This is a genomic window from Acinetobacter sp. ANC 5414, assembly GCF_013004295.1.
Classification (GTDB): domain Bacteria; phylum Pseudomonadota; class Gammaproteobacteria; order Pseudomonadales; family Moraxellaceae; genus Acinetobacter.
This window is the reverse complement of the sequence record NZ_JABERM010000025.1, coordinates 115,344-173,014: the sequence shown is the minus strand read 5'-3', so window position 1 is coordinate 173,014 and position 57,671 is coordinate 115,344. Positions and strand designations below refer to the sequence as shown.

Here is a 57,671-nt window from a genome sequence, read left to right as displayed (position 1 = left end):
CAATAATCGTGTCACCGCTAAAAAAGGCATGGCGAGCTTTGCCATTGACCACGAAGTCACGTTCCATCACTGTGGAGAAGCCGACGATTTGTTTATTTTTAGGCTCGATAATAAAGAAAACACCAGTTTTTTCTAAAAAATCACGTTCAAAAATTTCATAACGGGTATTGGCATAATATTTTTGGTAAATATCATACATACGCTTGATTTCTTGTATTGTCACATTACCGGTATGTTTATACTGACTATACGGCTCCTTTTTCAATTGCCGTAAAAGCTTAAATTCCAACATAGTTTTTATCCCTTCCACTTGCTATCCAGCAAGCGCTTTTTTTTGTTTTTTATAAAGCCATGATCTACACATCCAAGTTGTAGATTCAAATGCAATAGTAGAACTATGAATTGATAAATTGCAATTAGCTTTACGTATCTAAACAATAAATACGACAAACGTAAAAATTAAAAACCCAGCCGAGGCTAGGTTTTTTTTATCTTTTAATTTAAGCAAGTGATTAACTTAATTTCATTTTTTCAAACTCAAGATGACCATTTTCAGCTTTAATCAAAATCGTGTCACCGGGTAGAAAATCCCCGCTCAAGATTTTTTGGGCCAATGTATTTTCAACCTGCTGTTGAATTGCACGTTTCAATGGTCGCGCACCGTACACAGGATCAAAACCAGCATCAATCAATTGATCAAAGGCACTATCATCCACAGAAAGGCGCATGTCTTTTTCACTTAAACGTGTACGCAAGCGATTCAACTGAATATCTGCAATGCCACGAATTTGTGCTTTTTTCAGTGAATGGAACACCACCAGCTCATCAATACGGTTAATGAATTCTGGACGGAAGTGTTGAGAAACAGCACTCATTACCACTGTACGAACTTCATCATCAGTTGCATTGTCACCTAATTCGCGTACATCCTGCGAACCTAGATTAGACGTTAAGACGATGACTGTATTTTTAAAATCAACCACACGCCCTTGAGAGTCAGTTAAACGTCCATCATCAAGAACTTGCAGTAAGATGTTAAACACATCTGGATGCGCTTTTTCTACTTCATCAAACAACACCACACTATAAGGTTTACGACGCACCGCTTCGGTTAATACACCACCTTCTTCATAACCCACATATCCTGGAGGTGCACCGACCAAACGGCTAACCGAATGTTTTTCCATGAATTCACTCATGTCGATACGAACCATGGCATCATCACTGTCAAACAAGAAGTTTGCCAAGGCTTTGGTCAATTCAGTTTTACCCACACCGGTTGGTCCAAGGAACAAGAATGAACCACTTGGACGATTCGGATCAGATAAGCCTGCGCGTGAACGACGCACCGCATTGGATACAGCAACCACCGCTTCATCTTGTCCAACTACACGATTATGTAAAAAATCTTCCATTTGAAGCAGTTTTTCACGTTCGCCTTGCAGCATTTTCGCCACTGGAATACCGGTTGCAGCACTAACCACTTCCGCAATTTCATTCTCAGTCACTTTGGTACGAATGAGTTTTGGCTCTTCATTACTTTCTTCAGCAACTTCTTCAGTTTCCAGACGTTTTTGCAATTCAGGAATCACCCCATATTGCAAACGGCTTGCTTCTGCCAAATCCCCTTCACGTTGTGCTTTTTCAAAAGCAGTACGCGCTTTATCCAATTCGACTTGCGCCTGACTTGTACCTTCAACCAGCCTTTTCTCAGCGATCCACTGTTCTTCCAAATCACTATATTCACGTTGAACTTCTTCGATTTGTTTTTCCAAGTGTGACACTTCAGCTTTACTGACTGAATCAGCATCTTGTTTCACCGCTTCCAGTTGCATTTTCAACTGGATTAAACGACGGTCCAAACGATCGAGTGGCTCAGGTTTCGAGTCAATTTCCATTTTGATTCGTGAAGCTGCTTCATCAATCAAATCAATGGCTTTATCGGGTAATTGACGGTCTGTAATATAACGATGTGACATTTTCGCAGCAGCAATAATGGCCGAATCTAGAATCTGCACACCATGATGGGTTGCGTACTTTTCTTTCAAACCACGTAAAATTGCAATAGTATCTTCAACACTCGGTTCATCGACCAATACTTTCTGGAAACGACGTTCCAGCGCGGCGTCTTTTTCGATAAATTGACGATATTCATCTAGCGTTGTTGCACCTACGCAATGCAGCTCACCACGTGCTAATGCAGGTTTCAGCATATTGCCTGCATCCATGGCACCTTCACCCTTACCGGCACCGACAAGGGTATGCAACTCGTCAATAAAGAGAATGATTTCGCCTTCATATTTAGCCAGATCTTTCAGGACGGCTTTCAATCGCTCTTCAAACTCGCCACGATATTTTGCACCTGCAAGTAATGAGCCCAAATCTAAAGATAAAACGCGTTTACCTTTTAAGCCTTCTGGCACTTCTCCATTGACAATTCGTTGTGCTAAACCTTCTACAATTGCAGTTTTACCAACACCTGGCTCACCAATCAGTACCGGGTTATTTTTGGTACGACGTGACAGAACTTGAATGGTGCGACGAATTTCTTCATCTCGCCCAATCACGGGATCCAATTTGCCTGACATGGCACGTTCAGTTAAATCAATGGTGTATTTATTGAGTGAATCACGTTGATCTTCGTGGGTATTACTCATGACTTTTTCACCACCTCGAATATTTTCAATTGCTTTGCGTAAGCCTGCAGATGTCACACCTACATTATTCAGTAAAGTTTTGGTTGCACCGGTTTCCGCTAAAGCGAGCAACACCCAATCAGTCGATAAAAATTCATCCCCGGCTTTTTGTGCATAGCTGTCTGCCAAATTTAAAGCACGTACTGCTTCAGGATTAAGATTAATATCTCCAGTGGGATTGGCAATGGTAGGTGCATCATTCAATGCTTGTTGTAGCTTAGTCTGAAGATCTCGTAGATTTGCCCCGGCTTGTTGTAACAAGCTGATATTAGCGGGCTCCTGCAAGAGCACCGATAAAATATGAATACCTTCGATAGAGGTATTGTCTTTACCCATTGCTATAGATTGAGCATCTGATAAAGCTTGCTGCAGGCGATTTGTAAATTTTTCAAAACGCATTCTTATTTTCCTCACAACAAATTTTGTATTTGGATAATAGATGGGAATGCTTTGATATTTTTCAACACATTTTTTTAAAAAATATTTTAAATTTCAAAGACTAAATAAACAAAAATAAAACATAAAGTTTAGTTATAATATGGGTATGTCTTTCGCTTTTTTCAAGCTAAATTTAGTATCTTGTGTATTAAATTCTATTCAAAATATATTTCATCACAATGTTTGGTTAACATAAGGGATTACTCTGCCTATGTAGCTGTGAAATTTTAAAACTATATATTTGCTTTTAGTTTATATACGAATTTAATTTGATTGATCAAAATTTTGATTCAGTAAAAGATTAGAGATTTAATTTTGATCAAATAAGAAGTGAAATAATGAAATCAGTTTTTAAAATTTTGCATTAGCATTGCACTGATTATATTTTATTAAATAATTTTAAGTTTTATTGTTCATAAAAAATGGCAATTCACCTGGAATTGCCATTAATTTTTTTATTATGCAGCTTCAATAATTTCAAAATCGTGGGTAATTTCAACACCACCATCAGATAACATTTTGCTTGCTGAACAGTATTTTTCAGCAGAAAGTTCAACCGCTTTAGCAACCTGTTTTTCTTTCACAGCTTTACCGGTCACGACAAAGTGTAAATGAATTTTGGTAAACACCGCAGGAATTGTATCAGCACGATCCGCTTTTAACTGACATGTTACCCCTGTCACATCTTGACGTGATTTCTTTAAAATAGTCACAATATCGAAGGAAGCACACCCACCAAGTCCCATTAATATCAGCTCCATGGGACGTGGACCACGGTTTTCACCACCATATGCCTCAGCACCATCCATGACAATCTGATGACCACTTTCTGATTTTGCTTCAAAAGCAACATTCTCTAGCCAATGTACGCTTGTTTGCATTGCAACTACCTGAAAAAAGCTATAAATTTACGAAGTACCTGTACACTAACATAAATTGAGTTGATAAGGAATTTCATCTCTTCTATGTGACAAGTTCATTTTAGGTCTGTGCGATCTATTACTTATCCATATTCGGAACCGTTAGCATGACTGCAAGCTTTTCACAACTTAGTACCGACGCACTTTCTCCTGGTCAACTACCAGAGTCAGTCAAAGCATTATTAAAACGTGCATATATTAATCGCTATCCAAAACGTACTGCAATTATCGACGCAGGCACTGAATCAAAATCACTTTATTTAATTTTAAAAGGTTCAGTATCCATTATTTTACGTGAAGATGATGAACGTGAAATTGTGGTTGCGTATTTGAATGCGGGAGACTTTTTTGGGGAAATGGGTCTCTTTGAAGCAAATCCACAACGTACTGCGGAAGTCCGTACACGTGACGTCTGTGAAATTGCTGAAATTACCTATGATAACTTCCACGAGTTAAGTAAGCAGTATCCAGATCTGAGCTATGCTGTATTTGCTCAACTTGTTCGTCGCTTAAAAAATACAACACGTAAAGTGACTGACCTGGCATTTATTGATGTCTCTGGCCGTATTGCGCGTTGCTTAATCGACCTTTCTTCTCAACCAGAAGCCATGATTTTACCAAATGGCCGACAAATCCGTATTACGCGTCAAGAAATTGGCCGTATCGTTGGTTGTTCTCGTGAAATGGTGGGTCGCGTTTTAAAAACGCTTGAAGAACAAGGCATGATCGAAACTGATGGTAAAGCCATTCTTATTTTTGATGTGTCAACTGAAGATGCAAATGTAGCTGTAGATGAGCTTGCAGACGAAGAATAAGTTTTTACTCTTTAGTACTCATAAAAAAAAAGCAAATCTTAGGGTTTGCTTTTTTTATGCATCATTTCTTATTAACATCCTTTTGTAAATTTTATGACAACTTTAAAACTATTCATGATTTAACGCTGATCAAAAAATCAGGTAGCCTTAAGTCATTTAAAATTTCATGATAAAAATTCAAGGATCAAGCGCTATGCAACTCAAACCTTTAGCCAATACTGGAATTCTGGTTCCTGAAATTTGTTTAGGCACCATGACTTTTGGTGAACAAAATACTCAGGCAGAGGCTTTTCAACAACTTGAATATGCTTTAGATCAAGGTCTGTTTTTTTGGGACACAGCTGAAATGTATCCTGTGCCACCAAAACCTGAAACTCAAGGGGCAACCGAAACCATCTTGGGTAATTGGATTGCAGAGCATGGCAAACGAGATCAGCTTTTTATTGCCTCAAAAATAGCAGGTCCCTCACAAGGCGGTAGCCACATCCGTGATGGGCAAACTCGCTTTACAGCTGCAGAGATTAGCTCAGCCATAGATGGTTCCTTAAAACGCTTGCAAAGCGATTATATCGACCTATATCAACTGCATTGGCCACAACGTCCAACCAATTTCTTTGGCAAGCTCGGTTATGGCAATACTGAAGCCCATCAAGATACAGAAATCACCGCTTTAGAAGAAACCTTAAGCGCTTTAAGTGACGAAATTAAAAAAGGCCGTATTCGCTATATTGGCCTGTCCAATGAAACTCCTTGGGGAACCTTAAAGTTTTTGCATTTGGCTGAAAAATTAGGCTTGGAAAAATTTGTCAGTGTGCAAAATCCATATAACCTGTTAAACCGTACCTATGAAATTGGCATGTCAGAAATTGCCCATTATGAAAATGTAGGACTGCTTGCTTATTCACCTTTAGCTTTTGGTTATTTGACTGGAAAATTCCGTCATGGTGCACATCCTGCAAATGCACGCGTCACACTTTTTTCTCGTTTTAGCCGCTATAGCAATCCAGAGAGCGAATGGGCAACCGAACAATATGCTCAACTTGCTGAACGACATGGTTTAACCCTGACACAATTGTCCTTGGCATTTATCAAACAGCAGTTCTTTGTGACCAGTACCATTATTGGTGCAACCAACCTAGATCAACTTAAAGAAAATATCCAGGCGTTTGAAATTGATTTATCTACAGAAATTCTACAAGGTATTGAGGATATTCATCACCAACAGCCTAACCCTGCCCCATAAGTGTATATCTCCTTCCCCCTTAGGGATGAGGAATATATTCCATAAGAGGGATAAAGGTATAAAAATTAAAAAAGGATGCTGATCGCATCCTTTTTTTATTAAGCTAACTACCCATTAGCGTCTGTTATAAATCGCTTGAGCTGCTGGCAAGTTTTTACGCATTGCTTCAATACGCTGGCCATTTGAAGGGTGAGTAGACAAGAATGATGCACCACCTGCACCTTCCAGTTTATTCATTTTTTCCCAAAGGGTAATGGCTGCTTGTGGGTTATAACCTGCACGCGCCATGAGCATTAAACCACCTTGGTCGGCACGACTTTCCAGACTACGTGAAAAAGGTAAACCTACGCCGACTTGGGCACCCAACTGCGCCGCAGCAGTACCCAACTGCCCCACATTACTTCCAGCAGCACTTAGACCAATGTTTAAAGCCAAGTCAGTTAATGCTTGTTGACCAATTTTATTTTTAGAGTGTTCCTCTAAAGCATGCACCATTTCGTGCCCCATGACTGCCGCAATTTCTGCATCCGTCAGGTTCAATTTATTCACGATACCGGTATAGAACACCACTTTACCACCGGGTGCCACATACGCATTTATCTGATCTGATTTTAGAACAGCCAGTTTCCAGTCAAATTTTTGGCCAGTCTGATTGATTTGATCGCCATAAGGTTTTAAACGCATAAATACAGAATTAATGCGTTTATAAGTCGTTGAAGATGTATCTAAAGTTTTATTTGCACTCGCTTCCTGAACGGTTTTATTAAAGCCTTGTGCCGCTGTTACATTTAATGTCGATGAATCTGCCCCGGCCATTTCTGCTACAGTCGTACAGCCTGAAATAGTGATCACACTAGCCGCACACAAACTTAAAACGAGTTTGCTCTTCATTATAATAATCTCCACCTTGAAAACAGATATCAGTTTTAGACAGATTATAGGGAATCATGAATAAGCTTTAAATTATTATTCCCTCCATATTCATATTATTTATGTAACTGTGTCTATTTAACAAACTGAAAAATAAGCCAATAAATAAGACATAAGCCATTCAAAACCAAATACCCTTGGCACAGGGGTTTAATTTTCTGTTCAAGCTGCTCATTTTTTCTTTTAAAAAATAAAATAGCATTTTGAATGAGAATTAATGGAACTAGAATGCAGGCAATAATCACACTTAAACCAATAAATGCCGTATAGATAATATTTGGATCTTGCGTTTGTGCCTGAATAATCAGCATCGCAATGGTAGGTGCACCACCCATGGCAAATAATAAGGAATAAAAAATCGTTCCTGAAATATTCTTATGCATCCCGCACAACCTTTCATTTATCTTATGTTTGGTATTCTAACAAGTGCCAGTTATTTAAACAGTATTCTCTGATGCAACTTTAGTCTGGGCAAAATTTTCTCCCCATATATTCTCTTAGTCCATTATCAAAATAGTGAACATAAAAAAAGCCCCGCAAATCGCGAGGCCTTTTTATCATCGTTATATCAACTTAAATTAAGCATCAAACGGATGACGTAAAACAATGGTTTCTTCACGGTCTGGACCAGTCGAAATAATATCGATTGGGCATTCGATCAATTGCTCAAGACGTTTAACATAGTTAAGCGCAGCTTGTGGTAATTGTTCTAATGTTTTAGCACCGAAAGTAGACTCAGACCAACCTGGCATAGTTTCGTAGATTGGTTTTAAAGATTCGAATGCAAGCGCATCAGAAGAACCGACACAACCCGAATCTGCAGCTTCATAACCTACACAGATTTTCACTTCTTCTAAACCGTCAAGAACGTCAAGTTTAGTTAAGCAAATACCTGAAAGTGAGTTTACATCTACTGAACGGCGAAGAATTTCAGCATCGAACCAACCGCAACGACGTTGACGACCAGTTGAAGCACCAAATTCTGAACCTACAGTTCCGAGATGTTTACCAATCGCATCACCAACATCGTTCGCAGCATCGTAAACAAGTTCAGTTGGGAACGGACCAGCACCTACACGAGTTGTGTACGCTTTAGTAATACCCAATACATAGTCAAGGTGCAAAGGACCAAGACCTGAACCCGAGCTTACGCCACCAGCAGTAGTGTTTGAAGAAGTGACATACGGATATGTACCGTGGTCTACATCAAGAAGTGAACCTTGCGCGCCTTCAAACATGATGTTGTCACCGTTTTTACGGTAATTGTGCAATTCCGTAGTTACGTCCACAACCAGTGGAGCAACGACTTCACGCCATTGGTCGCAAAGTGCAAGCACATCTTCTAATTTAACTGCTTCAACACCGTAGTATTGAGTTAACTGGAAGTTATGGTAATCCAGAAGTTCAACAAGCTGAGCTTTAAGATGTTCACCACCACGAACCAGGTCAGCAACACGGATTGCACGGCGTGCAACTTTATCTTCATACGCTGGACCAATACCACGACCTGTGGTACCGATTTTCGCATTACCACGTTTCTTCTCACGCGCTTGGTCAAGTGCAATGTGGTTCGGCAAAATTAACGGACAGTTTGGAGAGATGCGTAGACGTTCTTTAACCGGAACACCTTCTTTTTCAAGAATATCCATCTCTTTGATGAGCGCTTCAGGAGAAAGAACAACACCGTTACCAATTAAGCACAATACGTTTTCACGTAAAATACCAGATGGAATGAGGTGTAATACAGTTTTCTTACCACCAACCACGAGTGTATGACCAGCGTTATGTCCGCCTTGGTAACGAACTACCGCAGCCGCTTGATCTGTGAGCAGGTCAACGATTTTACCTTTACCTTCGTCGCCCCATTGGGTACCAAGTACCACAACATTCTTGCCCATAATAGCCTCATTGCATCATGCTGTTAAAATTGAAAACTTGAATTGGTGACTTGAAACCAATTCACGTCATTAAATCTTTTCGACTTTCCACTCACCTGCCACATTCACCAATTGGTGAGTTGCATGCGGTACCGAGTTTAAACTGTCATTTCCAAGTAATTGAATTACACTAAAGCCTTGTGTACGTGCATTTGAAATTGCTTTAAGCAAATCTGCATCCGTACCTTTAGGTGCAACAACCACATTTAAATCTTTAAATTGACCTGTGCTTAACGCATATAAGTCGCACGAAAAACCAGTGGCAGGACGCGCACGACCAAAATGTTCGCCAATGCCGTCATAGCGACCACCTTGAGCCAGTGGAGCCGCACGGTTTGGTGCATACACTGCATACATTAAACCAGTGTGATAATGGTATGAACGTAATTCTACAACATCTATACCAATATGCAGATTTGGCCAACGTGACTGAATTTCGATTTGAGTCGTTTTCAAGGCATCAAAGGCTTGCTTGAATGCTTCATCCTCGAAAATTTCAGCACTTAAATTGGCTTGTAATGCATCCAGATCACTTGAATAGCGACCTAGTGTATAAAAATCTGCACCAAATTTTAATTCTTGTGTAAATTCAGCAAGTTCAGGTAATGCTTTACGTTGATAAAGGTCAGAAAGATGACTTTCCACAGCCTTTGTCAAACCCGCATGTTTCACTAAACTACGGAACAAACCGACATGCCCTAAATCTAGATGGATCCCTTCTGCCAAGCCTGCTTTTTCAATCAAGCCGAGCATGACATCAACCATTTCGACATCAGCATCAATACTGTCCGAACCAAATAGCTCTGCACCTAATTGCAGTGGTGCACGTGTGGTATTAAACCCTTGTGGTTTCGTATGTAAAACCGTTCCTGCATAGCAGTAACGAGCCACACCATCTACTGGATGTACATGCGCATCAATACGAGCCACTTGTGGTGTCATATCGGCACGCACACCAAGTAAACGACCGGATAACTGGTCGATGACTTTAAAAGTGGCTAAGTCTAAATCTTGATTCGATTCTGAAAGAGAAGATAGAGATTCGATGTATTCGATAAATGGCGTGTACACCAATTGATAACCTCGAGATGCGAGGAAATCTAGTGCGTCACGACGCAAAGTTTCAATCACTTGCGCCTGTTCTGGTAATACATCAGCTACACCATCAGGTAATAACCATGTCTCTGAAATGGGCATGTTGTAAACCTAAATTCTGTCAGAGCGGAAGTTATCCGCATAAAAAAATCGGGAGCACACCCGATTTCTCCTAGTCTAGCACGATAGTTTTGGCTGTGCACCTGACTTTTTCACAAAAACCAGCGGAATACTTATTGTTTAATCAGACAAAAATCGCCCGATTCGATTAAAGCGCCCATACAGTTTAAATATGATACTAAATCAGTCCATGATTAGGTTAATGGCAATTCTGTAGTCTGCTTAATCTTCTGCAATGGAATTTCAGTTTTTACATTTTGCAGCCCTGAAATTTTGTTTAGATGATGAATCTGAAACTTACGGTACGCATCCAGATCAGCCACCACAATCCGTAAAAAGAAGTCACAATCCCCTGCCATTAACTGACATTCTACAACTTCTGGCATATCCTGGATCGCATCTACAAACTGGTCGACTGTTTCGGCATCCTGACTTTTCAACCAGATACGAGCAAAAACCGTTAAGCCCAAATTAACTTTAGTGGAATCAACTAAAGCCACATATTTTTCAATAATGCCATCATCTTCTAACTGTTTTACGCGACGTAAACATGGTGAGGGAGACAATCCAATCACTTGCGCCAATTCATTATTTTGCAACTTTCCATTTTGCTGTAAGGCTTTCAATATACGTTTATCAACTTAATCCATTTCGACCCACCAAAGAATTTAATTTCAAATTAATCATCATTGTTAATTTTTAATGCTCAATTAAACCTAAATCAAGCTAATTTAAGCGAAAAATTCCACTCTAACCCTTATAAAATACCATTCTTAAAAAACAAACCTTCTCTACTCAGGTAAAACCGCATGTTGACGTTAAAAAACACCGTTCAAGATTCAACCTATACAAATGAGTATGTTGAATTTAAGCGTGGTGTTAAAACGTCTATCCCTCTGCTGCTGGGTATTATTCCATTTGCACTGGTACTAGGTGCTCAAGCCACCCAGAAAGGCTTTTCATTGCTTGAAGTTCCTTTACTCACAGGACTGAACTTCGCTGGCGGTTCGGAATTTGCCATTCTGGAAGTCTGGACCAACCCACCTAATATTTTAATGCTGATATTTATTACCTTTTTAGTCAACAGCAGACACTTATTAATGGGTGCAAGCTTGGTGCCTTATTTGCGTCATTTACCCAATAAAAAGGTTTTTCCTGCGCTGTTTTTTATGGTCGATGAAAGTTGGGCCGTCAGTCTAGCCGACGCGCAAAAGAGACAGTCTGTCTGGGGTTACCAACAGGCTTTCTGCATGCCATTTTATGCAGGCTTATGTTTTGCCTTGTATATCATGTGGGTCGGTTTTACCAGCTTAGGCGCAATCATTGGCCCGGTTCTGGGTGACGTTTCTCGTCTCGGTTTTGATATGGCATTCCCTGCGGTATTTTTAGTGTTATTGCGTAGCATGTGGAAAGGTGTTCGCGCAGCTCGCCCATGGCTAGTCAGTTTAATCACTGCGGCTTTGGCTTATTTATATTTACCGCAAGGCTGGTATGTACCGATCGGTGCAATCTCGGGAATAGCATCTGCGTTCTTTTTAATGGAAGATGAATAATGATTCACTCCGCAACGTTTCTTGCTATTATTTTTATTGCAGCGACAACCTACCTTACGCGTATTTTGGGCTATGTATTACTGAAAAACAAAACTTTAACAAATCGCCAGAAACGCATTTTAGAGGTTGTTCCCGGTTGTGTGCTTATTTCTGTGATTGCACCTTATTTTATCAAGGACAACCCTGCCGACCTGCTTGCAATTGTGATTACCCTAATAGCAGCTTCACGTTTTTCATTACTGCCTACAGTTTTGATTAGCATGACATCTGCTGCTATTTTAAGGCTGGTGATTCTTTAGATCCTAACAAGGATAAGTTATATGGATGGTCTGTCCGAGGAATTGACCGCCTTTGCTAATAACCCAACCAATTCAGCATTTTGCAACTCGACTTGACTGAGTTTATTGGTGGTTTTATCGAGTACTTGTTGCTGAATATGCATTTTTTTTGCCAAGTCCTGCATAATTTCCAAGGTTTTTTTCAAGTTCTCTTCCAAATGAATCACTTTTTCTTCTAATTGTTGCTTCATCTGAATATCACTGACCGCCTCATTTTGATTTGAAAACTGTGCCCAAATCAAAAAAATCACTGCTATGGCTAATAGCAGAATAAAACTCCATATAAATATCAACATAGGACTGATGCTCTTATTTTATTTAGTTATTATTCAATATCATGGTGGATTAATGAAGTGAATTTTTTTAAAAGCTTGATTTAAGTAATCTGATTTATTTAAAAATTACTAAAAAAGCTCAACTTTTTCACAGACACATTGAAAAACCATTTCATTTTTTACAGATCAATTTTTTTCAAGCTAAAGTTTATATTTATTGATCTATTTAATTCGACTAAAACACCATTTTATCAGTGTTTGATGCTATCAATTTATTAAGTTTTGTTCTAATTTCGAAGCCTCATCGTTATTAACCTTGTTATTTACGATTCGAACATCGTCATCCCAAAATAATGGATCAATGAGACACTTTGTTTAAAGCATCTCATAGTATCAAAATATTCAGAACAACGAGGATTACCCTCTAATCTTTTTTAGCCATCTGAATTTTATGATGTAAATGACTCACATAAATCCAGCAGACGATTGGCATAACCCCACTCGTTATCATACCAGGCAAATACTTTGGCCTGATGTCCAACCACCATGGTTTGGCTTAAATCCACAATTAAAGAATAAGGCGAGTGATTAAAATCAGATGACACCAAAGGTTCATCGGTCACATCCATAATTTCAGCATAATCATGCCGTGCTGACTTGACCAAGACTTCATTAATTTTATGCACTGTTACATGCGATTGAGCCACAAAAGTTAAATCAATGGCAGCGACATTAATGGTGGGTACACGAATGGAATAACCATCAATCCGGTCTTCCATTTTTGGCATCACACGTTTTAATGCAGCCAATGCTGAAGATGTGGTGGGAATAATGTTTTGCCCCGAAGCACGGGCACGACGCAGGTCACGATGCGCATGATCCAGTACCGACTGATCAGCCGTTACCGCATGAATTTCAGTCATCAAAGCGGTATCAATTCCAAAAGCATCATCAATGATTTTAACTAAAGGAACCAAGGCTTGTGTGGTACAAGATACACTGGAAATAATTTGATCAGTGTCTTTAACTTCATAATGGTTTACGCCATAAACAATCGCAGCATCCACACTGTCAAAAGGTGCAGCACCAATAATGACGCGTTTCACCCCTGCGGTAATATGTTTGGTTGCCGCTTCACGTGAACGGAACAAGCCGGTACATTCAAGTACCACATCAATATTTAAATTATTCCAAGGCAAGAGTTCAGGCTGTTGCTGGCAGAATACCTGTACTTTTAATTGCGCAAAACCGGCTGAAATATGCAAAAAAATCTGTTCATTTTCAAGCAACACCTCGACCTTGCCTTTAAAGCGTCCATGAGTAGTATCGTATTTAAATAAATGAACTAAAGTCTCTACCTCTGCAACATCATTAATCGCCACAATGTCAAAATGAAAATCTTTGGGATTTTCAAACCAAGCACGTAATACATTGCGACCAATTCGCCCGAAACCATTAATGGCTACTCGTTGCATCAGATATCCTTAACTCTTGGGTAGATGTAAACACGTGCCTATGTTAATGGATTTTAATCAAATACCAATACCATTTCTGTACATCAATTTATGAAATATGGTTGTGTTAATCATTCCCTATCCCACTTGTCCCATTTATTTCAAACCAGATCATCGCCAATTCTTGCGATATAAAAATATTCACTCCATCCTTGATGAAATTTTAAAAATAAGACCAAGCTTTAAATTGAGGTAGAGATTTCTCTCAATATGCAGATATAGTGATTACACAGAATTGTCATTAATTCGCCTTAAAGTGATTGGTGCATGAGGGTTTTTCCGTTATAATTTGGCGTTTTAAAATTTTAAGCCCAGTGTGCTGAAGCAGTTCATTTTGCATAAAAATGCTCGGTACACTACTCGCCAATACGAAATATGGAGTGACTTGGTTGTGAGTACTCGTTTTATGACATCAGCTGAAATTCGTGAAGCATTTTTGCGTTACTTTGAATCGCAAGGGCATACACGTGTCGCGTCGAGTTCACTTGTACCCGCCAATGACCCGACTTTATTGTTTACCAATGCCGGGATGAACCAGTTTAAAGACTGCTTCCTGGGTTTGGAAAAACGTGATTATGTTCGCGCAACATCTTCACAAAAATGTGTACGTGCCGGTGGTAAACACAACGACTTGGACAACGTCGGTTATACCGCACGTCACCATACATTCTTTGAAATGTTAGGTAACTTTTCATTTGGTGATTATTTTAAACGTGATGCGATCAAATTTGCCTGGGACTTTTTGACTGGCGACGAATGGCTGGCACTTCCTAAAGATAAACTCTACGCCACTGTTTACCATACCGATGATGAAGCCTTTGACATCTGGAACAAGGAAATTGGTCTAGATGCCAGCCGTATTATCCGCATTGGCGATAACAAAGGCGGTCAATACGCATCAGACAACTTCTGGGCGATGGGCGACACGGGTCCTTGCGGTCCATGTTCTGAAATCTTCTTTGACCATGGCGATCATATCTGGGGTGGTTTGCCGGGCACACCTGAAGAAGATGGCGACCGTTTCATTGAAATCTGGAACAACGTATTCATGCAGTTTAACCGTACTGCGGATGGTGTATTGCAGCCTCTTCCAGCGCCTTCTGTAGATACAGGTATGGGCTTGGAACGTATTTCTGCAGTTTTACAACATGTAAACTCAAACTACGAAATCGATTTATTCCAACACCTACTCAAATCAGCTGCAGAAATTATTGGCATGGATACCACTGCCATTGAAGCTGAAGCTGCTGCAAATAACAAACCCGTTGAATACCCTGCATCTTTAAAAGTTGTTGCTGACCATGCACGTTCATGCTGCTTCCTGATTGCTGACGGTGTAAACCCTTCAAACGAAGGTCGTGGTTATGTACTTCGTCGTATCATTCGTCGTGCGGTTCGTCACGGCAACAAATTGGGTGCGACCGGTTCATTCTTCCACAAAATGTTGCAACCACTCATCGAAGTGATGGGCGAAGCTTATCCTGAACTTGCAGCGCAACAAGCACGTATCGAAGCACAATTACTGAAAGAAGAAGAGCAATTTGCAAAAACTTTAGAGCAAGGTTTGAAATTGCTTGAAGGTGAATTGGCTAACTTAAAAGGCAAGGTGATTCCGGGTGAAACCGTATTTAAACTGTATGACACGTATGGTTTCCCGACTGACTTAACCGCTGACATCGCGCGTGAACGTGATTTAAGCATTGATGAAGCTGGCTTTGAAGTAGAGATGGCTGCACAGCGGCAGCGTGCACGTGACGCAGGTAAATTCGCAATTGATTACAACTCGATTGTAAACGTCGACAGCGAAACTCAATTCGAAGGCTATGACGCAACTCAAGGTGATGGTCAAATTGTTGCAATCTATAAAGATGGCGAACAAGTTGAAGAAGTGGTTGAAGGCGATGAAGCTTTAATCGTACTCAACCAGACCCCTTTCTATGCAGAAAGCGGTGGTCAAATCGGTGATACAGGGATCTTCAGAAACGAGACCGGTATTTTCGAAGTTCAAGATACCAAAAAATCTGGTGGTGCATTCGTTCATCAAGGTATCGTGACCATGGGTAGCTTAAAAGCTTCTCAAAGCGTTGAAGCTACTGTTAAAGCCGACATTCGTGCTGCAACTGCGCGCAACCACTCTGCAACTCACCTTTTACATGCTGCCCTACGTCAAGTTTTAGGTTCGCATGTACAACAAAAAGGTTCACTGGTTGCAAGCGACATCCTGCGTTTTGACTTTGCCAATGACCAACCGGTGTCATTTGAACAACTTCAAGAAGTTGAACGTATTGTTAACCGCGAAGTGATTGCCAACACTGCTGTATCTACTGAACTTCTAGACATCGAATCTGCCAAAGAAAAAGGCGCGATGATGTTGTTCGGTGAAAAATATGGTGATGAAGTACGTGTACTTTCTATGGGTTCAATCACTGAAGATAAAAACTTCTCGATCGAACTTTGTGGTGGTATTCATGTGAAACGCACCGGTGACATCGGCCTGTTCAAAATCACCTCTGAAGGTGGTGTTGCAGCAGGTGTACGCCGTATTGAAGCGGTGACTGGTACTAAAGCAGTGGAAATTGTGCAAAAAACCGATCGTGATGTTCAATACATCAATGGTCTGTTAAAAGCACAAAATCATCAAACGGTAGAAAAAGTTGAAGCCGTTGTTGAAACTGCGCATCAATTGCAAAAACAAATTGAGCAATTGAATCAAAAACTTGCGAACTTCCAGGCAGCTGAACTTTTAAGCCAAGTTCAAACCATTGCTGGTCGTTCGACATTGATTACCACTGTTCAAAACATGGATGCGAAATCACTTCGTAACCTGCACGACGGTGTGAAATCTAAATTAGACAATGCAGTGATCGTGCTTGCTGGTGTAGAGGGCGATAAAGTTAGCCTGCTTGCATCTGTAGCAAAAGATTTCACTGCAAACATTAAAGCAGGTGACATCATCAAACACTTGGCGACCGAACTCGGTGGCAAAGGTGGTGGTAAACCTGACTTGGCACAAGGTGGCGCGCCACTTAACGAGAAGTTTGCACCAGTGATGGCAGATTTAACTGCCTGGCTTGAAGCAAAATAAAGACTTCACTTTTTGTGTAACGGACCCTGATAGCTATATCAGGGTCATGGCTTTTATGGAACAACTATGGCATTAATCGTTCAAAAATATGGCGGTACCTCTATGGGTACTCCCGAGCGCATTTTAAATGTTGCTCGTCGTGTAAAGCGCTGGCATGACCACGGCCACAAGGTAGTGGTGGTGGTATCAGCAATGAGTGGCGAAACCAATCGTCTGCTTGCTTTAGCGAAGGCCATTACCGAAACCCCTGACCCGCGTGAACTTGACCAAATGGTTTCTACCGGTGAACAGGTTACGATTTCTATGTTAGCGATGGCGCTTAACTCGATTGGAGTTGAAGCAAAATCACTAACAGGTCGCCAAGTTGGCATCAAAACCGACAGCGCATTTAACAAAGCCCGCATTGAATCCATTGATACTGACGTATTAACTGAAAACCTCGATGCAGGCCGCGTACTTGTAGTTGCAGGCTTCCAAGGCTTTGATGAACAAGGCAATACCACGACTTTAGGTCGTGGCGGTTCAGACACTTCTGGTGTTGCACTTGCTGCTGCATTAAAAGCAGATGAATGCCAAATTTACACAGACGTGGATGGTGTTTATACCACCGACCCTCGTGTTGCACCTAAAGCAAAAAAAGTTGATCGTATTTCTTTTGAAGAAATGCTGGAAATGGCATCTTTGGGTTCTAAGGTTCTTCAAATTCGTTCAGTTGAATTTGCTGGTAAATACCAAGTGCCTTTACGTGTATTATCAAGTTTTGATAATGACGATGATGGCGCATTTGACGAAGACTTTAAACAAAACGTCGGCACTCTTATTACTACTGAATTGGAAGACAACATGGAACAGCCAATTATCTCTGGTATCGCATTTAACCGTGACGAAGCAAAATTAACGATTCTAGGTGTGCCTGATGAACCAGGTATTGCAGCTAAAATCTTATGTCCAATTGGCGATGCTAACGTTGAAGTGGATATGATTATCCAGAACGTTGAAGAAGATGGCACAACTGATTTCACCTTTACGGTGAACCGTGGTGAATTAGCCAAAGCCACCACCATTCTTGAAGATACCGCGAAAAAAATTGGTGCACGTGAAGTTGCAACGCGTTCTGACATCGTAAAAGTATCGATTGTCGGTGTAGGTATGCGTTCACATGCTGGCGTGGCAAGCAAAATGTTCACTGCCCTCGCTGAAGAAGGCATCAATATTTTGATGATCTCAACTTCAGAAATCAAAATTTCAGTGATCATTGAAGAAAATTATTTAGAACTTGCTGTGCGTACTCTTCACACTGCTTTCGGTTTAGACCGTGAATCTGGTGAATCAAGCGTACGTGCATAATATCGAAAAATGTGTCACAAATTGTCATTGTTAGACAGTTTTTAAAAAAGTAGAAAAAAACGGTGCCACTATAGTTTTTCTTATAGTGGCTCTGTTATATTAGCCATGTGCTTTTAAGAAATTTTTAACTAAACACTATATGGGACGAGATTTGTCACATTGCTTTGTTAAAATTTTCTTTGATATTTTTTAAGGTTGTGTTTTTTACATTTTAGATCAATTGCAGGTTTAGCATTTTGCAAGGAGATAAACATGCTGATTCTGACTAGACGTGTCGGAGAAACATTAATGATCGGGGACCAAGTCAGTGTAACTGTGCTTGGTGTTAAAGGAAATCAAGTTCGTATTGGCGTAAATGCTCCAAAAGAAGTATCTGTTCATCGTGAAGAAATTTACCAACGTATTCAACATGAACGCGCTATGCACGAACATCTTCAACATCTCGATCAAGATTATCAACCTTCTTTTGAAGAAGATAATTTTCCACAGAATACCCAGAATGACTTTAATCGTTAAAAAGATTAAATGTTTTTCTCATAAAGCGGCTTATGTAAGCCGCTTTAAATTTATCTGGACATTAGTTTTGTTCAAGTAAAGCCAAGGCTTTTTTGACCGGTGCATAACTGCGACGATGCTGATCAATCACCCCATGTTGCGCAATCGCCTCAAAATGGGCTTTGGTTGGATAACCCTTGTGTTTGGCAAAACCAAAGTGCGGATATTGCTGATCAAGTTCCACCATTTGATGGTCACGCGTGACTTTTGCCAAAATACTGGCAGCTGAAATTTCTGCATGCAGCGCATCACCACCTACAACTGCATCACAGCTCATCGTTAAGCCCTGTGGGACTTTATTTCCATCCACCAATACATGTTCAGGTTGTATGCTTAGAGCCTCTACAGCGCGGCGCATAGCCAATAATGATGCTTGAAGAATATTGATCTCGTCAATTTCCTCATGACTCGCTTCAGCAATGGCCCAAGCCAGGGCTTTTTCCTGTATTTCGATAAATAATTTTTCACGTTTTTTTTCAGTGAGTTTTTTAGAATCATTCAAGCCCTCAATCGGGTTATTGGGATCTAAAATAACTGCAGCTGCAACAACTGAACCCACAAGTGGACCACGCCCTGCTTCATCTGCACCAGCGATTTTCATAACCTATCTACCTACAAAAAAAAAGAGGCTGAACAAGTCAGCCTATTTATTACTTCATTAACGATTATTGTACTGCTTCAGCAACACAGGCGTTAATTGTTTTAGTGACTGCATTTGAAACAATTGTCGTACGTGCTGCCGGATCAATTGCTGCTGTTGCCAAATCTACAGCGGTTACGCTTTGTGGCGCCTTTTCACTGACACAACCACAAATTTCAGACTGAATATTTTGTTTTTGCGTTGCAGTCATCAATTTAGTCGCAGTTTGCCATGCAGCAATATTATTCAACTCGGTTGTACATTTTGCATTAATTGCAATTTTAATTGCAGCGTTACCTAGTTGCTGAGTTGCCGATTGCGTGCCTGTTGCACCCGTTGTACCTGTAGTTGTGCCAGTTGACACACATGCAGTGAGCGCTAAAGTTAAAGGTGCAAGTACAGCAATTAATTTTTTCACAGTTAAATCCTTTGTTATAAAATCTGTTGGGCCTATTTTGCCGAAACTTCTTCCTAGAAGAAATCGATATTTCAAATGAATTTTCCAGGTGCGTATTGTCTGTACAAAAACAATACCGCTTTCAGCGTTGCAAGGATTATACGCTTCGTTCCATATTCAACGTTTTTTTAAATACGCTGTTTGATTAGCATGCTGAGACTTATAAATTACATGTTGGTCTAACATGACAAGCACTTCACAATACTATAGCCGTACAGCACAAATACTTCATTGGCTGATGGCGGTTATTTTCATTGCCGCATGGTTAATTGGATTTTATAGCGGAAATTTTTTAAGTTATGATGTTGATGGCAGTTTTAAAGGTCAAGTCATCACTTTACATAAAAATATCGCGACAACGATTATATTTCTGGTCTTGATTCGTCTGTTTTGGCGCTATACCCACCCCGCTCCACAACTGCCAGACACTATGTCGCCATCAATGAAGGTCTTGGCACATCTTGGGCATTTGGCTTTATATTTAATGTTGCTCGCATTACCGATTACCGGCTGTTTGTTTAGCTGGAGTGCTGGACATCCTGCGCCTGTTTTGTATTTATTTGAAATTCCGCGTCTGGTTCAAGACAATCCTGAACTGTTAGCCATTGTTAAGCCTATCCATATTTATTTATCGTGGTTTGCCGGTTTTCTGGTGATAGGACATATCGCTGCTGCGTTAAAACATCATTTTATAGATAAAGATAATATTTTACACAGTATGACTCGACAAGAAAAATAGCCAAATAATGCCCAATAAAAAGCCGCCTCTGTTTATGCACAGATACGGCTTTTTCTTATCTCAAACTCACTTCAGGGCTTCTTTAGCACAACCCTTAACGCTATTTAAAACGGCTTGTTTAATCAGACTATTTTTAGCCTCTTCACTCAACGATGCCATTGCTAGGTCTTTCGCAGATACATCATTCAGGGCATTATCACTGACACAACCACAGATTTGTTTTTGCACCGAACTTTGACGCTCTGAACTCATAAATAAGGCCGCTGATTGCCAGATTTTTGAATTATTGAGTTCACTTTTACAACCTTGTTCAAGTACTGGTTTCAACATTTTCTGAGTTAAAGTAGAATTTTTATCGGTCGCAAAAACTGATACAGAACCAACCAACAAAGCAATAGCAGCTATCCAGCACAGACTCTTTTTCAAAATAAAACCTAATTTTTAACAAGCAATGATTGAGCAGATCAATGTATCAATCTGCCCAATCCAAAAGCATTTTTCGAAGGAATGGATTACACCAAAGCATCAATCTGTTGTGACCATTTTTGTTTTTCAGCAGCAGAGATAAATGAAGCTTCAAACGAATTTTTAGCCAATTGCTTAAGCTCATCATTGGATAAATCCAAAGCTTCAGCAATCGCAATAAAGTTGTCATTCATATATCCACCAAAATACGATGGATCATCCGAATTTACAGTCACATGCACGCCTTGTTGCAATAAACGACGGATATTGTGCTGTGCCATATCATCGACCACACAGAGCTTTAAGTTACTTAAAGGACACACCGTTAAAGGCATTTTTTCGGCAATTAAACGTTGCATCAGTTTAGGATCTTCTTCTGAACGTACACCATGATCCACTCGGTTCACTTTAAGCAAATCCAAAGCTTCCCATACATATTCTGCCGGACCTTCTTCACCTGCATGTGCCACCACTAAAAAGCCTGCTTCACGCGCTTTGGCAAATACCCGTTCAAACTTAGATGGTGGATGCCCCACTTCGCTTGAATCCAGACCGACAGCGATAATTTGATCTTTAAATAGCAAAGCCTGTTCTAAAGTTTGAAATGCCGCTTCTTCACTTAAATGACGCAAGAAACACATGATTAAATGCGATGTAATGCCCAATTTAGCTTTTGCATCATCACAGGCGCGTTGCAAACCATTAATCACGGTTGCAAATGCCACGCCACGATCGGTATGTGTTTGTGGATCGAAGAACATTTCAGTATGGACGACTTTATCTGCAGCGCATTTTTCAAAATATACCCAAGCCAAATCATAAAAGTCTTGCTCCAGCACCAAAACATTGGCACCTGCATAATAAATATCGAGGAAAGATTGCAGGTTGTGAAAGTTGTAGGCCTGTTTCACTTCATCTACAGATTTATACGGAATATCAATATGGTTACGTTGAGCAATGGCGAACATGAGTTCAGGCTCAAAAGTCCCTTCAATATGTACGTGTAACTCTGCTTTTGGCAGCGCTTGAATAAGCTCAAGTTGGTTCATATCTTATCCTTATAAAACTTTTTTCAAAAAATAAAAAAGGGTGCAAACTGAGTTTACACCCTACTGTGAATTTGGTGAATTAGCCACCAAATGCAGCAAATTTCAATGCCCAAAGTGCAGCAATAATCCATACCATATATGGAACAGTTTTCGCCTTACCTGTACACAACTTAATCAACGCATAGCTAATGAAACCCATCGCAATACCATCTGCAATTGAATAAGCAAAAGGCATAAATACGATGGTTAAAAAGGCAGGAACCGCTTCAGTGATGTCTTCCCAGTCAATGTGTACAATTCCCTGAATCATCAACACACCCACAAATAGCAAGGCTGGTGCAGTCGCAAAACTTGGTACAGATTGCGCAAGTGGTGCTAAAAACAGGCATAACAAGAACATGATGCCAACAACAACAGCGGTTAAACCTGTACGACCACCTGCTGCAACACCCGCAGATGATTCAATATAAGGCGTGGTTGAAGATGTACCCAAAGCCGCACCTGCAACAATTGCAGTTGAATCGGCAAAAAGTGCTTTTTTCAAACGCGGCAGTTTACCGTCTTTTAATAAACCTGCACGATGTGATACACCCACCAATGTGCCTGTTGAGTCGAACAAATCGACCAGGAAGAATACAAAAATCACGCCCACCAAGCTAGCAGTGAACAAGCCTTGAAAGTCCATTTGCAGGAATGTTGGGGCAATAGATGGAATCTGACCAACCACGCCTTGAAATTGGTTATAACCCAATGCTGTCGCAATAGCAGTAATGACTAAAATACTGATAATAATCGCGCCACGCACCTTAAAGTGGTGCATCACTACAACCATTAAGAAACCAAGCAAAGCCAGCAGTACTGAAGGTTGTTTTAAATCACCCAAGCCCACTAAGGTTGCAGGATTATCTACAATAAGGCCGGCATTTTTTAAAGCTACCAATGCGAGGAACATACCAATACCACCGCCAATCGCCAGTTTTAATGACATTGGAATCGCGTTGACAATGGCTTCACGAATTTTAAACATGCTGATCGCAATGAAGATCAAACCTGATACAAACACAGCAGCCAGTGCAGTTTGCCAAGGCACACCCATTCCCATACACACCGAATAGGTAAAGTAAGCATTCAAGCCCATACCCGGCGCAAGTGCGATTGGATAATTCGCAACAATCCCCATAACCAAACAACCGATTGCGGCTGCCAGACAGGTTGCGACAAAGACAGCCCCATGATCCATGCCGGTTTCGGACAAAATCATTGGATTGACAATAATGATGTAACACATAGTTAAGAAAGTGGTTACACCTGCAAGAACTTCTGTGCGAAAACTGGTTTTGTTTTCGCTTAACTTAAATAAGCGTTCAAGCATATTCTCTGAAGATGGATTAGGAGTCGTCATGACTTTACCCCGGTAAGTAAACTTTATGCCGTCAGCACGCTATAAAATTAATGATCCGCTACGTCGAATCATCATTAATTTTATAGCTGTCAAAGCAATAGATGTGCCAATTTTTCCATTTAAAAACAAGTAGATTGAACAATTTCTCATTGGAGCTAAAACAGTCAAATGACAAAAATTGTAAACAAAAAAGCTGCATAAAAGTTATGCAGCTCTACTTAGTTTAAATAAATCATATACTTATAAAACAAATATAATGATTCAATTATGGTTGTGGCAAATTATAGCACAATGATTTTTTATTGTTTCTAAAATTTATTATTCAATAAAATTCAATAAGATAACAACAATTTAAAATTAATAAATTCGGACTGCACGACTAAAGTTCACTTGATTTAGCAATGAAGCGATTTGAAGAATGAACGGGAAAGACTTTAATGTCATTATTAGGAATAAATTTATGAGAACGAGTATCTATGATATTGAGTGACTGATGTGCATCATCAATCAACTGATTCACTTCTTTCTCTTTTTTTATTTCTGAATCCTGATAAACCCAATACCCGAGTACTAGCACGGCAAAAATAATGACGAGGATTAATATTTTTTTCATAACAAAATTTTATTATTCAGCTAACTTTTCATCATCATAACAAACAACCACAAAAAATGTGATGTACATCACATTTCATTAAATAATTTTTTCTGTATTTAACTTTAACCATTTAATTATTATCACAATTATTATCTTAACCCTTAAAAAAATCCCGATTAGTTTCGGGATTTTTTGCCTACCCAAATAATCTTAAGCAGCTTGTTGTTCATCACGCTTAAACACCAATTCACCTTTGAGTGAACTTTCAGCATCAAAATAATAACCATCAGTATTGAATGATTTTAAGTCTTCCGCCTGATTCAGCTGGTTTTCGATAATATAGCGCGCCATCAAACCACGTGCTTTTTTGGCATAAAAGCTGATCACCTTGTATTTGCCATTTTTTTGATCCAAGAACACAGGCTTAATGATTTCGGCTTTAATTTTGCGCTCAATCACTGACTTATAATATTCATCCGATGCAATATTGACCAATAGCTCCGAATTTGCCTGCTCTAAATCCTCATTGATCAAGCGGGTAATGTGATCGCCCCAGAATTGATATAAGTTATGACCACGTGAATTTTGCAATTTTGTGCCCATTTCTAGACGATACGGCATCATCAAATCTAAGGGACGCAATAAACCATAAAGCCCAGACAACATCCGCAAGTGATTTTGTGCAAATTCAATATGTTGATCCTTCAGATCATAGGCATCTAAACCGGTATAAACATCACCTTTAAAAGCAAATAAAGCCTGACGCGCATTGGAAAAATTAAACTCAGCCTGCCAATCATTAAAACGTTCCACATTCAATTTGGCAATTTTTTCACTCACGCTCATTAAATTGGCGATATCTGCAGCAGACAGTTTACGACTTACGTCTATAAGTTCTTGTGAATGTTCCAGCAATCTTGGTAAGGTATGCTCATCGGTTGGTAATGCAGATTCATAATCTAAAGTCTTGGCAGGAGAAATTAAGGCGAGCATGAATAACCTGATCAAAAAATAATTAAACAAACTATAACAGTAGACTTATTTTATTTCCAATTTGTGTTTCTACTGAACATTATCGGTAAAATACCTCATTCTCCTGTTATCCATCGATTGTTATATGTCCGAGCAAATTTTCATTCAAGGCCCTGCCGGTCAACTTGAAATTTTTGTTGATTATCCACAGGGTGAAGTGAAAGGATTCGCGGTTGTATGTCACCCCCATCCCTTGCAAGGCGGTAATCCGCAGCATAAGGTCCCCACGCTTTTGGCTCAAATGTTTCTTGAGCGCGGTTGTATTGTCTATCGTCCAAGTTTTCGCGGTTCAGGTCAAAGTGATGGCCTCCATGACGAAGGCCATGGTGAAACGGATGATATTTTAGATGCCATTAAACAGATTCGCAGTAAACATATCAGCTTGCCTTTTTATGCGGGTGGCTTTAGTTTTGGCGCACATGTGATGGCGAAAAGTTACCAGGCACTGCCTGATGAAATTAAACCGAAGCAATTGATTTTATGTGGTTTACCCACAGCAACTGTGGCAGGTTTACGCCATTATGTTACCCCAGCCATTAAAGGTGATATTTTGTTTATCCATGGTGAAGCCGATGAAGTCACTTTATTATCCGACTTAATCGAATGGGCTAAACCACAGCGTCATTTATTGACCATATTACCGGGTGCCAACCATTTCTTTACTGGATATTTAAAGCAATTGCGGATTGCGATCTCTCGCTTTTTAATTATCTAATCAGCATCGAAAAGTAATAAAAAAGACCGTCGTGAAGATGGTCTTTTTTATTACTTTTTAAATTTCATTTTTCTAGAAAATATATCTCTATTGAATGGGCTTTTTAGTATTTTTACTAAGATGAGCAAATCCAAGAAATGACACATTAAAAAATAAGATGAAAAAAATGCGACTTATAAAAGCCGCATTTACAACTATGTTTTACGATTAGCTGGTCGTCCATTTAAACTCACTAAAAGATTCATCTTCTTTTAAGGTGTTTTCAACCGCTTGAGCCAATTGGTTCAATAAACTTTGTTCGGTAATACGATCTAGCCAATCCTGCTCTTCATCCGGGTACGAGGTAATCTCGCAAACTAAATGCCCTTCTGCATCATGCCCCTGGCAAGTAACAGATAAAGGTAAAGATTGATTGTCTACACTTACAGCAACCTGATCACCACTTTGTGACAAGGTCTGAAAACCATATTGACCTAATTCTTTAGACAAAAGATCTGCCACATATTCCTGAGTCACATGACAATCATTCGGTTGCTGCGACACATGATTATGCTTTTCACAGTTTGCAGTAAATTGTAATTTTCTCATCGGTGCATCCAAACACATTCTTGTTGTATGGTTTTAGCATAAGCAATAAAAACAAAACAGCCAAGCAAAAGCTTGGCTGTTTTCCAACAAATATACAAAATTAGACTAATTACTCACTCACTTGAATCGCTAAACCGGCTTGATTTGCGAGTTCAGTGAATGTCGGGAAACTGGTGGCTACCGTTTCAGTACCAATAATTTTGATTTCGCCTGAAGTACGCAAACCTGCCATACTAAAACTCATCGCAATACGATGGTCATGATGCGATTCAATTTCACCGCCATTGAAGATTGCAGACCAGTCACCTGATTTACCTTTACCTTCAATAATGATGCCATCATCGGTTGGTGTGCAGTCGATGCCCATGGTTTGCAAGCCATCTGCCATTACTTGAATACGGTCAGATTCTTTCACACGTAGCTCGGCAGCACCAGTCAAAATGGTTTGACCTTCAGCACATGCCGCAGCAATAAACAGTGCCGGGAATTCATCAATCGCTAGTGGCACCTGATCTTCCGGCATATGGATGCCTTTTAATGTGCGCGTACCACGAATACGAATGTCTGCAATTGGCTCACCACCGGCAATACGTTCATTTTCTACAGTTAAGTCAGCACCCATTTGTTTCAAGATTTCAATGACACCAGTACGGGTTGGGTTAATCCCAACCGCTTCAAGGGTCACATCTGAACCTTCAGTAATGGCAGCACCGACCATGAAAAACGCAGCAGATGAAATATCAGATGGCACCTGAATTTCAGTCCCCACCAATTTACCGCCACCTTGCAGTGTAATACGGTTACCTTCAGTTTTCACTTCATAACCAAAAGCACGCAACATACGTTCAGTATGGTCACGGGTTGGTTCAGGTTCAGTCACAGAAGTTTCACCATTTGCCCAAAGACCCGCCAATAAAATCCCTGATTTCACCTGAGCCGATGCCATTGGCAAATCGTAGTGAATACCTTGAAGGTTTTGGCTGCCAGTAATTGAAACTGGCGGTGTACCACGTTCACCTGTGGTTTGAATCTGTGCACCCATTTCACGTAAAGGTTTGGCAATACGCTCCATTGGACGCTTTGACAAGGATGCATCACCCGTCATCACAGAATCAAATTTTTGTGCGGACAACATACCTGAAAGTAAACGCATGGATGTACCTGAGTTACCCATGTACAAAGCACTTGCCGGTGCTTTTAAACCATTGATCCCCACACCATGAATAGTCACTTCACCATTCTTAGGTCCTTCAATGCTAACGCCCATATCACGGAATGCCTGAAGCGTCGCTAAAGCATCTTCACCTTCCAAGAAACCGGTCACGTGCGTTGTACCTTCGGCAATCGCACCAAACATGATGGAGCGATGTGACACCGATTTGTCACCTGGCACGGTAAATTTACCTTTAAATGTCTTATCACCCGGCAAAATGGTAAATTGTTGTGTCACTTTATCGTTCTCCATCAAAGGTTTTTTAGCGAGCATATGATTAAAGTGTTGTCGCGCTGCTTGTGCATGCTCCAACAGTCCGATCAATGCTTTGGAATCTTCATTTTCAATCAGCTTCCGAATTTGAGCAAGTTGCTGCTCAAAACCATCCACAGCATTCAAAATGGCTTTTTTATTGGCAAAAAAGATGTCATGCCACATTTGCGGATCGCTGGCTGCAATGCGCGAAAAATCGCGAAATCCACCGGCAGCATAACGGAAAATATCCAGATTATCTTCACGGTTTGCAAGTTGCTCCACCAGGTTAAATGCCATCAAATGTGGAAGATGGCTGGTATGTGCCAGCACTTCATCATGCTTATCCACATCCATACAAATGACTTCAGCTTTTGCCGCTTGCCACAGTTGAATCAGCTTATTCACGGCCCAGTCGCCACTGCTCGGTAACGGTGTCAAAATGACTTTATGATTGGCAAATAAATCGACCTTACCTGCATGTACACCAGTATGTTCTGCACCTGCAATCGGATGACCCGGTACAAAACCTTCAGGCAGATTTTCACCATACACCGCTTTTGCAGCATCAACCACATTACCTTTGGTACTTCCAACATCGGTAATAATGGTTTTCTCTGACAAATAAGGCTTGATGGTTTCCAGTACCTTTTGCGTTGCACGAACAGGCAAAGCCAAAACCACCAGATCGGCACCTTGTACTGCATCAACAGGATTGCTATAGCCTTCCTGAATCAGTCCAAGCGCTTTTGCATCATCCAGCGTTTTTTGCGAACGTGTGGATGCAACAATTTGATTTGCCAATTTTTCAGCAATGATCACACGAGCCAGACTTGAGCCAATCAGCCCAAGTCCAATAAAGGCAACTTTTTCAAACAGTGGCTGAGACATGGCTTAGGCTTTTTCCTCTACAGCACTGTTTGCTAAATCAAGGACTTTGGCAAGTGCTGTCAGGAACTTGGCATTTTCAGCTTCAGTACCAATGGATACACGAAGATGATTTGCAATACCGACAGGACGCACAATGACACCTTCTTTCAATAATGCATTAAACGTTTGCGCAGGATCAGCCTGTACATCGACCAAAATAAAGTTGGCACGTGAAGGTACATAATCAAGACCAAGAGCCGCAAAACCTTGTTCAAGCTGCTTCATGCCCGCTTTATTGACAATACGTGATTGTTCAATAAAGTCTTCATCTTTCAATGCGGCTACAGCTGCGACCATTGCCAGATGATTCACATTAAATGGCTGACGAATACGGTTCAAGTAATCAGTCACTTCAGCTGATGCCAAGGCAAAACCAACACGCAGTGCAGCCAGACCATAGCATTTAGACAAGGTACGGCTGACAATAATGTTTGGATATTGCTCAAGGAATTTCAGGCTATTGAAGTTTTCCGGGAAATATTCGACATAAGCTTCATCCAGAACCACAATCACATTGGCCGGAACTTTTTGCATGAAGGCTTCAAATTCAGCTTCTTCAAACCAGGTTCCGGTTGGGTTGTTTGGATTGGCAATAAAAATTAGTTTGGTATTGTCTTTAATCGCCGCTGCCATGGCATCCAGGTCATGGGCAAAGCCTTTTGCAGGCACTTCAATCGCTTCTGCATTAATCGCTTGAGTCACCAAAGCATATACGGCAAATGCATGCTGGCTATACACCACAGAATCTTTTTCTGAAACGAATGCACGGGCAAACATTTCCAGCAAGTCGTTTGAACCATTACCCAAAGTAATCCGGTCAGCAGTCACACCAAATTGTGCCTGAATCTGGTCTTTTAAGATAAAACCACCACCGTCTGGATAGCGTCCAATTTCTGCCAGTTCAGCAGCCACGGCTTGCTTCACCTTTTCAGAACAACCCAACGGATTTTCATTCGAGGCCAATTTGACGATATCAGTAATCCCTAACTCACGCTCAAGTTCACTAATAGGTTTACCTGGTTGATAAGGCTTTAACTTTGAGATGCCTTCATTGGCAGGGACAAACGACATGTTACTCTTCCAGTTATTTCAAGTGATAAATGTGGTCAACTTCAATGCAAAAATTGACCACTGCTTTGATGGATAAGATTTACAATACTGCAATCGGGTAAGAACCCAAAACTCGAACTTCTTTCACCAAAGGACGAATTTCTTCAATTGCCGCTTTGACGTTTTCTTGCTCCACATGGCCTTCTAGGTCAATGAAGAAGACATAAGCCCATTTTTCAGGCAAAGCCGGACGAGTTTCAATACTGGTTAGGCTAATGTTGTGTTTTGCAAACGGTGCAAGAATTTCCAGTAAGGCACCAGCACGGTCATGTGCAGAAATCAGCAATGAAGTTTTGTCATTACCACTCGGTGGCACTTTTTCACGACCAATCACCAAGAAACGCGTGGTATTTTCCGGATTATCTTCGATGTTGCCGTGTAGAATTTCCAGATCATAAATACTTGCAGCGACATCAGAGGCAATTGCTGCTGAATGCCATTCATTGCGAATACGGCGGGCAGCTTCAGCATTTGAACTTAAGGCAACACGTTCAACACCTGGATAATGGGCATCCAACCAGCCACGGCATTGCGCCAAGGTCTGCTGATGAGCATAAATCTGTTTGATGCTGTCTTTACGGGTATTTGATGACACTAAGAATTGATGATGGATACGCAGTTCAACTTCGCCAATCACGTTTAAGTGCGAAGACTTGAAACAGTCTAAAGTATGGTTCACCACACCTTCAGATGAGTTTTCAACCGGCACCAAACCATAATGCGCACTGCCCGCTTCGACTTCACGGAACACTTCATCAATGGTGGGAAGTGGGCGGACAATCGCATCCTGACCAAAATGTTTCAGTACTGCTGAATGGGTATACGTGCCGACAGGTCCCAAAAATGCAATACTTTGCGGAGCTTCCAGAGCCAAGCAGGCTGACATGATTTCGCGAAATAAACGCGCCATAGTCACATCAGATAACGGTCCTTCATTACGCTGCATAACATTACGTAAAACTTGTGCTTCACGTTCAGGACGGTAAAACATCGGATTCTCTTCAGAAGCAAATTTTGCTTTTGCCACTGCTTCTGCCAATTTCGCTCGACGATTGATAAGTTGTTGAATCTGCTGATCTACAGAGTCAATATCCTCACGAATTTGAGCAAGGTCAAGAGAAGTCTTGGTGTTTTGATCGTCGTGGATCATTGTTATGTCGCCCTTCGAAAACATTATGCAAACAGTATAACAATAGTTAGCTTTCAAATGTTACGCAATAAGACTTTGATTGATTCAGTCTTAAAAACATACAGTTGATTTAATCAGCAATTTTATTCCTCATGTTTTTGCCATGAATATTTTAAATTGATGACTTTTTGCCAATTTGCTCAAAATTGAGCTATAAGCGTAGATCGTTAAATCTGGATCAGCACTGCCGATTTTATGTCATTTAGTGGTATGAATTTATCGATATTTGCAAATAAGTTCATACTTTTCAGGTCTTATTGCGCAAAGATTATCGATTGATTTTTTTTGTATGGCAGCAGATTCATTGCGCAGAGTTGATCATTGTGAAAAATACCTGTTTACTCGATGTTAAAAGGTCAATGTCAGGACTGACATAAAAAATCAAATGTTGATGGCTGGTTACATACCGGTGATATTGCCAAAGTCGATCAAGATGACTTTTGCTATATCCTAGATCGTAAAAAGATAGGGTGATTGTTTCAGGTTTTAATATTTATCCCAATGAAATTGAAGCTATTCTGGCAGCACATCCTGATGTCATTGAGGCTGCAGTCATTAGCATACCGGATGAACACACTGGAGAATCGGTCAAAGCCTTTATTACGTCCAGTAACCTAAACCTTTCAAATGATCACATAATAAAACACTGCAAAGAAAACCTGACTGCCTATAAAGTCCCCAAATTCATTGAGATATTGAATGAGTTACCAAATTCAACGGTCAGAAAAATTCTACGGGCTGAACTTCGACAAAGGGAACAACAATAAAATATCGCTTAGACTCAACTCATTACAACACTAAAACCTAGCCCTGAAGCCCTATTTTCGGGGCTTTTTATTTTGCAATAGTCATTTACTAAACTCCATCACAAAACTTTAATGTTTAATTTATAGTTTTTTAATAAAGCAATTCAGAGAATAATAATGCCAAAAAGAATCGCCGTTTTAGTGACTCATGATTTTGAAGATTTGGAATACTCAGAACCCGTACAGGCCTTTCGTGCCGCACGTCATAGTATTTTGAATATTGAAAATAGAGCAGGCAATATTGTCTACGGTAAAAAGCGTAAATCTGCAGTGACCATCGACCAAAGTATTGATGATGTTTCAGTGCATGATTTTGATGCCTTACTCATTCCCGGTGGTCATTCCCCTGACCGTCTGTGTGGTGATGCTCGTTTTGTCAATTTTATACGTAAATTTGCCAATGCAAAAAAGCCCATTATGAGTATTTGTCACAATCCACAGCTACTGATCAGCGCAAAAGTAGTGAAAGGGCGATTAATGACTACGCTTAAAACTTTCGCCACTGATCTGATCAATGCGGGCGCCGTGTATTACGACGTAGGAGTCGTGAATGATAATAATCTGTATATATCTTCACGTTCACCTGACGATTTACCCGCCTTTATTGAAGAAAGCCTGATGGCGTTGAGTCAATAAAAAAGAGCCTAATGGCTCTTTTTTATTTTCAGGATTAGCGTCCCAATATGCTGCGTGCCACAATTTCTTTCATAATTTCATTGGTACCACCGTATATGCGTTGAATGCGAGCATCCACAAAGAAACGTGAAATTGGATATTCGGCCATATAGCCATACCCGCCAAACAGTTGTAATAAGTTATCGGCAATTTTCATTTGCATATCTGTACTGAAACTTTTTAGTGCCGCAGCAGTTTCTACATCCAGTTTACCCTGCATATACAGTTCGACATTCTGGTTATAAAACGCAGCTGTTGCCAGTTCATCAATTTTCGCTTGTGCCAAAACAAAGCGGGTATTCTGAAATTGGCTAATCGGCTGACCAAAAGCTTGACGTTCTTTTACATAAGCAATCGTGACATCAATTGAACCACGAATCGCACCAATGGCTGTTGAAGCAATCGCAGTACGTTCGCGTGGTAATTCTTGCATTAAATAGGCGAAGCCTTGACCCGGCTGACCCAACAACTGATCCTTCGGTACTTTGATATTATCGAAGAATAATTCAGAGGTATCTTGTGAATGCAAACCAATTTTGTTGAGGTTGGTGCCCTTTTTAAAGCCTTCTAAATGCGTATCGAGTAGCAATAAAGACACGCCTTTTGCACGGGCTTGAGGATCAGTTTTTGCTGCCAGCACAACCAAATCGGCATGTTGACCATTTGAAATAAAGGTTTTTGAACCATTTAACAGGTAGTGATCATCCTGCAAAATCGCATTAGTACGCATAGCCTGTAAATCTGAACCCGCTCCCGGTTCAGTCATCCCAATGGCACCTACCACTTCACCAGAAACCATTTTCGGCAACCAATATTGCTTTTGCTCTTCACTACCAATATGTAAAATATACGGCGCTGCAATTTCAGAATGGCATGAAATACCGGTGGATAATGCACTAAATCCTGCGCGCGCAGACTCTTCAACCAGCATGAGTGAATAATGGGTTGGAACGCCATAACCCCCATACTCTTCAGGTACATCGACACACAAGAAACCATTTTCGCCCAATGCATTCCAGATCGAACGCGGCATAATGCCTTCTTGCTCCCACTGTTCATAATGCGGTGCAATATGCTCATTCAAAAAGCGTTTAAAGTTATCGCGAAACAGTTCTAAATCAGCATCATAAGCCAACATATAGCGTCCTTGTATCTGGTTGTTGTATTTATTCCTTTCCCATCCTATTCATTTTATAGAGATCTGTCATGTTCTATAGGCATCATATTTCATGACTTTTGGGTCAATAAAAAAGGAAGCCGAAGCCTCCTTTTTAAGGTCAGAGAGAATTAAGCGTGCGGCTTAACTTCTTCTTCCATTAGGCTATCAATTTCAGCTGGATTTGCTAATGCATAATCAAGCTTGTCTTTGTCTAGTTGACCGACCCATTTTGCAACCACCAAAGTTGCCAAGGAGTTACCAACCAAGTTAGTCAATGCACGTGCTTCTGACATGAAACGGTCAATACCGAGAATCAATGCCAGACCTGCAACCGGAATATGTCCAACCGCAGACAAGGTCGCAGCCATGACAATAAAGCCAGAACCTGTTACACCCGCAGCACCTTTAGAAGAAATCAACAACACCACAAGTAATGTAATTTGATGTTCAATATCCAACGGTGTATTGGTTGCTTGGGCAATAAAGATTGCTGCCATGGTCAGATAAATAGACGTACCATCCAGGTTAAATGAATAACCTGTTGGAATGACCAGACCCACCACTGACTTTTCCGCACCCGCAAGTTCAAGTTTCTTCAGCATACGTGGCAATACTGATTCTGAAGATGATGTACCCAGTACAATCAACAGCTCTTCACGAATCAGGCGAATCATTTTCATGATGCTAAAGCCTGTGATACGTGCAATCGTGCCTAAAACAAGGAAAATAAACAGCAGACAGGTAATATAGAAACAAATGATTAACTGTGCCAACTGCGCCAGTGAACCAATACCGTATTTACCAATGGTAAATGCCATCGCACCAAACGCACCGATCGGCGCCAACTTCATAATCATGTTTACGATATTGAAGAATACATGGGCAATTTGGTCGACCAGTTTTAATACTGGTTTACCGGCATCACCAAGTTTATGCAGCGCAAAACCGAACAGAATAGCGAAAAGTAATACTTGGAGAATTTCACCTTCAGCAAATGCACCCACCACCGTATTCGGGATAATATTCATCAAGAAATCGACGGTCGATTGCGATTGACCGGATTCCACATATTTAGAAATACCTGAGGTATCTAAAGATGCAGGATCAATGTTCATGCCTACACCCGGTTTTGCAATATTAATTACAAGTAAACCGATCAGTAAGGCAATCGTTGAAACTATTTCAAAGTAAAGTAAAGCAACACCACCAGTTTTACCCACTGATTTCATGCTTTCCATACCAGCAATACCACTGACCACTGTACAGAAGATTACTGGTGCGATGATCATTTTAATCAAACGGATAAAAGCATCACCTAAAGGTTTAAGTTGTTCACCTAAGCCTGGAACATATTGTTCTGCACCATTGATTATTTGCGTTCCACTTGGCGAAAAATGACCAACGAGGATACCCGCAATAATGGCAACAATCACTTGAAAATAGAGTGACTTATAAATTGGTTTTTTAGCCATGACATTACTTCACGATATATTTATAAATAAGAAATATTCAGTTTTTGTCTATTTTCAACAAATAAACAGCCCAAAACCCTTTTGCCAAGCAAAAGAGCGCCAAGGCATTGAATTCCTTCAATACTGAACAATAATACGTATTATGAATGTGATTAAAAATCACGATATTCTGAACTTTTCCAAATTCAAAATCGTTAGATCAGGAGATTGAAATGCAACGAAAATTTACCATAGATTAAATTTTACCTAATTTTTTAGCGTTTATTCTCGTTTATTTGTTAATAAGACTAAATAATCGCCTATTTCTTATTAGACATTAGTCTAAACTTAACCCATCAAGTTTTGTTGAAATTAAGCTGAAATATTTCTATCAACTTTATAAAATATCCGCATACTTATTTTACTTGCCCATTAAAGCTAGCCTTATGCAAACCAAAAGAAATATCTATAAAGATTGTGAACATCCTTTTGCGCAATATGTCCGTATTGTAGGTAAAGGAAAAAATGGTGCACGTTCGCTCAGTTATGATGAAGCCTATCAAGCCTTTAGCATGATCTTGAAAGATGAAGTGCTGGATGTTCAGCTGGGTGCTTTCTTAATGCTATTACGTGTTAAAGAAGAATCTGTAGATGAACTGGCCGGTTTTGTACAAGCCACCCGTGACCAACTCAATTTTAAAACCTTAGATGTCGATTTAGATTGGTCATCGTATGCAGGTAAACGTAAGCATTATCCATGGTTTTTATTGGCAGCACTGACTTTGGCACAACAGGGTTATAAAATTGTCATGCATGGCGCATCGGGTCATACCATTAACCGTCTTTATACTGAACAGGTATTAGAATACCTAGGTTACGCTATTTGCCAAAATGACACAGATGTGGATCAACAATTACAACAACGCAATTTTGCCTATATTCCTTTAGAAGTGATTTCACCCATCTTAAGTGACTTGATTGCCTTACGTAACGTGATGGGCTTACGCTCACCGATTCATACCCTCACCCGCTTGATTAACCCATTCAATGCCAAAGCAACGGTGCAAGCGATCTTCCATCCTGCTTATCGAACTTCACACCAACAAGCGGCTTTTAAATTGGGTTATAAAAACAGTGCTGTGATTAAAGGTGAAGGTGGGGAATTTGAACGTAATCCCGATGCTAAAACTTTAATTTGTGGCATTAAAAATGGCGAACTATACGAGCATGAATTACCCAAATTGACTGAAAATCGTAGCCCGATTGAGGAAGAACTGGATTTAGCGGTTTTTAAAGCGGTTTGGGAAGGCAAGCAAAGTCATGAATATGGTGAAATTGCAGTAACTGAAACCATGGGGATTGCTTTATATACTATGGGAGCCTGTGCTTCTTATGATGAGGCGATGCTAAAAGCCAAAGAACTGTGGGCAAACCGAAAAATTATTTAATAGGCTAAAGGGTCAGGCTCTGCGGAGTCTTACCGCTTATAATCGAATATTGGGAGCTCGTTGTGTTACTTTTAAAAAAGTAACCAAAACTTTTACCATTCGCAAAACTCGGCAAATACCACCGAGTGTCATCTCTCTCGCAAAAGCAGGACTATATTAATATAGTCCTGCCTCGAACAGTTGCGAATGGCTTTTCCGCGTAGCCATAATCAACTTTAATTTAAAGTTTAGCTACTCAAAACAACCCATCATTAAACGAAACGAATCGGCTTGAATTCTTCGTCTTGCTGCGGGTCATGAGAATCGCAATGTTCATCTTCTTCTTTGGTACCGCGGTCAATATAGCCACTACGTTCAGTTTCAGGCAAATTTTTCATTTCCCAAGCATACACTGCCTGCATACAGGTTTGACGCTGCTCTTTGGTGAGCGCTACGCCATTTGGCCATTTACCAATTTCCACTGCTGTCTTTAAACGCGCAACAATTTCAGGATCGAGTACGGCCAGCATTTGTTCAATATTCATCATTTAATCCTGCTGTTGTAAAGAGTCAAAATCTTGATTCCAACCAAGCTTGGTACGGCATGCCATATAGAAGTCATACCCTGGTGGATGAAGTAAATTCAATTTAAATGGATGTTTACGGATATGTAAACTATCACCAACACTAAGTGAAACGCTATGTTGACCATCAGCACTGACCATTGGCAACACGCGATTTTCACGAATCATAATCTTAATTTCACTTTGCCCACCGACCACAATAGGACGTGAAGACAAGGTATGTGGATGCATCGGCACTAAAGAAATCGCATCCATACTTGGATGGACAATCGGTCCACCACCCGATAAAGCATATGCCGTAGAACCGGTCGGTGTAGAGACAATTAGACCATCACTATGCTGACGATAGACATATTGACCATCAATATTCAGCTCGAAGTCAATCATATGAACCGACCTGCCCGAATGTAAAACCACATCATTCAGCGCAATGGCATCATAAATACTTTCACCTTTGGAACGAATTTCCATTTCCAGCAAGAAACGGCGATCCAACTGAAACTGACCTTTGAGCACCTGATCAAGCTTGAATATAACTTCGGTCGGCTTAATATCAGTTAAAAAGCCCAAACGACCACGGTTCACGCCAATCACAGGCGTATTATGTTTTACCAATGCGCGTGCTGCATGCAATAAAGAGCCATCGCCACCGACCACAATCACCAAATCAACCACTTCACCCAGTAAAGCACGACTGACGGTTTGCGTATTGGGATAAGGAACCAGCTCTGCTGTTTGAGAATCAAAAACAGGATGAAGCCCTAAACTTAAAAGATGGTCATGAATGAGACTTAAAGTTTCAACAACGGAGGATTTATCTGGACGCCCTATTAATCCGATGTTTCGAAAAGTTTTATGTGAAATTTGCACCTGAGTCATCGCTCCGCTACGATTCCTGCCTATCATAGCATTAACCCTATTCATTTTAAAAAACTTTAAAGTTTCATGTAGCACTCTCTATAGATGAATGATTTACTAAACAACGATTTGCATCCCATCCATATACTCACTACAACAAACATCTGTGCATATTTAAATAATATTGATTTTTTATGCTAAAGATCACATTTTATAAGCAGCATCTTGAGATCTATAATGCCGCTCAATACCTCATGTCTATAAATGTGCTCTAAAATCAACCCAACATCTCCAAAAAGAGACTAAGCTGTAAAAACAACATCTTTTATAAAATCAATAACTCATTACAAATATTCTTGGCTTTTTATCGCAATATTTCATCTTCATTCACAGATTAATTATTGCAAATAAGTGAAAAGCTTCGCATGATTAGCACAATTAATCAGGATCTTATAATAATTGATGAAGTCTGAACGTGGTATCGGTTTACTAGCGCTTATTTTTTCAATATTAGTCATTGGTGCTTTCTTGGCTTTTAGCGCTTATTTAATCCGAATGGACAATATTGTGCGGAATAAATTTGAAGGACAACGTTGGGATATTCCGGCGAAAGTATTTGCTCGTCCTTTGGAAATCTATACCAATGCCCCGGTTAATCAAACAGACTTTACTCAAGAGCTGAAATTACTTGGCTATAAAAATTCTGATAGCTATACCAAATCGGGAAGTTACGTTACCTCAGGTGATGCACTGTATGTGCATACACGGGGTTTCGACTTTGGCGATAGTGCAGAACCTGAACAGGTGTTAAAAGTCACCTTTAACAATGATCAAGTGGGTGAAGTCAGTGCGACCAAACCTTCATCTACCGGTATCGCTCGTTTAGAACCTTTATTGATTGGCGGTATTTACCCACAACACAATGAAGACCGTGTGCTGATTAAACTCGATAAAGTCCCTAAACCTTTAATTGAAGCACTCATTGCTACAGAAGACCGTAACTTCTATCATCACCATGGGGTTTCAGTCCGCGGTACAGCACGTGCTTTAGTCAGTAATATCACTGGTGGCAAACGTCAAGGTGGTTCAACCCTGACCCAGCAATTGGTTAAAAACTTTTATTTAAGTCCAGAAAAAACCTTAAAACGTAAAGTCAATGAAGCCTTGATGGCGCTGTTAATTGAGCTTCATTATGATAAAGATGAAATTCTAGAAGCTTATTTAAATGAAGTGAATCTGGGTCAAAATGGTAACTATTCTATTAATGGTTATGGTCTGGCTTCACAGTTTTATTTTGGTTTACCGCTGAGTGAATTGAATACCGCTCAACAAGCCTATTTGGTCGGTTTGGTTCAAGGACCAACACTCTTCAATCCATGGAGAAATCCAGAAGGTGCAAAAAGACGTCGCGATATTGTTTTAAACAATATGCTGGTGATGGGCTATCTGACTCAGGAACAGTTTGAGCAAGAAGTGGCACGCCCCCTCAATGTCATTGCAAAACCAACTTTGGGTCCTGCCCGCTTCCCCGATTTTCTGGATATTGTGCGTCGACAGCTACGTACTGAATATCAAGAAGGTGATTTGACCAACCAAGGTTTAAGAATTTTCACAACACTTGATCCGATTGCACAAACCAAAGTCCAAGAGGCCTTTAAAGCTTCAGTTTCCAGTTTAGCCAATGCGAATCCCAAACGTTTAAAAGATTTGCAAGGTGCAGTTTTAATTTCGCATCCTGAAAATGGTGAACTGGTTGCAGCAGTCGGTTCCACACAAGACTTTACCGGTTTTAACCGTGCTTTAGACGCCAAACGTCAAGTGGGTTCTTTACTTAAACCGGTGATTTATTTAAGTGCGATTGAATCGGGACGTTACAACTGGGCAAGCCCAATTGAAGATAGCGCAATGAATATTGTCAGTGAAGGAAAAACCTGGACACCTAAAAATTATAGCGGCGGTGATCATGGGGTTGTGCCAATGGCAGAAGCATTGGCAAATTCCTATAACCTTGCAGCAGTGCGTTTAGGTCAGGAATTTGGGCTTTCCACTTTCAGTAATCACCTGAAAAAATTTGGCGTGACTTCAGATATTCCGACTTATCCTTCTATTTTCCTCGGTGCAGTTGATATGTCGCCTATGGAAGTGATGAGCATTTATAGCAACTTTGCAACAGGCGGATTTAAATACCCAATCAAATCAATTCGTTCTGTAGTGGATGCAAACGGACGTTTACTGGATCGTTATGGTCTGACCGTTCAAAAAACCATTGACCCTTCTGCCGCATATATTTTGAATTATGGCTTACAACAAGTGATGAGTTCAGGTACAGGTCGTTCGGCTTATAGCGCGTTACCCACCAGTTTAAAACTGGCGGGGAAATCGGGAACCACCAATGATACGCGTGACTCATGGTTTGCGGGTTATTCGGGTAATTACCTAAGTGTGGTGTGGTTAGGTCTGGATGACAATAAAGTTACCGGTTTAACCGGTTCGTCAGGTGCCCTTCCTGTTTGGACCAATGTCATGAAGCAACTGCGCCAAAAACCGGTGAACTTACGCCAAACTGAAAATGTACAATGGCAATGGATTGACCGCACAACTGGCCATTTGTCTGCCCAAGGTTGTGAAGGTGCAATGTATATTCCATTACTACGCAATAATGTACCACGCCAAGCCACAGCATGTGGTTTACCGCATTATCAAGTAGAGCCGGGTTACAATTCTGACACCGAAAGCAATCAGGCTGCACCTGCAGAAAACGATAGTATCGAAAACTATATTCGTGAAAGTGAAACTGAAATGCCGCGTGACTCTTCCAATAATAGTCAGGTCATTTCAAGCGGTAGCTATGATAATTAGTGGTGAAACTTCATAATGAATGTTCGATTCAACATGTATAAGCAAGCGCTGATCGGTTTAGGCTTAATCGGTTTGGTGGGCTGTCAAAGCCTGCCAGCCCCTGAGACCAAGGAACCGGTGAAAGCTGTACCTTCTGAAAAGAAGGAAATTAAAACGCCTTCTGGTGTGGTCATTAGCCCTTATGAGCGCGAAGAAATTCAACGTAAAAAAATGCAGGTAGTCGTTCCTGAACAAAGAAGTACGCAGCAATTTGATGATGGTCGTGAACTTCCTGCATTTAAAAAACTCATGCAAAAAACCCAGCTTGCATATAAACAAGGGCAATGGAATCAGGCAGAGGCTGCTGCACTGCAGGCACAGCGCTTGGCACCACAATCTGCCGAGACTTTTTTGTATTTGGCTTTGGTGGCCAATAAAAAAAATAAACCTGCAAATGCGGAAGCTTTAGCACAACGTGGACTGAGTTATGCACAAAGCAATGCCATGAAAAAGCAACTGTGGTTGGTCATTTTAAAAGCTGCACAACAGCAAAAAGATCAAAAAACCATTCAACAAGCGCAAAAAGCACTGAAAGCCTTATAAAATTCTGGATGTATCGAGCTGAATAATTCAGAGCTTAATACATCCTTTTATTCTATATTTTATAAATTTTATGTTTTATAAAAATCGAATCCCTGCAATCCCATAAGCCCCCTTCTCCTGAGCCGTCATCAAATCACCGGCTTGCATGCCACCCAAGGCAAAAACAGGAATTTCGACTTGAACAGCCAAGTTCTTAAACTGTTCCCATCCCAGTGCCCGGGCCTCTGGATGCGTTTCTGTAGCCAACACTGGACTCAATAAAATGGCATCACAACCAATTTTCTGTGCCTGTTTCATTGAGACCAGATCATGACAAGCCGCGATATAGCGTTTGCCCATGATTAAATCGCCTTGCATTAAAGACATGACTTGCGACTGTTTTAAATGGATGGCTGAAATGGCCTGTTGTTGAATTGAATTGAGCTGTTGGTAAAGATCAATATTCACGATCAGCTTGGACAATTGCTCAACACTTAAGCCGGAAATTTCAATGATCTGGGCTTGAGTCCCCTCAACACGCCAATACATCAGCTGATCCAGTTTTAATTGGTTTAACGTATCTAACCGATCTGAAATTTTAATCTGATGTGCCCAATGCAAGCGCTTGATCATGGCCTGATTGGCTTTGGGAAAATTTAAACTGAGCAATTCATCACGGCTGTACCATGTCCAAGGCTGTTGAATTTCATTCAATAAAGCGCTCGGTACGATGGCATGAAATAAATGCAAATTCACAATCACATCGTCATATTCATGCCGAATCACATCAAAAGCATGCCAGTCCTGTAAACCTATTCCAACTTCTTCATAAGTTTCACGGCGACAGGCTGCTAAAGGACTTTCCCCTTGTTCAACCTTGCCGCCTGGAAATTCATGTTTATTTCCCTGATGCTGTTTTGCTTCACGCCATCCTACAAGTACCTTGTCCTGATGCAATAATATTGCAATTGCAACGTGAATCGTAGGTTTCGACATGCCGTACTCCTTTGCGTGAAAATATTACAGAGTGTAAGCAAATTTAAGTTTTTTATAAAATCTTAAATAATGCATTGACAGGCCTATTCGATAATGATTATCATTTAAAACATTCACTATATACCACGGAGTCGAAGGAATGAACGCACCATTTAGCCTGTTTACACGTAATAATGATCTAGCCCACTCACTACCGATGTTGCATTCGAACAACCTGTTTTCCCTCGGTCGAGAAATTCGAATCATGCATGCCGGAGAAGAATATCGTTTACGTTTAACCCGTAAGAATCGACTCATTCTGACCAAATAAAACTGATTCTAACCAAATAAAATAGTAACAAGCCAATAATAATATTCGTGGAAACTAGCAGTATGTGCGCAAACATACTGCTTTTTAGCGATGAAGATTGAGTGGAAATTGCAGCTCGACCTTTAATCCACCATGCGCAGATTGAGAAAAATGAATTTCACCTGCATGCAACTCCATAATTTTTTGACAGATCGAAAGCCCTAAACCAGAACCTTGAGTTTTGGTTCCTAAAGCGCGATAAAAGCGCTCGCCAAGTCGTTGCAACACTTCATCTGTCACACCTTGCCCATCATCTTCAATCGTAATCTTTACCTGCTGATGTTTCTGTTGTAGATCAATAAATACATGTCCATTCTGCCCGGCATAGCGAATCGCATTATCAATCAGGTTCCGAATACAACTGAAAATGAGTTTTTCATTAGCCAAAATAGAAAGATGAGGCGAAAGCTGAGTCTGGATCTGAATATTTTTCTCAGCAGCAAACGGTTGCAAGGCTTGAATGACATCCAAGACTACAAGCTGCAAATCAATCTCAGTTTTAGGCAATTGAGTGGTATTGGTCGGATCTAAACGTGCAAGTAACAGCAGGTTTTCTAACACCTGTGTGCCACGACTGACATCGTTTTGGATGCTGACCAAGTCCTGCGCCAGGTCTGGATATTTCCGTTTCAGCACCTGTAAACGCATTTGAATGGCAGATAACGGCGAACGTAATTCATGTGAAGCATCCGCAGTAAAACGCTGTTCTGCCACCAGAGATTGTTCAAGCCGCTGTAACAATTGATTCAATTGCCAAACCATCGGTTGTAATTCTTTTAACTCGGGTGTTTGCTGCTGAATCGGGGCGAGATTATCGGCACTTTTAGCCGAAATTTCTTTGGACAATTGATGAATCACTTTGAATTGACGTTTCACCGCAAAATGTAAAATCAGCCACTGGATGAACCAGAGCAAGATTAAAATCAGGCCATAGCCCATGACATTTTGAGCCAGATCCTTAAAGCGCTCTCCTATCGGCTGCAATACCAGAACCGACGTATTCAGTTCAGGATTTTCCGTGGTGTAGATACGCCACAACTGCTGATCGTGCCAAATCAGATCATAACCTTCATCGAAATTATTTTTGAACGTTGAAGACAAATGGTCCAAATGGAAATTTTCTGATTCGCTCAGCACCTTTTGCTGATCTTTGAGTTGGTATTGAATGTCAAATTCATCGCTCAGTTCATCCACCTGTTGTCCGGATGTTCCAGTCACGTCCGAAATCAACAGCATGTCGGCAATTTCATCCATGAGCTGATCTTGCACTCGCATGGTCTGATACAGGGAAATCCCCATAAAAAGCAGCAATGCCAGTACACCTGCCACCATTGAACTGAGTAATGATGTCTTGATCAGTTTGCTTTGTAGAGACACGGCGTGTGACATATTAATCATGACTCATGCGATAGCCCAAACCCCGAATGGTTTTAATATACTGGCTGCCTATTTTCTTACGTAATTGATAAATAAATACTTCTATGGCATTACTTTCTATTTCATCGCCCCACGCGTAAAGTGATTCTTCCAGTTGCTCACGGGTCATCACATATTCAGGTTTCTGCATCAGTTTATGCAAAATCTGAAATTCCTTGGCAGTTAAATTTACATTCCGGCCATCTTGAATCAGGGTTTTGGCTTGCGGGTCCAAAACCAGATTCGCATAACGCAAATATTGATCTGCACTGCTTTGATGTTGTCGTAATTGCGAACGCACACGCGCAGAAAGCTCTTCCAGACTAAACGGCTTGACCAGATAATCATTGGCGCCCAAATCCAGACCTTCAACCCGGTCATGAATACTGTCCCGCGCCGTAATAAAAATCACAGGTGTTGCTTGCTGCTGTGCTCGTAACGTTTTAAGAATCTCGTCCCCAGTGGCTTTGGGTAGCCCACGATCGAGCAAGACACAATCATACTGATGCTGTTCAATCGCTAAAATGGCATGATCGCCACGCTCGACCCAATCAACATTATAACCATCCATTTCTAACCATGTTTTGATGCTTTCTGCTTGGGAAGCATCATCTTCTGCCAGTAAGATTCGCATGTGTTGTTCTCATGTATGAGGCATTTTCTACTTTTAAGATAGCATGCTTTAAAAGTCGCTGGATTCAAAAAAACCACATGAATGACTCATGTGGTTTTAAGTGAAATATAAAAGGAGATAGGAAACTTCCTCCTTATAGCTTTATTTCAATTGATCGACCAACTTAGAATTTAACCGCATCTACATCAATTTCAACACGTTTCGCAGGTTTGTAATCAATGTCGACTTCACCGGTGATGGTCACAGGTGTTTTGGCATTCACAGGTTTACCCTGCCATAACTCGTCATCAATCTCGACCGTAATCGTACCCGTATTATCACGAAATTGATATTTTTCATCACCGACCGCTTTCACCACATAACCTTTAAGCTGTACTTTGCTATCATCTTTTAAAGTTAAGGCCTGTTTAACCGTAGTGGTCTTTTGTGGCGCAATGGCAGCTTGATTCACGGCAGTATTTGCGATGGCAAATGTCGTTGCACCAATCAAACCAGTAATTAAAGCTGCTTTAGAGATCATGTTCATGTTGAAGCCCTCATCTTTTTGTTCATCATTTCGATGAAGTGATTAAAACAAATCCAGATGAGGTGAATCTTAAGATTGTTTCTTTTTTAAAATCGCTTAATTCAACGGCACAACCCGCAACACTTCTTCCAAAGTGGTCAGTCCATCCAGAACTTTACGTGCCCCCGCAATACGCAGCGGTTCAACATCCTCTTTCTTCGCCTGTTGACGCAATTCATTTAAATTGGCATTGGCACTAATCAGTTGTTTAGTCTCTAAACTTAAAGGCATAAATTCATAGATTCCGACACGCCCTTTATAGCCTGTATGTCGACACGCTTCACAACCCACCGCTTGAAACACAAAGTTTGGCATCTCGATCGTAAAGTCGTAAGTCAAATGCTTCCACTCTTGCTCATTGATAAAGGTTTCTGTTTTACAATGCGGACACAATTTACGGACCAAACGCTGTGCAAGTACGCCCAAAATGGTCGCTGCGGTTAAAAATGGCTGCACCCCTAAATCATGTAAACGGGTCAGACTTGAAGGTGCATCATTGGTATGCAAGGTCGATAACACCAAGTGACCGGTTAATGCAGCTTGAATCGCCATATTCGCGGTATCGTGGTCACGAATCTCTCCGACCATAATAATGTCAGGGTCCTGACGCATTAAAGCGCGCACGCCATCGGCAAAACCCAAGTCAATCCCCTGATTCACCTGCATCTGGTTAAAGCTTGGTTCAAGCATTTCGATGGGATCTTCAATAGTACAGACATTCACTTCTTCTGTAGCCAGCTGTTTAAGCGAAGAATAAAGAGTCGTGGTTTTCCCCGAACCGGTTGGGCCAGTCACCAGAATAATGCCGTGACTATGTGCAGTTAAAGCCTGCCAGTCATTCAGTAAGCCACCTTCAAAACCCAGCTGCTGAAAACTGCGTACCAACACTTCCGGATCAAAAATACGCATCACCAACTTTTCGCCAAAAGCCGTCGGCAAAGTCGATAAACGCAACTCGGTTTCTTGTCCTTTTGGGGTTCGGGTTTTTAATCGTCCATCTTGCGGTTTACGCTTTTCTGCAACATTCATGCGACCTAAAATTTTAATCCGCGAGATTACCGCTGTTAGCGTATTGGCCGGCATTTTATAAATGGTATGCAACACCCCATCAATTCTAAAACGCACCTTACCGGTGTCTTTACGCGGCTCGAGATGAATATCACTTGCGCCTTGTTCAAAGGCAAACTGTAAAACCCAATCCACCAACTTTACAATATGCTGATCATTGGCATCCGGGTTTTGCGTATCGCCCAGTTGTAAAAGTGCTTCGACCCCTTTGTTATCACGATCATAAGCACTGGATTTTTGCGATGAATTGACCGCACGACTGACTTGATAATACTCGACCAGATAACGCTGTAATTGATCGGGACTTAATAGTACACGCTGAATTTTTCTAGGTGCAATCGTATGTTCAAGATTGGCCACCCATTCAGTTTTAAAAGGTTGATCGGTAGCAATCAGGACTTTATCCGCCTGTATTTCAACCGCCAAAATTTTATTACGCACAGCAAATTCTTGCGACATGATATTGGTCAAAGCACCGACATCAGCTTTTAAAGGATCAATAATATAAAAAGGGATCTTGGCTTTTTCTGCAATCCACTGACACAAACGGTTTAAGGTCAATGTGGATTGCGGATGGGATAGATCGACCAAATTAAAATGTGCAATCCACTGCAATGGATGCCATTTCAGCTGCTCTCGTTGGCGGTGTGTAGTTTGTATCAGTAGCTTATTGCGCTCGGTAATACGTCCATCTTTTTGTAGTTGTTCCAGACACCAAGACGTGTCCATTTCAAAATTAAAATTCATTGTTCTAAGCCCCAAACCATAAACACACTATAGCAAACTAAATTTCTTCTGACGTAAATCACGTTTAGAAAAACAGTAGCGCTGCCATTTCCGAAAACTGATTCCTTTCTCATCGGTCATTCAAATAAAAACTATAACTTTTTTTGGCAGCGATTACGCTTTTACTTTCATTCATTTATAGCGAATAATGCCAAAGATGCTGATTAATTACGCAGCATACTTTTCCATACTCCGGCGATTGGATGAACCCTGTGAATAATACGCTTAATCTGTCACTGCAAAGCACATCATTTCAAGAACTGCTGATGATTATGGCAGCAGCATTAGGCTGTGGTTTGCTGATTGGTTTAGAACGTGAACGGAGTAAGCAACGTGAAAATCAGCATAGTTTTGCAGGGGTTCGCTCATTTGTGATCTGTGCATTACTCGGTGCGCTATGCTTTATCTTTGGACCTGTTTTTGGGGTTGTGGGTGCAATTAGTGTCGGTGCAATTAGCATTGTTTCGCTTAAAAATCAGCTAAAAGATCCAGGTGTGACCACTGAACTGGCATTCGTGATGACCTATTTCATTGGGGCACTGTGTATTTGGAATGTCACACTGGCTGCAAGCTTATCCGTCGTGCTGACCTTTATTTTAATGATGAAACATTCCATCCATGGTTTTGCAGGAAAATGGATCACCGAAGCAGAATTTAAAGATGGTTTATTTTTACTGGCACTAATTTTAATTGGCCTGCCGCTTACTCCAAATACCCCGTTATGGGGCGCAGTGCTCAACCCGCATATTATTTTAAAACTGCTCACTTTGATTCTGGTCGTGCAGGCATTGGCACATATTGCTAAACGCTTACTTTCAACCAAAAGAGCCCTCATTCTTTCTTCGATTGCCTCCGGATTTGTATCCAGTACCGCAACGATTGCGCATTTAGGCATGCAAGTACGCAATGGAGAAATCGATGCTCAATCAAATGCAGGTGCAGCACTGATGTCCTGTATTTCAACTTTAGTTCTATTATTGATTGTTGTAGGAGGTGTTTCTTTAGTCTGGCTAAAGCTGCTGATATTTCCCTTGCTCATCGCCATTGCTATTTTAGTGCTTTGCGCTTACTGGCTTTTACGTAAAGCAGAACCTGTCGAAGAAATAGAACCTGAAGATAGTCCCATGTTTAGCTTAAAAGAAGCAGCGATTATTGCCGGGACGTTAACGGTCATTCAGGCTGGTGTGTATGGCTTAGAGCTTTTACTCGGTGATTCGGGTTTAATTGCAGGTACACTCTTGGCTTCACTGTTTGAAATTCATGCCGCTGCGGCCACTGTAGTTATCCAAGGTGAACCCACAAATACCAGCTTACTGTATGCAATGATGCTCGGTTTGGGCGCTCATGCGGTTTCTAAATCCATTAATGCAGCCATCAGTGGTGGATTAAAATTTGCACTTTATTTTGTACCGGTACAAATTCTGCATATGGCCGTTTTAATTGCTGTGCTCTGGTGGATGGTACAGAATTAAGCTGAGAGCGGAAGCAGTGCTACCACCGTAATGTGATCCAATCCTACTAAAAAGCTCACATCAAAATCGGCAAAATTCATTTTATAAATCCGCTCAGGATCATTTTGATAAGCCGGTCTTGGATCAAGCGATAAAACCTGTTCTAACTCGTTCACAAGCTGTTCGTTTAACTTTTGACGTTTCATTAAATCCTGCTTTTGTTGCTCTGCACTGTCTGTCCAAATAACAGCCATTCGTTCAGGTTCATCCTGTGCATAACCACTCTCAGCATCCAGCACTGCATCTGAATATTGAATATAAGGCTTGATATCTATAATGGGTGTGCCATCTAGAAGATCACTGCCTGTGACATAAACCCGAACCGACTTACCGACTTTTTTCACTTCTTTGAGTTGAACCACAGACAAACCCATGGGTGCAGGACGGTACATGCTACGTGTCGCAAACACGCCTATTTTCTTGTTTCCACCTAAACGCGGTGGACGGACTTGTGGGCGAAATTTTGGATTATCTTGTTGATTCTTATTGTCATGGAACTGCCAGATCAACCACAAATGACTGAATTCATTGATCCCTTCAAATGCAAGTAAATCATTATAAGGTTCTAGCATTTCAATATACGATTCGACCTGAACCAGATTCGGTTGTCTTGGGATGCCAAATTTTTCACGATAGGGAGAATTCATATACCCGATTATTGGCACTTTAAGCTCAGTCATAATCACTTTTTCTGATAAGGTCAATTAAATATATTCAGTTTATCGAGAATGTTTTTAGATTAGAATAGTAAGCTGTTCTAATTTGATAATTTATTGAGACCTTTAATGGCTGCTTTCAACGTCGAAAAGATTACTCACGTACACCACTGGAATGACACATTATTCAGTTTTAAAACCACGCGTGACACTGCGCTACGTTTTAAAAATGGTCAATTTGTGATGATTGGACTGGAAGTAAATGGTAAGCCTTTAATGCGTGCTTATTCTATTGCTAGCGCTAACTATGAAGAAGAGTTAGAGTTTTTCTCTATTAAAGTGCCAGATGGTCCTTTAACTTCTATTTTACAAAAAGTAAAAGTTGGCGATGATATTTTAGTATCACGCAAACCGACAGGAACTTTGGTTCTTGACGACTTAAACCCAGGTAAAAACTTGTACCTTCTTTCTTCAGGTACAGGTCTTGCTCCGTTCTTGTCAACGATTCGTGACCCAGAAACCTATGAACGCTTTGAAAAAGTGATCGTGGTTCACGGTACGCGCTTTATCTCTGAATTGGCTTACCAAGACTTGATTCTAAACGAACTTCCGAACCATGAATTCTTCCAAGAGTTAGGAATCAAAGATAAGCTTATTTATTATCCAACTGTGACTCGTGAAGAATTCCACACTCAAGGTCGTGTAACCACTGCAATTGAAACGGGTCAACTGTTTGAAAAAATTGGTTTACCACGTTTCAACCCAGAAACAGACCGTGCAATGTTGTGTGGTAGCCCAGCCTTCCTAGATGACGTGGTTGCTTTGCTTGATCAACATGGTCTAAAAGAATCACCTCGTATGGGTGTACTTGGCGACTACGTGATTGAACGTGCATTCGTTGAAAAATAAGATTTAAATTTACAAGTCTTAAAAAACCGGACCATTTGGTCCGGTTTTTTATTCATTAAAGAAATATCTTTTCTTTTCAGATGAAAGTTTTGTGTAATCTATACCTAGAGGTGCAAGTAATCGTTTATAGACAAATGTTTTTCTTTCTTCTACATATTTTTTAAAGTCATCTAGATTAGAAGTAAACTCATAACAGACTAGATAACCATTACAGATTTGATCCATTTTTTGGCAGGTTTTATAAAAGTTTAAACCAGCTTTTATATTCTTTTTATAACCTTGTAGATCTATAACTTTTTTATTTAATTCTGTAAATGCTTTTTGAGGAATAAATAATTTGAATTCACTCCCTACTTTTTTTAGCTCTAGTCCTAGAAATATCACAGTTTGAGAAGAAGTATAAATTTCTGATTTTCCTGTTCCAATATCAGGTACAGATAATTGTATTTTTAACAACTCTTCCTTAATTAAATTAAAATTTTCCTCAATCTCATCCTTTTTATTTGCAAACACAATTAAATCATCTGCGTATCGAATATAATTTATTTTCTTTTTAGCCAATACCGCTTCAAAATCTTGTAAATAAAATGAAGCTAGTAAAGAAGCTATTGGCATTCCTTGTCTAATACCTTTACCTTTTTTATTTTTTATAATTTTAGAAAATGTTTTTAGTTGCTCATCTGATGTAGCTTGGAGTAAATGATAGACCGGGTCCGCATTTATCATTTACTGAAAGAAAGAATGTAAACTAGGTACTTTAATTTTTTCCTCAAATAAATTGAATATTATCTTTCTATCCAATTCATCAAAAAAAGCTGAAATATCTGTTTTTAAAGCATACTTGTATTTTGAACGTAGACTTATTAGCCGATTATGCGCCGCCTTAACTCCTCCATTTCCCTCTGAAGCAAAATCATTAGTTGCAAAATTTTTATACTTATTAGTATGAATTTTTTTTAAATAAGATATGAACAAAACCTGAATTAATCTATCTTTAACCGATGGCACACATACCATACGATAATTATTTCTATCTTTAGGAAGGAAAATTGGAGTGAGAGGATCAAATTTAAAATTATTTGATTGAATTGAATTAATTATTTCTATTTTATATTTTTCTTTATCTTCAAAAAACTCATCTACTGTTAAATATCTAGAATGATATTTACAAGATGATCTGTTCTTACCAATTTTAGATTTAAAACGATTTAATTCATTTTCAAATTCTTGATTGCAATATTGATAGAATTCCATTCCCGTTCTACTATGCTCTTGCTAGATCATGGTCACATAGTTTCAGAGTTGCAGCATATCGCTTCCTATTCGTCTTACTCAACGATTGTACCTTGTCGGTCGCCATTGCCAAGTACTCGGAACACAATGATGCGTCCTGTGACTCTAGGTGCGATTTTGTGCTCGAAAGAGCATAAATAGATCTAACAACTATATTGGGATACCTTTTTATAATTCAAGGATATATTTTAAATATTTTCTCCAATTATTTTAATTTTATTTTGCTTCCGTTCCTGCAAAGCCTTATTAATCACCCGATAGCCTGCGGTTAAACCGAGTACTGACATAATCACCGCCACAATAATATCCGGCAACATACTTCCCGTACCAAACACACCGACCGCAGCTAAAATCACTGCAACATTGCCAATCGCATCATTACGGCTACACAGCCAGACCGACTGCATATTGGAATCACCATCTCTGAAGGCGTATAAAAAGGTAGCTGAAACTACATTCGCAATTAAAGCCAATACACCAATTATCCCCATGGTCATTGCTTCAGGGGGAATTCCTTGCATATAGGCATAAATAACTTTGCCCATAACCACGAAACCGAATAAAGCCATGGTTATACCTTTTAGTAAAGCGACTGTTGCTCTCCCATATAAACTCATCCGTAAGACTGCAAGTGAAATAGCGTAATTCACAGCATCTCCAAAGAAATCCAAGGAATCTGCCCACAGTGCCGATGAATGTGCATAAGCCCCGCCAATCAATTCAACCAAAAACATGAACAAATTAATGCATAATGCAATCCATAAAGCCGTTCTAAATTTACTGTCCGGTTTGGGTGGTACAGATTCATCACAACAATGGTTACATGCCATAAGATCACTTCCAATTCAAATGACTTTCATTTTGTATTACTCTTATTCAAAACTATGGAGTAACTCCAAGGTCAAGCATGAATACACATAAATATTATTTAATTAAAGATTTAGCGCAAAAAACTGGACTCAGTAACGATACCATTCGCTTCTACGAGAAGAAAAATCTGCTCAAACCCAGCTTTCGTGGCAGCAATAATTATCGCAATTATGATGAAAATACATTCAAACGACTGGGGGTTTATTAAACGCTGTCTTGCTCTGGATATTTCATTAAGCGAGATTGAAGCGTTGCTTGAATTAGAACAACAGCCATCGTAAAACTGTCATGCAGTGAAGCAAACGACTGAACAAAATTTTCATCAAGTCACTGATAAAATTATAGAATTACAGAAATTCCAACAACATATAATCCAGCTATGCGCCTCTTGCAACACACCAGAAACGATTAATAGCTGCCAGATTTTGAAGCAGCCCGAAGCTGAGAATAAGTAAAAACCCAACTAAAATACTAGGTTGAATCATTTTTTTAGATCCATACAATAAAGCCATATTTTTTATATGCCTTTAATTTTGTCATGAGCATTACTCACGTTACAGAACTACTCTCTCCTGCTGGCTCGCTGAAAAACATGCGCTATGCATTTGCTTATGGTGCCGATGCTGTCTATGCAGGTCAGCCACGTTATAGCTTACGTGTACGTAATAATGCCTTTGATCATGACAATCTAAAAATAGGTATTAAGGAAGCTCATGCTTTAGGTAAAAAGTTCTATGTAGTGGTGAATATCCAACCGCATAACAGCAAACTCAAGAATTTTATCCGTGACTTGGAACCTGTGGTTGCCATGCAACCTGATGCGCTGATTATGTCTGATCCGGGCTTAATCATGATGGTACGTGAGCATTTTCCTGATGTTCCGGTACACCTTTCGGTTCAAGCCAATGCAGTCAACTGGGCAACGGTAAAGTTCTGGAAAAACATGGGTTTAACCCGTGTAATTCTGTCTCGTGAGTTATCAATCGAAGAAATTGAAGAAATTAAAAACACTGTGCCGGGTATGGAAATTGAAGTTTTCGTGCATGGTGCATTGTGTATGGCTTATTCCGGTCGTTGCTTACTTTCAGGCTATATGAACAAACGTGATGCCAATCAGGGCGCTTGCACCAATGCGTGTCGCTGGGATTATAAAATTCACGATGCAGCTGAAGATGAAACTGGAGATGTCATTCCAGTTCAACAAATTGAAGAATCATCATCATGCTGCCAACATAAAGATGCCGACGAGCAACACGCCCTAGAACAACATCAATTTGGCGAGCCGGTTTTACTACAACGCAATGAAGAAGACATGTTTGCAGCTGAAGAAGATGAACATGGCACCTACTTCATGAACTCCAAAGACTTGCGTGCGGTACAGCATGTTGAACGTTTAACCAAGATGGGCATTCATTCACTGAAGATTGAAGGTCGTACCAAATCTTATTTCTACTGTGCCCGAACTGCGCAAATCTACCGCAAAGCGATTGATGACGCTTTAGCAGGCAAACCTTTTGATCCGTCTTTAATGACCCAGCTTGAAGGCTTGGCGAATCGCGGTTATACCGAAGGTTTCCTGCGTCGTCATGTGCATAGCGAATATCAAAACTATGAAACGGGTTCATCACGTTTTGACCATCAACAATTTGTCGGCGAAGTATTAGAGCGTAACGGTGACTATATCAAGATTGATGTGAAAAACCGTTTTGTTGTCGGTGATTCTTTAGAGTTAATGACGACGAAAGGCAACATCACTTTTATTTTGACTGAAATTAAAGATAAAAAAGGCAATTTGATTGAAGATGCCAAAGGTTCAGGTCATGTCGTTGATATTCCAGTCCCTGCAGATGTCGACATGGGTTATGCCCTGCTGATTCGCAACTTGCCGAATTCAACTGCAGATATTTCTGCTGCGTCTTTGGCTTATCAAGCGATTTAAAGCGAGATAGCTATGGCATTACTCATCACCGATAAATGCATCAATTGTGATATGTGTTTGCCTGAATGTCCGAATGAAGCCATTTATGAGGGCGATAAGGTGTATGAGATTGATGTTGATCGCTGTACTGAATGTGTCGGTTTTTATGACCATCAAACTTGTATTGCGGTGTGTCCAATTGAGTGCATTATCCCCCATCCTGAACATGTGGAAACGCAAGAACAATTGATACAGAAGTTTAAGGGTTTGAATTTATTAAAATCTTAAAAAATATTTAGAAATGGCATAAAACATGCTTAATTAAACACAATAACCTTGGGGAAAGAACAATAAAAAAGGGCAAAACAAAAAATGTAGAAAATAAAAATAACAATAAAAAGGGTCGTGATAAAAAAAGGAACTCAGCGTTAGCGCCCTGAGTTCCTATAAAAGGGTAAAACAAAAACTTGGGGAACTAAAGCCAAAGTGTCTATGTCTAAGTCTACATAGCCACTTTGGCTTTTTTACTTATTGCCCCGAACGGATGATGTAATCAAAAGCAGACAGTGATGCTTTCGCGCCTTCACCCGTTGCAATGATGATTTGCTTGTATGGAACGGTGGTACAGTCACCGGCAGCAAATACCCCCTTGACGTTGGTTTCGTTACGCTCGTTAATCACGATCTCACCACGGTTGGAAAGTTCAACTTTCGAGGCTTTCAGGAAATCGGTGTTTGGCAACAAGCCAATTTGCACAAAGATCCCGGCCAGTTCAACCGTGTGTTCAACATCGGTGGCACGGTCTTTGTATTTCAGCGCTGTTACCTGTGAACCATCACCGACAACTTCAGTGGAAAGTGCATTCATGATCACGGTGGTGTTTGGCAAGCTGTTGAGTTTGTCTTGCAAGACGTGATCGGCACGCAGTTTGGTGTCGAACTCAACCAAAGTCACATGCTCGACAATCCCCGCCAAGTCAATCGCCGCTTCCACACCCGAGTTCCCGCCACCGATCACCGCAACACGTTTACCCTTGAATAGTGGACCGTCACAGTGCGGGCAGTATGCCACACCACGGGTTTTATATTCCTGCTCACCCGGAACATTCATTTCTCTCCAGCGTGCACCGGTCGACAGAATGATGGTTTTAGATTCCAGTTTGGCCCCATTTTCTAAAGTGACTTCAACCAGACCATTGGCAGTTTCATCGGCACCTTTGATGGCAGCCACTTTTTGCAGGTTCATGATGTCGACATCATAAGCACGCACATGCGCTTCCATTTCAGCGGCAAATTTCGGACCCTGGGTCTTTTGCACTGAAGTGTAGTTTTCGATGTCCATGGTATCCATCACCTGACCACCAAAGCGTTCCGCCACGATCCCCGTTTGAATGCCTTTACGTGCCGCATAGATCGCAGCAGTATTGCTTGCAGGTCCACCGCCAATCACCAGCACATCGAAAGCGCCTTTGGCATTGAGTTTTTCCGCATCTTTAGCTGATGAACCCGAATCCAGTTTGGCCACGATTTCTTCCAGCGTCATACGGCCCTGACCAATGTGTTCACCATTCTGGAACAGCATTGGAACCGCCATGATTTTGCGCTGTTCAACTTCTTCCTGGAAGAAGGCCCCGTCAATCATGGTCGCAGTCGCACCCGGATTGTTGATTGCAATCAGGTTCAAGGCTTGCACCACATCCGGACAGTTATGGCAGCTTAAAGAAACAAACACGTCGAAGTCAGAGGTTAAATTCAAGCCCTTGATTTGCGCAAGCACTTCATCAGAGACTTTTGGAGCATAACCCGACACTTGCAGCAATGCCAGAATCAAGGAGGTAAACTCGTGTCCCATTGGCAGACCGGCAAAGTTCACGCGTGGCTGTTCACCGACTTTGGCAATCCCAAAGCTTGGGGTACGTTTATTGGTCCCGTCAAAGCGAGCTGTCACCTGATCTGATAGTGCCGCAATTTCAGTGACCAGTTCCTTGATCTTGTCGGATTTGTCAGAAGCATCGAGGGACGCCACCAATTCAATCGGGCTTTCCAGACGTTCCAGTAAAGTTTTAAGTTGTGCTGAAGTATTTTGATCTAACATGGCTAACGTCTCCAAGGGAGTAAATGTTTATTTAATAAGACTATAGTAAGATAAATGAATAAATAGGTAAAACAGTTTGTTTTTATTATTAAGATCGGATTATTAAATTAAGTAGCATTTATCTTAAATTCTATAAGTATTGCCTCATTTAAAACTTAAGAAAAAATAGAATGAAATAACAGTGAAGAAAAACAATAAAAGCCTCTTCCGAGGCTTTTGAATTGCATTATTTAAGGTGTAATACGTTGTTCAACTCTTAACACGCGCCCTTTTAAATGCTGCGATAAGAAAAATAAAATCAAGCTCAAAATTGCAGATAAAATAAGCATGGCAATAATAAAGATATTCACCAAGTCGCTCATTTTTTCAGCTTGTTCCACCTGCCTTGAAACACTTTGCGCCATCGGGGTGAGTGTCTTTCCATAAAGTTGATGCTGCATGGTCCATAATTGTTCGGGCTTGAAGCCATATTCAATAAAATGAGGATCTGTTTTTTCCGCTTTAACCAAAGCCAGAACCTGAGGAATGGCAGCATCTTTATCGACTGGTTTATGTAACAATGCGGCTTGTGCAAGTAAATAAGCTTTCACGGGTTCATCTAATTCGGTGCGCTGTAAATACTGTGCCAATTCACTTTGCTGAATATTTTTATCGTATTGAATCACTTCGCTATAAGCATTATTTTCATCATCATTTAAATCGTATTGCAGAAAGGTTAAACCCGACCACAACACAATAAAGGCAACCAGCCAGCCGACAAATTTCAAAATAAAGGACTGAAAACGCGTATAGAAGAAGCGTATTTTTTTCAAAAAATGAATGACAAAAAATGCCCCGACAAAAGAAACAAACAGCTTCAGAACCAGCCAGCCGAACCAAGACAACAGATTGGTAAAATAATCGGTGTGCTGACCAAGCTCAGCAAGATTTGCATCTACACTCATCGGCATATGCAATTGCTTTAATTCGGTGGTAACACCAAAAAAACT

At 40.5% G+C, this 57,671-nt stretch carries 54 protein-coding genes and 1 pseudogene (2 of these 55 cut by a window edge); 20 read left to right on the top strand and 35 right to left on the bottom strand.

Annotation, left to right across the window (positions count from 1 at the left end):
• From HLH18_RS11890 to HLH18_RS11880, 3 genes are all read right to left on the bottom strand, one after another.
• Nucleotides 1–292: the 5' end (the start) of a hypothetical protein gene (locus HLH18_RS11890; RefSeq protein ID WP_171546990.1), read on the bottom strand. The gene continues 536 nt to the left of window position 1, outside the view; only the first 292 of its 828 coding nucleotides appear in the window; it begins with the start codon at nt 290–292; the stop codon falls past the left edge of the window.
• Between the two features lie 220 nt (nt 293–512).
• Entirely contained in the window at nt 513–3,095 is a 2,583-nt protein-coding gene (gene clpB, locus HLH18_RS11885) for an ATP-dependent chaperone ClpB (RefSeq protein ID WP_171546989.1), read from the bottom strand.
• A 497-nt stretch (nt 3,096–3,592) separates the two neighbouring features.
• Complete coding sequence (locus HLH18_RS11880; RefSeq protein ID WP_171546988.1) at nt 3,593–4,015, bottom strand: OsmC family protein; 423 nt, start codon at nt 4,013–4,015, stop codon at nt 3,593–3,595.
• Nucleotides 4,016–4,161: 146 nt separating this feature from the next.
• Between HLH18_RS11880 and crp the strand changes: the two genes are divergently transcribed.
• Both crp and HLH18_RS11870 read left to right on the top strand, forming a co-directional pair.
• Nucleotides 4,162–4,869 carry a cAMP-activated global transcriptional regulator CRP gene (gene crp, locus HLH18_RS11875; RefSeq protein ID WP_131291142.1) on the top strand — a complete coding sequence of 236 codons (708 nt, stop codon included), beginning with the start codon at nt 4,162–4,164 and terminating at the stop codon, nt 4,867–4,869.
• Nucleotides 4,870–5,062: 193 nt separating this feature from the next.
• Nucleotides 5,063–6,112 (top strand): NADP(H)-dependent aldo-keto reductase, encoded by a 1,050-nt coding sequence (locus HLH18_RS11870; protein ID WP_171546987.1) that lies wholly within the window; start codon nt 5,063–5,065, stop codon nt 6,110–6,112.
• Nucleotides 6,113–6,226: 114 nt separating this feature from the next.
• On the opposite strand, the gene HLH18_RS11865 is transcribed toward HLH18_RS11870, so the two are convergent.
• The 5 genes from HLH18_RS11865 to HLH18_RS11845 form a co-directional block, all read right to left on the bottom strand.
• The gene (locus tag HLH18_RS11865) at nt 6,227–7,003 is read right to left on the bottom strand and encodes a M48 family metallopeptidase (RefSeq protein WP_171546986.1); all 777 of its coding nucleotides are present in this window, start codon (nt 7,001–7,003) and stop codon (nt 6,227–6,229) included.
• 113 nt (nt 7,004–7,116) lie between these two features.
• Entirely contained in the window at nt 7,117–7,425 is a 309-nt protein-coding gene (locus tag HLH18_RS11860; RefSeq protein WP_171546985.1) for a hypothetical protein, read from the bottom strand.
• Nucleotides 7,426–7,620: 195 nt separating this feature from the next.
• Nucleotides 7,621–8,940: an adenylosuccinate synthase gene (locus tag HLH18_RS11855; protein ID WP_131286690.1), complete on the bottom strand. Its 1,320-nt coding sequence runs from the start codon at nt 8,938–8,940 to the stop codon at nt 7,621–7,623.
• A gap of 69 nt (nt 8,941–9,009) precedes the next feature.
• Nucleotides 9,010–10,176 carry an ATP phosphoribosyltransferase regulatory subunit gene (locus HLH18_RS11850; RefSeq protein ID WP_171546984.1) on the bottom strand — a complete coding sequence of 389 codons (1,167 nt, stop codon included), beginning with the start codon at nt 10,174–10,176 and terminating at the stop codon, nt 9,010–9,012.
• A 212-nt stretch (nt 10,177–10,388) separates the two neighbouring features.
• A complete protein-coding gene (locus tag HLH18_RS11845; protein ID WP_350643252.1) occupies nt 10,389–10,823 on the bottom strand; it encodes an Lrp/AsnC family transcriptional regulator in 435 nt (144 codons plus the stop codon).
• Nucleotides 10,824–11,003: 180 nt separating this feature from the next.
• Here HLH18_RS11845 and HLH18_RS11840 point away from each other — a divergent pair, with 180 nt between their 5' ends.
• A complete protein-coding gene (locus tag HLH18_RS11840) occupies nt 11,004–11,747 on the top strand; it encodes an AzlC family ABC transporter permease (RefSeq protein WP_171546983.1) in 744 nt (247 codons plus the stop codon).
• Nucleotides 11,747–12,046 (top strand): AzlD family protein, encoded by a 300-nt coding sequence (locus tag HLH18_RS11835; protein WP_171546982.1) that lies wholly within the window; start codon nt 11,747–11,749, stop codon nt 12,044–12,046. The genes HLH18_RS11840 and HLH18_RS11835 overlap by 1 nt, the downstream gene beginning before the upstream one ends.
• A gap of 17 nt (nt 12,047–12,063) precedes the next feature.
• Here HLH18_RS11835 and HLH18_RS11830 read toward each other — a convergent pair whose 3' ends face one another.
• Both HLH18_RS11830 and HLH18_RS11825 read right to left on the bottom strand, forming a co-directional pair.
• Nucleotides 12,064–12,378: a hypothetical protein gene (locus tag HLH18_RS11830; protein WP_131286999.1), complete on the bottom strand. Its 315-nt coding sequence runs from the start codon at nt 12,376–12,378 to the stop codon at nt 12,064–12,066.
• A 431-nt stretch (nt 12,379–12,809) separates the two neighbouring features.
• Nucleotides 12,810–13,835, bottom strand: coding sequence for a type I glyceraldehyde-3-phosphate dehydrogenase (locus tag HLH18_RS11825; RefSeq protein WP_171546981.1), 1,026 nt, complete (start codon nt 13,833–13,835; stop codon nt 12,810–12,812).
• Nucleotides 13,836–14,265: 430 nt separating this feature from the next.
• Here HLH18_RS11825 and alaS point away from each other — a divergent pair, with 430 nt between their 5' ends.
• From alaS to csrA, 3 genes are all read left to right on the top strand, one after another.
• Entirely contained in the window at nt 14,266–16,959 is a 2,694-nt protein-coding gene (alaS, locus tag HLH18_RS11820) for an alanine--tRNA ligase (RefSeq protein ID WP_171546980.1), read from the top strand.
• A gap of 66 nt (nt 16,960–17,025) precedes the next feature.
• Nucleotides 17,026–18,306, top strand: coding sequence for an aspartate kinase (locus HLH18_RS11815; protein ID WP_171529775.1), 1,281 nt, complete (start codon nt 17,026–17,028; stop codon nt 18,304–18,306).
• Nucleotides 18,307–18,558: 252 nt separating this feature from the next.
• Nucleotides 18,559–18,822 (top strand): carbon storage regulator CsrA, encoded by a 264-nt coding sequence (gene csrA / locus HLH18_RS11810; protein ID WP_067723263.1) that lies wholly within the window; start codon nt 18,559–18,561, stop codon nt 18,820–18,822.
• A 61-nt stretch (nt 18,823–18,883) separates the two neighbouring features.
• On the opposite strand, the gene rnhB is transcribed toward csrA, so the two are convergent.
• Both rnhB and HLH18_RS11800 read right to left on the bottom strand, forming a co-directional pair.
• Complete coding sequence (rnhB, locus tag HLH18_RS11805; protein ID WP_171546979.1) at nt 18,884–19,462, bottom strand: ribonuclease HII; 579 nt, start codon at nt 19,460–19,462, stop codon at nt 18,884–18,886.
• 64 nt (nt 19,463–19,526) lie between these two features.
• Nucleotides 19,527–19,919, bottom strand: a complete 393-nt coding sequence (locus tag HLH18_RS11800) for a hypothetical protein (RefSeq protein ID WP_171529773.1) — start codon at nt 19,917–19,919, stop codon at nt 19,527–19,529.
• Nucleotides 19,920–20,142: 223 nt separating this feature from the next.
• Between HLH18_RS11800 and HLH18_RS11795 the strand changes: the two genes are divergently transcribed.
• Nucleotides 20,143–20,697, top strand: coding sequence for a cytochrome b (locus HLH18_RS11795; RefSeq protein ID WP_171546978.1), 555 nt, complete (start codon nt 20,143–20,145; stop codon nt 20,695–20,697).
• Nucleotides 20,698–20,763: 66 nt separating this feature from the next.
• On the opposite strand, the gene HLH18_RS11790 is transcribed toward HLH18_RS11795, so the two are convergent.
• The 4 genes from HLH18_RS11790 to yaaA form a co-directional block, all read right to left on the bottom strand.
• Nucleotides 20,764–21,123, bottom strand: coding sequence for a hypothetical protein (locus HLH18_RS11790; protein WP_250852413.1), 360 nt, complete (start codon nt 21,121–21,123; stop codon nt 20,764–20,766).
• 86 nt (nt 21,124–21,209) lie between these two features.
• Nucleotides 21,210–22,211 carry an adenosine deaminase gene (locus HLH18_RS11785; RefSeq protein WP_171546977.1) on the bottom strand — a complete coding sequence of 334 codons (1,002 nt, stop codon included), beginning with the start codon at nt 22,209–22,211 and terminating at the stop codon, nt 21,210–21,212.
• Nucleotides 22,212–22,290: 79 nt separating this feature from the next.
• The gene (locus HLH18_RS11780) at nt 22,291–23,613 is read right to left on the bottom strand and encodes an NCS2 family permease (RefSeq protein ID WP_171546976.1); all 1,323 of its coding nucleotides are present in this window, start codon (nt 23,611–23,613) and stop codon (nt 22,291–22,293) included.
• Between the two features lie 805 nt (nt 23,614–24,418).
• Nucleotides 24,419–25,201 (bottom strand): peroxide stress protein YaaA, encoded by a 783-nt coding sequence (gene yaaA / locus HLH18_RS11775; protein ID WP_171546975.1) that lies wholly within the window; start codon nt 25,199–25,201, stop codon nt 24,419–24,421.
• A gap of 124 nt (nt 25,202–25,325) precedes the next feature.
• Here yaaA and HLH18_RS11770 point away from each other — a divergent pair, with 124 nt between their 5' ends.
• A complete protein-coding gene (locus tag HLH18_RS11770) occupies nt 25,326–25,955 on the top strand; it encodes an alpha/beta hydrolase (RefSeq protein ID WP_171546974.1) in 630 nt (209 codons plus the stop codon).
• Between the two features lie 207 nt (nt 25,956–26,162).
• Here HLH18_RS11770 and HLH18_RS11765 read toward each other — a convergent pair whose 3' ends face one another.
• The 4 genes from HLH18_RS11765 to pheA form a co-directional block, all read right to left on the bottom strand.
• Complete coding sequence (locus HLH18_RS11765) at nt 26,163–26,543, bottom strand: hypothetical protein (RefSeq protein ID WP_131286720.1); 381 nt, start codon at nt 26,541–26,543, stop codon at nt 26,163–26,165.
• 109 nt (nt 26,544–26,652) lie between these two features.
• Nucleotides 26,653–28,899 (bottom strand): bifunctional prephenate dehydrogenase/3-phosphoshikimate 1-carboxyvinyltransferase, encoded by a 2,247-nt coding sequence (locus HLH18_RS11760; RefSeq protein WP_171546973.1) that lies wholly within the window; start codon nt 28,897–28,899, stop codon nt 26,653–26,655.
• Between the two features lie 3 nt (nt 28,900–28,902).
• Nucleotides 28,903–30,009 carry a histidinol-phosphate transaminase gene (gene hisC, locus HLH18_RS11755; protein WP_171546972.1) on the bottom strand — a complete coding sequence of 369 codons (1,107 nt, stop codon included), beginning with the start codon at nt 30,007–30,009 and terminating at the stop codon, nt 28,903–28,905.
• A gap of 79 nt (nt 30,010–30,088) precedes the next feature.
• Nucleotides 30,089–31,198 (bottom strand): prephenate dehydratase, encoded by a 1,110-nt coding sequence (gene pheA / locus HLH18_RS11750; RefSeq protein ID WP_131286726.1) that lies wholly within the window; start codon nt 31,196–31,198, stop codon nt 30,089–30,091.
• Between the two features lie 509 nt (nt 31,199–31,707).
• Here pheA and HLH18_RS16060 point away from each other — a divergent pair.
• Both HLH18_RS16060 and HLH18_RS11740 read left to right on the top strand, forming a co-directional pair.
• Nucleotides 31,708–32,004 carry an AMP-binding enzyme gene (locus tag HLH18_RS16060; RefSeq protein WP_350643204.1) on the top strand — a complete coding sequence of 99 codons (297 nt, stop codon included), beginning with the start codon at nt 31,708–31,710 and terminating at the stop codon, nt 32,002–32,004.
• A gap of 156 nt (nt 32,005–32,160) precedes the next feature.
• On the top strand, nt 32,161–32,679 hold the full coding sequence (locus HLH18_RS11740; RefSeq protein ID WP_171546971.1) for a type 1 glutamine amidotransferase domain-containing protein: 519 nt from the start codon (nt 32,161–32,163) through the stop codon (nt 32,677–32,679).
• A 34-nt stretch (nt 32,680–32,713) separates the two neighbouring features.
• On the opposite strand, the gene HLH18_RS11735 is transcribed toward HLH18_RS11740, so the two are convergent.
• Together HLH18_RS11735 and HLH18_RS11730 are read right to left on the bottom strand one after the other, a co-directional pair.
• Nucleotides 32,714–33,856 (bottom strand): acyl-CoA dehydrogenase family protein, encoded by a 1,143-nt coding sequence (locus HLH18_RS11735; protein ID WP_171546970.1) that lies wholly within the window; start codon nt 33,854–33,856, stop codon nt 32,714–32,716.
• Nucleotides 33,857–34,005: 149 nt separating this feature from the next.
• The gene (locus HLH18_RS11730; protein ID WP_171546969.1) at nt 34,006–35,349 is read right to left on the bottom strand and encodes a dicarboxylate/amino acid:cation symporter; all 1,344 of its coding nucleotides are present in this window, start codon (nt 35,347–35,349) and stop codon (nt 34,006–34,008) included.
• Between the two features lie 425 nt (nt 35,350–35,774).
• Here HLH18_RS11730 and HLH18_RS11725 point away from each other — a divergent pair, with 425 nt between their 5' ends.
• Nucleotides 35,775–36,776, top strand: a complete 1,002-nt coding sequence (locus HLH18_RS11725) for a glycosyl transferase family protein (protein WP_171546968.1) — start codon at nt 35,775–35,777, stop codon at nt 36,774–36,776.
• Between the two features lie 251 nt (nt 36,777–37,027).
• Here the strand turns inward: HLH18_RS11725 and HLH18_RS11720 are convergent, their stop codons facing one another.
• Together HLH18_RS11720 and HLH18_RS11715 are read right to left on the bottom strand one after the other, a co-directional pair.
• Nucleotides 37,028–37,300 carry a YeaC family protein gene (locus HLH18_RS11720; protein ID WP_171546967.1) on the bottom strand — a complete coding sequence of 91 codons (273 nt, stop codon included), beginning with the start codon at nt 37,298–37,300 and terminating at the stop codon, nt 37,028–37,030.
• A 3-nt stretch (nt 37,301–37,303) separates the two neighbouring features.
• Entirely contained in the window at nt 37,304–38,245 is a 942-nt protein-coding gene (locus tag HLH18_RS11715; RefSeq protein WP_171529322.1) for an NAD(+) kinase, read from the bottom strand.
• 414 nt (nt 38,246–38,659) lie between these two features.
• Between HLH18_RS11715 and mrcB the strand changes: the two genes are divergently transcribed.
• Together mrcB and HLH18_RS11705 are read left to right on the top strand one after the other, a co-directional pair.
• Nucleotides 38,660–41,056, top strand: a complete 2,397-nt coding sequence (gene mrcB, locus HLH18_RS11710; RefSeq protein WP_171546966.1) for a penicillin-binding protein 1B — start codon at nt 38,660–38,662, stop codon at nt 41,054–41,056.
• Nucleotides 41,057–41,089: 33 nt separating this feature from the next.
• Nucleotides 41,090–41,638, top strand: coding sequence for a tetratricopeptide repeat protein (locus HLH18_RS11705; protein ID WP_214647339.1), 549 nt, complete (start codon nt 41,090–41,092; stop codon nt 41,636–41,638).
• A gap of 75 nt (nt 41,639–41,713) precedes the next feature.
• On the opposite strand, the gene HLH18_RS11700 is transcribed toward HLH18_RS11705, so the two are convergent.
• A complete protein-coding gene (locus HLH18_RS11700) occupies nt 41,714–42,613 on the bottom strand; it encodes an NUDIX domain-containing protein (RefSeq protein WP_171546964.1) in 900 nt (299 codons plus the stop codon).
• A gap of 139 nt (nt 42,614–42,752) precedes the next feature.
• Here HLH18_RS11700 and hemP point away from each other — a divergent pair, with 139 nt between their 5' ends.
• Nucleotides 42,753–42,923: a hemin uptake protein HemP gene (hemP, locus tag HLH18_RS11695; protein WP_171546963.1), complete on the top strand. Its 171-nt coding sequence runs from the start codon at nt 42,753–42,755 to the stop codon at nt 42,921–42,923.
• Between the two features lie 84 nt (nt 42,924–43,007).
• Here hemP and HLH18_RS11690 read toward each other — a convergent pair whose 3' ends face one another.
• From HLH18_RS11690 to tfpB, 4 genes are all read right to left on the bottom strand, one after another.
• Nucleotides 43,008–44,351 (bottom strand): sensor histidine kinase, encoded by a 1,344-nt coding sequence (locus tag HLH18_RS11690; protein WP_171546962.1) that lies wholly within the window; start codon nt 44,349–44,351, stop codon nt 43,008–43,010.
• A gap of 1 nt (nt 44,352) precedes the next feature.
• On the bottom strand, nt 44,353–45,012 hold the full coding sequence (locus tag HLH18_RS11685) for a response regulator transcription factor (protein WP_171546961.1): 660 nt from the start codon (nt 45,010–45,012) through the stop codon (nt 44,353–44,355).
• A 163-nt stretch (nt 45,013–45,175) separates the two neighbouring features.
• The gene (locus HLH18_RS11680) at nt 45,176–45,538 is read right to left on the bottom strand and encodes a NirD/YgiW/YdeI family stress tolerance protein (protein ID WP_131286750.1); all 363 of its coding nucleotides are present in this window, start codon (nt 45,536–45,538) and stop codon (nt 45,176–45,178) included.
• 96 nt (nt 45,539–45,634) lie between these two features.
• A complete protein-coding gene (gene tfpB / locus HLH18_RS11675) occupies nt 45,635–47,392 on the bottom strand; it encodes a type IV pilus assembly ATPase TfpB (RefSeq protein WP_171546960.1) in 1,758 nt (585 codons plus the stop codon).
• Nucleotides 47,393–47,634: 242 nt separating this feature from the next.
• Between tfpB and HLH18_RS11670 the strand changes: the two genes are divergently transcribed.
• Nucleotides 47,635–48,903: a DUF4010 domain-containing protein gene (locus tag HLH18_RS11670; protein ID WP_214647333.1), complete on the top strand. Its 1,269-nt coding sequence runs from the start codon at nt 47,635–47,637 to the stop codon at nt 48,901–48,903.
• Here HLH18_RS11670 and tsaA read toward each other — a convergent pair.
• Entirely contained in the window at nt 48,900–49,622 is a 723-nt protein-coding gene (tsaA, locus tag HLH18_RS11665; protein ID WP_171546959.1) for a tRNA (N6-threonylcarbamoyladenosine(37)-N6)-methyltransferase TrmO, read from the bottom strand. The genes HLH18_RS11670 and tsaA overlap by 4 nt on opposite strands.
• A gap of 105 nt (nt 49,623–49,727) precedes the next feature.
• Here tsaA and HLH18_RS11660 point away from each other — a divergent pair, with 105 nt between their 5' ends.
• The gene (locus tag HLH18_RS11660; protein ID WP_171546958.1) at nt 49,728–50,507 is read left to right on the top strand and encodes a ferredoxin--NADP reductase; all 780 of its coding nucleotides are present in this window, start codon (nt 49,728–49,730) and stop codon (nt 50,505–50,507) included.
• Nucleotides 50,508–50,555: 48 nt separating this feature from the next.
• Here the strand turns inward: HLH18_RS11660 and HLH18_RS16335 are convergent, their stop codons facing one another.
• From HLH18_RS16335 to HLH18_RS11645, 3 genes are all read right to left on the bottom strand, one after another.
• Nucleotides 50,556–51,233: a reverse transcriptase domain-containing protein gene (locus HLH18_RS16335; RefSeq protein WP_171546957.1), complete on the bottom strand. Its 678-nt coding sequence runs from the start codon at nt 51,231–51,233 to the stop codon at nt 50,556–50,558.
• Complete coding sequence (locus HLH18_RS16330) at nt 51,234–51,761, bottom strand: reverse transcriptase family protein (protein ID WP_171546956.1); 528 nt, start codon at nt 51,759–51,761, stop codon at nt 51,234–51,236.
• A 227-nt stretch (nt 51,762–51,988) separates the two neighbouring features.
• Complete coding sequence (locus HLH18_RS11645; protein ID WP_171546955.1) at nt 51,989–52,630, bottom strand: cation efflux transmembrane domain-containing protein; 642 nt, start codon at nt 52,628–52,630, stop codon at nt 51,989–51,991.
• 77 nt (nt 52,631–52,707) lie between these two features.
• On the opposite strand from HLH18_RS11645, the pseudogene HLH18_RS11640 reads away from it, so the two are divergent.
• The 3 genes and pseudogenes from HLH18_RS11640 to HLH18_RS11630 all read left to right on the top strand — a co-directional run bounded on the left by HLH18_RS11640 (nt 52,708) and on the right by HLH18_RS11630 (nt 54,876).
• Nucleotides 52,708–53,125 (top strand): annotated as a pseudogene (locus HLH18_RS11640) (MerR family transcriptional regulator).
• A gap of 83 nt (nt 53,126–53,208) precedes the next feature.
• Complete coding sequence (gene trhP, locus HLH18_RS11635) at nt 53,209–54,609, top strand: prephenate-dependent tRNA uridine(34) hydroxylase TrhP (RefSeq protein WP_171546954.1); 1,401 nt, start codon at nt 53,209–53,211, stop codon at nt 54,607–54,609.
• A gap of 12 nt (nt 54,610–54,621) precedes the next feature.
• Nucleotides 54,622–54,876, top strand: a complete 255-nt coding sequence (locus tag HLH18_RS11630; RefSeq protein WP_171546953.1) for a YfhL family 4Fe-4S dicluster ferredoxin — start codon at nt 54,622–54,624, stop codon at nt 54,874–54,876.
• A 240-nt stretch (nt 54,877–55,116) separates the two neighbouring features.
• Here the strand turns inward: HLH18_RS11630 and ahpF are convergent, their stop codons facing one another.
• Both ahpF and HLH18_RS11620 read right to left on the bottom strand, forming a co-directional pair.
• Entirely contained in the window at nt 55,117–56,682 is a 1,566-nt protein-coding gene (gene ahpF, locus HLH18_RS11625; protein WP_171546952.1) for an alkyl hydroperoxide reductase subunit F, read from the bottom strand.
• 230 nt (nt 56,683–56,912) lie between these two features.
• On the bottom strand, nt 56,913–57,671 hold the 3' portion of the coding sequence (locus tag HLH18_RS11620) for a hypothetical protein (RefSeq protein WP_171546951.1). It continues 162 nt past the right edge of the window; 759 of the gene's 921 nt are visible here — the last part of the coding sequence; the start codon falls outside the window, past its right edge; the stop codon is at nt 56,913–56,915.

Bases quoted from the DNA above. Each gene is read 5' to 3' on its own strand.
- clpB (WP_171546989.1), bottom strand. From the start codon at position 3,095: ATGCGTTTTGAAAAATTTACAAATCGCCTGCAGCAAGCTTTATCAGAT.
- HLH18_RS11880 (WP_171546988.1), bottom strand. From the start codon at position 4,015: ATGCAAACAAGCGTACATTGGCTAGAGAATGTTGCTTTTGAAGCAAAA.
- crp (WP_131291142.1), top strand. From the start codon at position 4,162: ATGACTGCAAGCTTTTCACAACTTAGTACCGACGCACTTTCTCCTGGT.
- HLH18_RS11870 (WP_171546987.1), top strand. From the start codon at position 5,063: ATGCAACTCAAACCTTTAGCCAATACTGGAATTCTGGTTCCTGAAATT.
- HLH18_RS11865 (WP_171546986.1), bottom strand. From the start codon at position 7,003: ATGAAGAGCAAACTCGTTTTAAGTTTGTGTGCGGCTAGTGTGATCACT.
- HLH18_RS11860 (WP_171546985.1), bottom strand. From the start codon at position 7,425: ATGCATAAGAATATTTCAGGAACGATTTTTTATTCCTTATTATTTGCC.
- HLH18_RS11855 (WP_131286690.1), bottom strand. From the start codon at position 8,940: ATGGGCAAGAATGTTGTGGTACTTGGTACCCAATGGGGCGACGAAGGT.
- HLH18_RS11850 (WP_171546984.1), bottom strand. From the start codon at position 10,176: ATGCCCATTTCAGAGACATGGTTATTACCTGATGGTGTAGCTGATGTA.
- HLH18_RS11840 (WP_171546983.1), top strand. From the start codon at position 11,004: ATGTTGACGTTAAAAAACACCGTTCAAGATTCAACCTATACAAATGAG.
- HLH18_RS11835 (WP_171546982.1), top strand. From the start codon at position 11,747: ATGATTCACTCCGCAACGTTTCTTGCTATTATTTTTATTGCAGCGACA.
- HLH18_RS11825 (WP_171546981.1), bottom strand. From the start codon at position 13,835: ATGCAACGAGTAGCCATTAATGGTTTCGGGCGAATTGGTCGCAATGTA.
- HLH18_RS11815 (WP_171529775.1), top strand. From the start codon at position 17,026: ATGGCATTAATCGTTCAAAAATATGGCGGTACCTCTATGGGTACTCCC.
- csrA (WP_067723263.1), top strand. From the start codon at position 18,559: ATGCTGATTCTGACTAGACGTGTCGGAGAAACATTAATGATCGGGGAC.
- rnhB (WP_171546979.1), bottom strand. From the start codon at position 19,462: ATGAAAATCGCTGGTGCAGATGAAGCAGGGCGTGGTCCACTTGTGGGT.
- HLH18_RS11795 (WP_171546978.1), top strand. From the start codon at position 20,143: ATGACAAGCACTTCACAATACTATAGCCGTACAGCACAAATACTTCAT.
- HLH18_RS11785 (WP_171546977.1), bottom strand. From the start codon at position 22,211: ATGAACCAACTTGAGCTTATTCAAGCGCTGCCAAAAGCAGAGTTACAC.
- HLH18_RS11780 (WP_171546976.1), bottom strand. From the start codon at position 23,613: ATGACGACTCCTAATCCATCTTCAGAGAATATGCTTGAACGCTTATTT.
- yaaA (WP_171546975.1), bottom strand. From the start codon at position 25,201: ATGCTCGCCTTAATTTCTCCTGCCAAGACTTTAGATTATGAATCTGCA.
- HLH18_RS11770 (WP_171546974.1), top strand. From the start codon at position 25,326: ATGTCCGAGCAAATTTTCATTCAAGGCCCTGCCGGTCAACTTGAAATT.
- HLH18_RS11765 (WP_131286720.1), bottom strand. From the start codon at position 26,543: ATGAGAAAATTACAATTTACTGCAAACTGTGAAAAGCATAATCATGTG.
- HLH18_RS11760 (WP_171546973.1), bottom strand. From the start codon at position 28,899: ATGTCTCAGCCACTGTTTGAAAAAGTTGCCTTTATTGGACTTGGGCTG.
- hisC (WP_171546972.1), bottom strand. From the start codon at position 30,009: ATGTCGTTTGTCCCTGCCAATGAAGGCATCTCAAAGTTAAAGCCTTAT.
- pheA (WP_131286726.1), bottom strand. From the start codon at position 31,198: ATGATCCACGACGATCAAAACACCAAGACTTCTCTTGACCTTGCTCAA.
- HLH18_RS11740 (WP_171546971.1), top strand. From the start codon at position 32,161: ATGCCAAAAAGAATCGCCGTTTTAGTGACTCATGATTTTGAAGATTTG.
- HLH18_RS11735 (WP_171546970.1), bottom strand. From the start codon at position 33,856: ATGTTGGCTTATGATGCTGATTTAGAACTGTTTCGCGATAACTTTAAA.
- HLH18_RS11730 (WP_171546969.1), bottom strand. From the start codon at position 35,349: ATGGCTAAAAAACCAATTTATAAGTCACTCTATTTTCAAGTGATTGTT.
- HLH18_RS11725 (WP_171546968.1), top strand. From the start codon at position 35,775: ATGCAAACCAAAAGAAATATCTATAAAGATTGTGAACATCCTTTTGCG.
- HLH18_RS11720 (WP_171546967.1), bottom strand. From the start codon at position 37,300: ATGAATATTGAACAAATGCTGGCCGTACTCGATCCTGAAATTGTTGCG.
- HLH18_RS11715 (WP_171529322.1), bottom strand. From the start codon at position 38,245: ATGATAGGCAGGAATCGTAGCGGAGCGATGACTCAGGTGCAAATTTCA.
- mrcB (WP_171546966.1), top strand. From the start codon at position 38,660: ATGAAGTCTGAACGTGGTATCGGTTTACTAGCGCTTATTTTTTCAATA.
- HLH18_RS11705 (WP_214647339.1), top strand. From the start codon at position 41,090: ATGTATAAGCAAGCGCTGATCGGTTTAGGCTTAATCGGTTTGGTGGGC.
- HLH18_RS11700 (WP_171546964.1), bottom strand. From the start codon at position 42,613: ATGTCGAAACCTACGATTCACGTTGCAATTGCAATATTATTGCATCAG.
- hemP (WP_171546963.1), top strand. From the start codon at position 42,753: ATGAACGCACCATTTAGCCTGTTTACACGTAATAATGATCTAGCCCAC.
- HLH18_RS11690 (WP_171546962.1), bottom strand. From the start codon at position 44,351: ATGTCACACGCCGTGTCTCTACAAAGCAAACTGATCAAGACATCATTA.
- HLH18_RS11685 (WP_171546961.1), bottom strand. From the start codon at position 45,012: ATGCGAATCTTACTGGCAGAAGATGATGCTTCCCAAGCAGAAAGCATC.
- HLH18_RS11680 (WP_131286750.1), bottom strand. From the start codon at position 45,538: ATGAACATGATCTCTAAAGCAGCTTTAATTACTGGTTTGATTGGTGCA.
- tfpB (WP_171546960.1), bottom strand. From the start codon at position 47,392: ATGAATTTTAATTTTGAAATGGACACGTCTTGGTGTCTGGAACAACTA.
- HLH18_RS11670 (WP_214647333.1), top strand. From the start codon at position 47,635: ATGAACCCTGTGAATAATACGCTTAATCTGTCACTGCAAAGCACATCA.
- tsaA (WP_171546959.1), bottom strand. From the start codon at position 49,622: ATGACTGAGCTTAAAGTGCCAATAATCGGGTATATGAATTCTCCCTAT.
- HLH18_RS11660 (WP_171546958.1), top strand. From the start codon at position 49,728: ATGGCTGCTTTCAACGTCGAAAAGATTACTCACGTACACCACTGGAAT.
- HLH18_RS16335 (WP_171546957.1), bottom strand. From the start codon at position 51,233: ATGATAAATGCGGACCCGGTCTATCATTTACTCCAAGCTACATCAGAT.
- HLH18_RS16330 (WP_171546956.1), bottom strand. From the start codon at position 51,761: ATGGAATTCTATCAATATTGCAATCAAGAATTTGAAAATGAATTAAAT.
- HLH18_RS11645 (WP_171546955.1), bottom strand. From the start codon at position 52,630: ATGGCATGTAACCATTGTTGTGATGAATCTGTACCACCCAAACCGGAC.
- trhP (WP_171546954.1), top strand. From the start codon at position 53,209: ATGAGCATTACTCACGTTACAGAACTACTCTCTCCTGCTGGCTCGCTG.
- HLH18_RS11630 (WP_171546953.1), top strand. From the start codon at position 54,622: ATGGCATTACTCATCACCGATAAATGCATCAATTGTGATATGTGTTTG.
- ahpF (WP_171546952.1), bottom strand. From the start codon at position 56,682: ATGTTAGATCAAAATACTTCAGCACAACTTAAAACTTTACTGGAACGT.